48 protein-coding genes (1 of these 48 running past the window's edge) are annotated in these 57,671 nt (G+C 35.1%); 8 read left to right on the forward strand and 40 right to left on the reverse strand.

The features are described from left to right. Positions 1-557 precede the first annotated feature (557 nt). From ABS911_RS01320 to ABS911_RS01370, 11 genes are all read right to left on the reverse strand, one after another. Positions 558-2,198, reverse strand: a complete 1,641-nt coding sequence (locus ABS911_RS01320) for a glycoside hydrolase family 13 protein (protein ID WP_350465925.1) — start codon at positions 2,196-2,198, stop codon at positions 558-560. Between the two features lie 13 nt (positions 2,199-2,211). After that, a complete protein-coding gene (gene pgmB / locus ABS911_RS01325; protein WP_350465926.1) occupies positions 2,212-2,871 on the reverse strand; it encodes a beta-phosphoglucomutase in 660 nt (219 codons plus the stop codon). A 96-nt stretch (positions 2,872-2,967) separates the two neighbouring features. After that, positions 2,968-5,259, reverse strand: a complete 2,292-nt coding sequence (gene mdxK, locus ABS911_RS01330; RefSeq protein ID WP_350465927.1) for a maltose phosphorylase MdxK — start codon at positions 5,257-5,259, stop codon at positions 2,968-2,970. Next, the gene (locus ABS911_RS01335) at positions 5,252-6,112 is read right to left on the reverse strand and encodes a DUF1189 family protein (protein ID WP_350465928.1); all 861 of its coding nucleotides are present in this window, start codon (positions 6,110-6,112) and stop codon (positions 5,252-5,254) included. The genes mdxK and ABS911_RS01335 overlap by 8 nt, the downstream gene beginning before the upstream one ends. Before the next feature lie 42 nt (positions 6,113-6,154). Further along, positions 6,155-7,006, reverse strand: coding sequence for a sugar ABC transporter permease (locus ABS911_RS01340; protein ID WP_350465929.1), 852 nt, complete (start codon positions 7,004-7,006; stop codon positions 6,155-6,157). A 1-nt stretch (position 7,007) separates the two neighbouring features. Then, positions 7,008-8,318: a sugar ABC transporter permease gene (locus ABS911_RS01345; RefSeq protein WP_350465930.1), complete on the reverse strand. Its 1,311-nt coding sequence runs from the start codon at positions 8,316-8,318 to the stop codon at positions 7,008-7,010. 85 nt (positions 8,319-8,403) lie between these two features. Then, positions 8,404-9,687, reverse strand: a complete 1,284-nt coding sequence (locus tag ABS911_RS01350; protein ID WP_350465931.1) for an extracellular solute-binding protein — start codon at positions 9,685-9,687, stop codon at positions 8,404-8,406. A 190-nt stretch (positions 9,688-9,877) separates the two neighbouring features. Continuing rightward, positions 9,878-11,155 carry an extracellular solute-binding protein gene (locus ABS911_RS01355; protein WP_350465932.1) on the reverse strand — a complete coding sequence of 426 codons (1,278 nt, stop codon included), beginning with the start codon at positions 11,153-11,155 and terminating at the stop codon, positions 9,878-9,880. A gap of 116 nt (positions 11,156-11,271) precedes the next feature. Further along, entirely contained in the window at positions 11,272-13,053 is a 1,782-nt protein-coding gene (locus ABS911_RS01360) for a glycoside hydrolase family 13 protein (RefSeq protein WP_350465933.1), read from the reverse strand. A 49-nt stretch (positions 13,054-13,102) separates the two neighbouring features. Beyond that, a complete protein-coding gene (locus tag ABS911_RS01365) occupies positions 13,103-14,788 on the reverse strand; it encodes an alpha-glucosidase (protein ID WP_350465934.1) in 1,686 nt (561 codons plus the stop codon). 133 nt (positions 14,789-14,921) lie between these two features. After that, positions 14,922-16,625 carry an alpha-glucosidase gene (locus tag ABS911_RS01370; protein WP_350465935.1) on the reverse strand — a complete coding sequence of 568 codons (1,704 nt, stop codon included), beginning with the start codon at positions 16,623-16,625 and terminating at the stop codon, positions 14,922-14,924. Between the two features lie 257 nt (positions 16,626-16,882). Between ABS911_RS01370 and dsdA the strand changes: the two genes are divergently transcribed. After that, positions 16,883-18,262, forward strand: a complete 1,380-nt coding sequence (gene dsdA / locus ABS911_RS01375) for a D-serine ammonia-lyase (RefSeq protein WP_350465936.1) — start codon at positions 16,883-16,885, stop codon at positions 18,260-18,262. A gap of 255 nt (positions 18,263-18,517) precedes the next feature. On the opposite strand, the gene ABS911_RS01380 is transcribed toward dsdA, so the two are convergent. The 3 genes from ABS911_RS01380 to ABS911_RS01390 all read right to left on the reverse strand — a co-directional run bounded on the left by ABS911_RS01380 (position 18,518) and on the right by ABS911_RS01390 (position 21,014). Further along, positions 18,518-19,402, reverse strand: coding sequence for a diacylglycerol/lipid kinase family protein (locus ABS911_RS01380; protein ID WP_350465937.1), 885 nt, complete (start codon positions 19,400-19,402; stop codon positions 18,518-18,520). Further along, complete coding sequence (locus ABS911_RS01385) at positions 19,395-20,378, reverse strand: LacI family DNA-binding transcriptional regulator (protein ID WP_350465938.1); 984 nt, start codon at positions 20,376-20,378, stop codon at positions 19,395-19,397. The genes ABS911_RS01380 and ABS911_RS01385 overlap by 8 nt, the downstream gene beginning before the upstream one ends. A gap of 171 nt (positions 20,379-20,549) precedes the next feature. Beyond that, positions 20,550-21,014, reverse strand: a complete 465-nt coding sequence (locus tag ABS911_RS01390; RefSeq protein WP_350465939.1) for a Fur family transcriptional regulator — start codon at positions 21,012-21,014, stop codon at positions 20,550-20,552. Positions 21,015-21,245: 231 nt separating this feature from the next. Here ABS911_RS01390 and ABS911_RS01395 point away from each other — a divergent pair, with 231 nt between their 5' ends. After that, entirely contained in the window at positions 21,246-22,538 is a 1,293-nt protein-coding gene (locus tag ABS911_RS01395) for a glutamate-1-semialdehyde 2,1-aminomutase (protein ID WP_350465940.1), read from the forward strand. Between the two features lie 126 nt (positions 22,539-22,664). Continuing rightward, entirely contained in the window at positions 22,665-23,762 is a 1,098-nt protein-coding gene (locus ABS911_RS01400; RefSeq protein WP_350465941.1) for an FUSC family protein, read from the forward strand. A 57-nt stretch (positions 23,763-23,819) separates the two neighbouring features. Here the strand turns inward: ABS911_RS01400 and ABS911_RS01405 are convergent, their stop codons facing one another. The 10 genes from ABS911_RS01405 to ABS911_RS01450 all read right to left on the reverse strand — a co-directional run bounded on the left by ABS911_RS01405 (position 23,820) and on the right by ABS911_RS01450 (position 33,582). Continuing rightward, on the reverse strand, positions 23,820-24,659 hold the full coding sequence (locus ABS911_RS01405; protein WP_350465942.1) for a hypothetical protein: 840 nt from the start codon (positions 24,657-24,659) through the stop codon (positions 23,820-23,822). 201 nt (positions 24,660-24,860) lie between these two features. After that, positions 24,861-25,397, reverse strand: a complete 537-nt coding sequence (gene ntdP, locus ABS911_RS01410; protein WP_350465943.1) for a nucleoside tri-diphosphate phosphatase — start codon at positions 25,395-25,397, stop codon at positions 24,861-24,863. A 216-nt stretch (positions 25,398-25,613) separates the two neighbouring features. Beyond that, complete coding sequence (gene mutY, locus ABS911_RS01415; protein ID WP_350465944.1) at positions 25,614-26,822, reverse strand: A/G-specific adenine glycosylase; 1,209 nt, start codon at positions 26,820-26,822, stop codon at positions 25,614-25,616. Next, positions 26,819-27,673 (reverse strand): recombination regulator RecX, encoded by an 855-nt coding sequence (recX, locus tag ABS911_RS01420; RefSeq protein WP_350465945.1) that lies wholly within the window; start codon positions 27,671-27,673, stop codon positions 26,819-26,821. The genes mutY and recX overlap by 4 nt, the downstream gene beginning before the upstream one ends. A gap of 136 nt (positions 27,674-27,809) precedes the next feature. Continuing rightward, positions 27,810-28,727 (reverse strand): general stress protein, encoded by a 918-nt coding sequence (locus ABS911_RS01425; protein ID WP_350465946.1) that lies wholly within the window; start codon positions 28,725-28,727, stop codon positions 27,810-27,812. Positions 28,728-28,924: 197 nt separating this feature from the next. Then, positions 28,925-29,794, reverse strand: a complete 870-nt coding sequence (locus tag ABS911_RS01430; RefSeq protein ID WP_350465947.1) for an SDR family oxidoreductase — start codon at positions 29,792-29,794, stop codon at positions 28,925-28,927. 227 nt (positions 29,795-30,021) lie between these two features. Next, the gene (locus ABS911_RS01435; RefSeq protein WP_350465948.1) at positions 30,022-30,921 is read right to left on the reverse strand and encodes a general stress protein; all 900 of its coding nucleotides are present in this window, start codon (positions 30,919-30,921) and stop codon (positions 30,022-30,024) included. Between the two features lie 172 nt (positions 30,922-31,093). Beyond that, positions 31,094-32,215: a cation diffusion facilitator family transporter gene (locus tag ABS911_RS01440; RefSeq protein ID WP_350465949.1), complete on the reverse strand. Its 1,122-nt coding sequence runs from the start codon at positions 32,213-32,215 to the stop codon at positions 31,094-31,096. A gap of 29 nt (positions 32,216-32,244) precedes the next feature. Next, positions 32,245-32,559: an ArsR/SmtB family transcription factor gene (locus ABS911_RS01445; RefSeq protein WP_350465950.1), complete on the reverse strand. Its 315-nt coding sequence runs from the start codon at positions 32,557-32,559 to the stop codon at positions 32,245-32,247. A gap of 291 nt (positions 32,560-32,850) precedes the next feature. After that, positions 32,851-33,582 carry a hypothetical protein gene (locus tag ABS911_RS01450; RefSeq protein WP_350465951.1) on the reverse strand — a complete coding sequence of 244 codons (732 nt, stop codon included), beginning with the start codon at positions 33,580-33,582 and terminating at the stop codon, positions 32,851-32,853. 494 nt (positions 33,583-34,076) lie between these two features. Between ABS911_RS01450 and ABS911_RS01455 the strand changes: the two genes are divergently transcribed. The 4 genes from ABS911_RS01455 (at position 34,077) to ABS911_RS01470 (ending at position 36,572) form a co-directional block, all read left to right on the forward strand. Beyond that, positions 34,077-34,280, forward strand: a complete 204-nt coding sequence (locus ABS911_RS01455; RefSeq protein WP_350465952.1) for a DUF1659 domain-containing protein — start codon at positions 34,077-34,079, stop codon at positions 34,278-34,280. A 54-nt stretch (positions 34,281-34,334) separates the two neighbouring features. After that, positions 34,335-34,559, forward strand: coding sequence for a DUF2922 domain-containing protein (locus tag ABS911_RS01460; protein ID WP_350465953.1), 225 nt, complete (start codon positions 34,335-34,337; stop codon positions 34,557-34,559). A 123-nt stretch (positions 34,560-34,682) separates the two neighbouring features. Further along, positions 34,683-35,786 carry a peptidoglycan-binding protein gene (locus ABS911_RS01465; RefSeq protein ID WP_350465954.1) on the forward strand — a complete coding sequence of 368 codons (1,104 nt, stop codon included), beginning with the start codon at positions 34,683-34,685 and terminating at the stop codon, positions 35,784-35,786. Positions 35,787-35,903: 117 nt separating this feature from the next. Then, positions 35,904-36,572 carry a deoxynucleoside kinase gene (locus tag ABS911_RS01470; RefSeq protein ID WP_350465955.1) on the forward strand — a complete coding sequence of 223 codons (669 nt, stop codon included), beginning with the start codon at positions 35,904-35,906 and terminating at the stop codon, positions 36,570-36,572. A gap of 290 nt (positions 36,573-36,862) precedes the next feature. Here ABS911_RS01470 and ABS911_RS01475 read toward each other — a convergent pair whose 3' ends face one another. From ABS911_RS01475 to ABS911_RS01490, 4 genes are all read right to left on the reverse strand, one after another. Then, a complete protein-coding gene (locus ABS911_RS01475; RefSeq protein WP_350465956.1) occupies positions 36,863-38,011 on the reverse strand; it encodes a mannitol-1-phosphate 5-dehydrogenase in 1,149 nt (382 codons plus the stop codon). A 1-nt stretch (position 38,012) separates the two neighbouring features. Beyond that, positions 38,013-38,453, reverse strand: coding sequence for a PTS mannitol transporter subunit IIA (locus ABS911_RS01480; protein WP_350465957.1), 441 nt, complete (start codon positions 38,451-38,453; stop codon positions 38,013-38,015). A gap of 15 nt (positions 38,454-38,468) precedes the next feature. Beyond that, the gene (locus ABS911_RS01485) at positions 38,469-40,562 is read right to left on the reverse strand and encodes a BglG family transcription antiterminator (protein ID WP_350465958.1); all 2,094 of its coding nucleotides are present in this window, start codon (positions 40,560-40,562) and stop codon (positions 38,469-38,471) included. Positions 40,563-40,659: 97 nt separating this feature from the next. Then, on the reverse strand, positions 40,660-42,111 hold the full coding sequence (locus tag ABS911_RS01490; protein ID WP_350465959.1) for a PTS mannitol transporter subunit IIBC: 1,452 nt from the start codon (positions 42,109-42,111) through the stop codon (positions 40,660-40,662). Positions 42,112-42,508: 397 nt separating this feature from the next. Here ABS911_RS01490 and glmS point away from each other — a divergent pair, with 397 nt between their 5' ends. Next, positions 42,509-44,317, forward strand: coding sequence for a glutamine--fructose-6-phosphate transaminase (isomerizing) (gene glmS, locus ABS911_RS01495; RefSeq protein WP_350465960.1), 1,809 nt, complete (start codon positions 42,509-42,511; stop codon positions 44,315-44,317). 84 nt (positions 44,318-44,401) lie between these two features. On the opposite strand, the gene ABS911_RS01500 is transcribed toward glmS, so the two are convergent. From ABS911_RS01500 to ABS911_RS01555, 12 genes are all read right to left on the reverse strand, one after another. Beyond that, positions 44,402-44,947 carry a dihydrolipoamide dehydrogenase gene (locus tag ABS911_RS01500; protein ID WP_350465961.1) on the reverse strand — a complete coding sequence of 182 codons (546 nt, stop codon included), beginning with the start codon at positions 44,945-44,947 and terminating at the stop codon, positions 44,402-44,404. Between the two features lie 383 nt (positions 44,948-45,330). Beyond that, a complete protein-coding gene (lpdA, locus tag ABS911_RS01505; RefSeq protein ID WP_350465962.1) occupies positions 45,331-46,722 on the reverse strand; it encodes a dihydrolipoyl dehydrogenase in 1,392 nt (463 codons plus the stop codon). 193 nt (positions 46,723-46,915) lie between these two features. Then, positions 46,916-47,875: a glycosyltransferase family 2 protein gene (locus tag ABS911_RS01510; protein ID WP_350465963.1), complete on the reverse strand. Its 960-nt coding sequence runs from the start codon at positions 47,873-47,875 to the stop codon at positions 46,916-46,918. An 85-nt stretch (positions 47,876-47,960) separates the two neighbouring features. After that, positions 47,961-49,781 carry a polysaccharide biosynthesis protein gene (locus ABS911_RS01515; protein ID WP_350465964.1) on the reverse strand — a complete coding sequence of 607 codons (1,821 nt, stop codon included), beginning with the start codon at positions 49,779-49,781 and terminating at the stop codon, positions 47,961-47,963. 62 nt (positions 49,782-49,843) lie between these two features. After that, positions 49,844-50,566, reverse strand: a complete 723-nt coding sequence (locus ABS911_RS01520) for a CpsD/CapB family tyrosine-protein kinase (RefSeq protein ID WP_350465965.1) — start codon at positions 50,564-50,566, stop codon at positions 49,844-49,846. Between the two features lie 2 nt (positions 50,567-50,568). Continuing rightward, a complete protein-coding gene (locus tag ABS911_RS01525) occupies positions 50,569-51,318 on the reverse strand; it encodes a YveK family protein (RefSeq protein ID WP_350465966.1) in 750 nt (249 codons plus the stop codon). Positions 51,319-51,396: 78 nt separating this feature from the next. Then, on the reverse strand, positions 51,397-52,857 hold the full coding sequence (locus ABS911_RS01530; protein ID WP_350465967.1) for an oligosaccharide flippase family protein: 1,461 nt from the start codon (positions 52,855-52,857) through the stop codon (positions 51,397-51,399). A gap of 85 nt (positions 52,858-52,942) precedes the next feature. Then, positions 52,943-54,004, reverse strand: a complete 1,062-nt coding sequence (locus ABS911_RS01535) for a glycosyltransferase family 2 protein (protein WP_350465968.1) — start codon at positions 54,002-54,004, stop codon at positions 52,943-52,945. Between the two features lie 28 nt (positions 54,005-54,032). After that, positions 54,033-54,863: a glycosyltransferase family 2 protein gene (locus ABS911_RS01540; RefSeq protein WP_350465969.1), complete on the reverse strand. Its 831-nt coding sequence runs from the start codon at positions 54,861-54,863 to the stop codon at positions 54,033-54,035. A 16-nt stretch (positions 54,864-54,879) separates the two neighbouring features. Further along, the gene (locus tag ABS911_RS01545) at positions 54,880-56,154 is read right to left on the reverse strand and encodes an O-antigen ligase family protein (RefSeq protein ID WP_350465970.1); all 1,275 of its coding nucleotides are present in this window, start codon (positions 56,152-56,154) and stop codon (positions 54,880-54,882) included. Between the two features lie 38 nt (positions 56,155-56,192). Continuing rightward, positions 56,193-57,410, reverse strand: a complete 1,218-nt coding sequence (locus tag ABS911_RS01550) for a glycosyltransferase family 4 protein (protein WP_350465971.1) — start codon at positions 57,408-57,410, stop codon at positions 56,193-56,195. Positions 57,411-57,454: 44 nt separating this feature from the next. Beyond that, positions 57,455-57,671, reverse strand: partial view of a DegT/DnrJ/EryC1/StrS family aminotransferase gene (locus ABS911_RS01555; RefSeq protein ID WP_350465972.1) — the final stretch only. The gene runs 992 nt beyond the window's last position; 217 of the gene's 1,209 nt are visible here — the last part of the coding sequence; the start codon falls outside the window, past its right edge — the gene reads right to left on this strand; its stop codon occupies positions 57,455-57,457.

A 57,671-nucleotide genomic window follows, 5' to 3' on the forward strand; every position in this document is an offset into this window, starting at 1 on the left:
GATCAAACTCTCATATAAAATGATGCTTGAAGCTCATATTGATTGCTAGCGAATAATTATTCACTAATTTTGTTACTGTTGACTCAGCACTGCTGAGTCACCCTCACATTTGGTTCGTCTTACTTTGTTTAGTTTTCAAAGGTCTAAAGTGTGTTGTCTCGTTTCTGACAACTTCTAAATAATACAATAGTTTTTTTGATACGTCAAGCTTTTTTATTTTATTTTTGAATAATTATCCAAAAACGTTTTTCCTATTTAGCTTAGCGACATTTAATAGATTACCACAGTCTGCAGCTAACTGTCAAATGAAATATTGATTTATTTAAGAATGTTTTTATCGTTATTGCTAGTCTTAAACTACTTGCAACATCAATTACTATAACAAGTCTATCCCAGATGGTCAACCATAAAGTTTACATTTTTTACAAAAAAAACATAAAAGCGAACATTTCTTTATTTACAATTCATAAAAAGACGTATATATATTCAAAACTCTTTTCACATCGGAACTATTGTAAATAAAAAAAGATTTTTGTTCGCTTTTTATTTTAGTTGTGTTAGAGACTTTTTTTCAACTTATAAACAATCGATTCAAATGGTCGTAATTCTAACTTATCTATCTTTTTACTACTATCTATATAATTACTAATTACGATGGTCTCAACTTTTCGATCATCATCTTTATACATAGTCGATTTTTCATAAAAATTAATAATCATTAGCCATGTTTCACCTTGGTAACTTCTTTCATAAACAAAAAGTTGGGGATCATTTGGCAATAATTCTTTATAATCGCCCCATACAATTAGTTCGTGTTCTTTTCTTAAACGAATTAACTTTTTATAATAGCTAAAAATGGATTCTTCGTCTTGTTGATCTTTTTTGACATTCAAGTCTTGATAGTTAGGATTGAGTGCCAACCAGGGAGTCTCAGTGCTAAATCCTCCATTTAAAGACTCATCCCACGGAATCGGACGCCTAGCATTATCTCGCCCTTTTTTATTAATAGCGCGAATGATCTCTTCCTTATCGTAACCTTGCTGCAGTCTTTCATTATACATATTAATACTTTCTATATCGTTAACTTCTTCTATAGAAGAGATTGGCGTATTCGTTAAACCTATTTCTTCACCTTGGTAGATGTATGGCGTTCCTTTTAGAAAATGTAAGAACGTCGCAAACATCTTGGCGGAAACGACACGATATTGCGGAGAATCATTGCCCCAACTAGATACGATGCGTGGAATATCATGATTGTTCCAAAACAAACTGTTCCAACCATCTCCATCCAAAGCTAGTTGCCACTTTGTAAAAACTTGTTTTAATTTAATAAAGTCCAAAGGTCTAGTATCCCATTTGGGTTTACCAGGTTGTTCATCTAAGCCAATATGTTCAAATTGGAAGACCATTGATAATTCATTTCGATCAGGTGCAGAATATAATTTTGCATCTTCCGTCGTTACTCCCCAAGTCTCCCCTACTGTTAAAACATCTAGCTTGCCAAATGTTTTTTGATGCATTTCTTGAAGATACGTATGCAACATCGGACCATTACCAGTAATGAGCTCATCTGGGATTTTTCCAATTAGATCGATGACATCCATTCGAAATCCACCGATTCCCTTATCCAGCCAAAAGTTCATCATTTGCCAAATTTCATTGCGAACTTTTGGATTTTCCCAATTTAAATCTGGTTGTTTCTTACTATATAGATGCAAATAATATTGATTGGTTTGTTTATCCAACTCCCATGCAGATCCACTGAAGATGGACGTTAACTCATTAGGAAGCATATCATTGGGTTGTCCATCCCGCCAAATGTAATAGTCTCGATAATCATTGTCTTTATTTTTTCGTGATTCTATAAACCAAGAATGCTCATCAGAGGTATGATTGACAACTAGATCCATAACAATCCGAATTCCGAATTCATTGGCCTTTTGAATGAGCTCATCCATGTCATCCATTGTTCCAAATTCTGGAGAAATTGCTTGATAATCGCTAATGTCGTATCCGTTATCGTCATTAGGGGATTGATAGACTGGACTTAACCAGATTGCATCAATACCTAAATCAGCTAAATAATTTAATCGGCGAATGATACCTTGAATATCACCTATACCGTCTCCATTGCTATCTTGAAAACTTCTGGGATATATTTGATAAACAACAGAACTATGCCACCATTTTTTTTCCACTATTGATCACTCCTTAATTGGTTGCTCTATTTAAAATGTCGCTTAATTTTAACTCACTTGTATCTGACACAGCATAATCAGCGTTTACCATCATATCCTTTGTGCCTACACCTACAGAAAAAATCCCGGCTGCATTGATCGCTTCAATACCAGCTTGAGCGTCTTCCACACCTATACATTCTTCTGGTTTTAACCTTAATTGTTCTGCACCTTTAATAAAAATTTCTGGATCCGGTTTTCCGTTAGCTAAGGATGCAGGATCAACTACTATATCAAAAAAATCTGCAATACCAAGCTTCTCCATTATGATTGGTCCATTTTTACTGGCAGATGCCAAAGCTAATTGAATGCCTTCTTCTTTCAGATCTGCTAATAAATCAGCTATTCCTGGCAATAAATCATTAGGTGTGACACTTAATATCAGCTTTTTGTAATCTTCGTTTTTTTCATCTGCTAAACGTTCTTTTTCTTCAACAGAATACTTTTCGGTTTGATTGCCTAACGCTAAGATACGCTCAAGAGAATCCATTCGACTGATCCCTTTTAATTGCTCATTCATTTCACGATCAAGCGGAATCCCTAATTTATTTGCCATTCTTTTCCAAGATTGGTAATGGTACTCAGCTGTATCTGTCAAAACACCGTCTAAATCAAAAATAAATCCTTTAATCATTTGCTAACTGCTCCTTTTTACCAATAGTAAAAGCTATCAAATGAATGTATCGATTTGATAGCTTTCTACTGATCGCTTTTGAAATTCAACATTTTATCATTTAATTGTCTGTAAAAACTGAATCGGACTCTCTACTACATCTGACAACACCATTTCTTGATCATATAAAGTAAGGTCAAGCGGTTCGCCTTCTTCTAAACGCACACTCACGGTTTCTTGTGTCACCGAGATATGAAGTAAACGTCCGCGGTACTTGATCTTGAAGTTATATTCTGTCCAGTTTTCAGGACAAAAAGGTTTAAAAATCAATTTATCATTGAATGTACGCATACCGGCAAATCCTTGAACAATAGCCAACCATCCGCCACTCATAGAAGTAATGTGCAAACCATCTTCAGTATCATTGTTGTAGTTGTCTAAATCTAAACGAGCCGTACGTGCATACAATTCAACTGCTTTTTCATTTTTGCCCAGTTCTGCTGCTAAAATAGCATGGACGGATGCAGAAAGTGAAGACTCATGAACCGTCATTGGCTCATAGAAATTAAAGTTGGCTTCTTTTTCTTCTAACGTAAATTCATCGTTCAAATAATAAATACCTTGCAAGACATCCGCTTGTTTGATAAAACAAGAACGTAAAATTTTGTCCCAAGACCAATGTTGATTGATCGGTCTTTCAGTTGGGTTCAAATCATTGGTTGTAAGCAAATCTTTGTCTAAAAATGTATCATGTTGCACGAAAACATTTAATTCATCATCATGAGGGTAATACATTTTTTGGACGATGTCCTCCCATTTAGACGTTTCTTCATCCTTTAGATGCAATTCATTTGCTACAATTGGAGAAACCTTTTTTAGACTTTCTAATGTATAGCGTAACGTCCAAGCAGTCATCGTATTTGTGTACCAATTATTATTAATATTGTTTTCATATTCGTTTGGACCTGTAACGCCATGAATCATGTAGTGGTTATTCCGTTTAGAGTAATGCACACGGTCAGCCCAGAAACGTGAGATAGCAACCAACATCTCAATCCCTTTGGTTGTTAAGAAAGTTTCATCACCAGTATAATTCGTGTAATTATAGATAGCATACGCAATCGTGCTGTTTCGATGGATTTCTTCAAAGGTAATTTCCCATTCATTATGACTTTCGATGCCATTAAATGTCACCATTGGATACAAAGCTCCTTGCAAGCCTTGTTGTTTAGCATTATGGAATGCACCTGGAAGTTGATTGTGTCGATAAGTGAGCAATTGTTCTGAGACCGTTTCATCAGCTACGGATAGATACATAGGCAAAATAAAGGCTTCCGTATCCCAATAAGTAGCTCCGCCATATTTTTCGCCCGTGAATCCTTTTGGCCCAATATTCAAACGGTTATCTTCACCATAATAAGTAGAAAACAATTGGAATATACTAAATCGAATGCCTTGCTGACTTTCAGCATCTCCTTCAATCACAACATCGGCTTTATGCCAACGTTCTTCCCAGATTGCTATATGTTGCGCTTCTACTGCATCTGCACCTAATGCGATGGCTTGATCCAATATTTCTGCAGCTAGATCCTCTTGGTTTTCAGGTTTTACATCACGACTTGTCAGCACACTGACAAATTTAGTCACCTTAGCTTTTTCACCAGCAGTTAGTTTATAAGTAATTTTTTCTTCCACTTGCATAAATCCTTCAGAAAATTCTCTTTTTTCATAATTTTCTGCTTTACTTTCCATCATGGTGGTTACAGTGAATTGTTCTATCCCAAAAGGATTTTCAATCGTTTTAGTGGTTAGACTGCTCTTTTCACCTGAAACGCGTTTCAGTTCCAACCAGAAATTTTCTTCATAGTTGCTGTCTTCATTTGTAACATTGCCGTCCATTTTCGGTATAAAAGTGATTGATGCATCGCTTTTTAAAACTTCAGCTGTAACTTCAACAACTGCTAATTCTTTAGTCGCAGCACTCACAAATCGTTTAAAGGTGAAACGGATTTCTTTTTCTCCTTGAACCCATGTATATGAACGATACAAAATACCTTTTTTCATGTCTAAATCGATTTCATAGTCTTTTACTTCATCGATTGCCAAATCAACTTTGCGGTCGTTTACCATTAACTCAACAGGAATGAAATTTGTGGCATTGATCACTTTTCCAAAATACTCTGGGTAGCCGTTTTTCCACCAGCCGACTCTTGTTTTATCCGGAAACCAGACACCTGCAAGATACGTTCCTAAATGAGAATCACCTGAATATCCTTCTTCAAAGTTTCCACGCATCCCCATGTACCCATTTCCGATGGATGTTAAACTTTCTTGTAGTCTTTTATCTGTTCTATCCAATTTTGTTGACTTTACTCTCCATGGGTCAATATCAAATAAACGCTTAATCATGTACTTTTACCCCCAAATGCTTTTTTAGGTTTTTCTCATTCGTTGCATCATTAAATTTTGTTTGGTAAAAAACAAACAGAAGCATGATCACTAATCCTACCGATTGAATCATTAGCAGAATAATAATGTCAAATTGAATCAACCCGATCAACAACCCTATGAATGACGGCAAGCCTATACAATTAATTAAAAGATTGACCGATTCTTTATAGGTTTTGATAGAAGAAAATTGACTTTTTCTTGTCAAATACAAAAAGATAGCTGAACCAAACGTTAGAAAAAATGTGCTGATCAATGTAATGGTGAATACTAAAAACATTAACGTTGCTACAGTATATCCTTTGTTTTTAATAAACCATTGTCGCGAAAGAGCATCTTTTAATTCATCACCATTCGTAACTTTTGATAAATCAAAATCTTTTGTATAAGGAATAGTCGAGACATCCTGACTGCCTTCTTTAATCAGGAACTCATTTTCTTGAAAAATCAGTGCATTTTCAGACATTAGTACTTCTGTCATCGCATTTTCTGTCAACAAGCCACTAACCGTGCCATTTTCAGATGAAAACATAAATGATTCTGGTAAGGTTAACGTTCCATTCTTATATTGGCCTTCTTGTAGTTTTAAAACGACTGCTTCATCTATTAAACCAAACGAACCAGGTAACGTTCCTTCAACTGGAAAAGTATCCATTTTCATATAATTTAACGATACTGGGATCATCAATAAACTATTAACAAAAAGCAACACAATAAAAATTTGAAACCAGTTTAGTTGATGACGGTTTTTAAATACTTTTTTAGGGGACCATATACTTTTAAAATAATTTAACGGGAATGCATCAGTTTTCATTGCTTCACTTCTTTTCTTTTTAAAGTTTATATGTTGAAATGATTATCCTTTTGTTCCTCCGGTAGTCAGACCAGAAACAAAATTCTTTTGCAGTAAGAAGAACAATACAGATATTGGAACGGCAATCAAAATCGCACCAGCTGCGAATAAAGCCACTTTTTGATCTTGTGGATTGCTAATAAACGTTTGCAATCCTACTGCGACTGTAATTTTTTCTGGACTTCTTAGTAAAAATCTAGCAAGCATGTAATCCCCAAATGGCGTCATAAATGCCCAAAGTGCTTGCACAGCAATCATGGGCCGTACAAGTGGAAGTACGATTTGCCAAAAAATTCTAAAGTGTCCTGCTCCGTCTAGTTTAGCTGACTCGTCCAAATCTTTTGGAACTGTATCAAAATATCCTTTCATTAACCATGTATTCATCGGGATTCCTCCACCAATGTATAACATGGTCAAGAACCAAAATTGATCCAATGCTCCTAACAGTAATGCCATAACATAAAAGGCAGTCAAAGCAGCCATTGTTGGAACCATCTGAATAACAAGGAAAAACATCAAACTTTTTTTTCGTCCCAAAAAGTTGTAACGGCTATAGGCATATCCAGCAATCGTAACCAATGCTACTTGAATGACCATAGTGGACACGGCTACCATCAAAGTATTTTTATACCATGTACCGTACAGCGTATCTTGGAATAAGCGCGTGAAGTTAGATAAAGTCCATTCTGAATTTAAATCTAACGAGAACGCCGTTATATTACCAGATTTAAATGCTGAACTAGCTGTAATCAGTAATGGATAGATGATAATGATCGCCAAAGCAATCATATAGACATAAGTGAAAAACTGACTAAGGAAACGAGAAGTCTTTTGAGATTTAAATAATTTTTCCATATTATGCATCCTCCATATTAAATGCATTTGTTTTCTTGAAGACTAACAAGGAAACAGTGATAACCAAAGCTGAGATGATCAAGGTGATTGCAGCAGCCATTGAATATTGCGGTGAAGTTCCGGTCGTTAATTTATAAATCCACGATATCAAAATATCCGTAGCACCTGCACCACCACCAACACTTCCTGGTCCACCATTATTAAAGAGATAGATCATTGAAAAGTTATTGAAGTTTCCTGTATATTGTGTAATAAAAGTTGGAGCAGCTACCATGAAGACCATTGGCATTGTAATTTCTCTAAAACGCTGAAAAGCGCTAGCTCCATCAATTTTTGCAGCTTCATATAAGTCTTCTGGGATAGATTGTAATATACTCGTTGTCATAACGTAAATATACGGGAATCCTAACCAACCTTGAATCATGATAATAGCCGTCTTAGACCAAAATGCATTGGTTTTCCAAGCGATTCTCCCTATTTCTACGAAGGGTAAATTGTTTATTAATGGAATAACTTGAGTATTGATTGCTCCGATACTATCGTTAAAAATGTTTGAAAAAGATAAAATCGTGATAAAAGCAGGTACTGCCCAAGGGAGTAAGAAGATAACACCAAAGAATCGTTTCCCTTTAATAAAGGATTGATTGGCTATAACTGCTGTGAAAATTCCGACAACAATTTGTAAGGTTGTCGCACTGAATGTCCAAATGATCGTCCAACTGAAAACAGACGTAAAAGCATCCCTATAGGTACTTAAGAAGAAAATATTTACGAAGTTTTTTAAACCGATCCAGTCAATCAAAGATGCTGGTGGAATATGATAAAAATCGTAGTTTGTAAATGCCATAAATAATGTAACCAATACGGGGAAGATAATGGTAAAGGCCATCATTAAGTAAGCAGGTACGATCAATAAGTAAGGGAAACCTGCATTATAGACATTCCACATGACTTCTTTAGCTGTCATATTAACTTTTTGTCCTTTATTCCAAATGTTAGCTACTCGTTTAGCATCATAGATATTTAATGCGTAGAAGGCTAAGAAGATAATGGTTATGATGAGTTGAAGTGTTCCTTCTATCATAATAAATAATGAATGATCTTCCATTGGAGTGCTTCCTAAAGTAATAAGTCCGTTAAATGCATCAATACCAAAAACGATCATCTCGACAATAAATGCGACAAAAATAGCTAAAAATACAATTCCTTTAAATCGTTGCCCGTTATAAAGCTGTCCTAAACCTGGTATTATTGAGTACAACATTGCTTTTTTTTCGTTTTTTCCATTTTGAGGTTTTGTCTGAGAAGACATTTTAAACTCCTCCTTTTTCTTTTAACATTTTTCGGCAGAGAACAATTGCATCCTCTGCCGAAACCTGTTCAATTTTAGTTATAATTTAATTTGTGTATTTTTGTTCGATCGATTCTTTGATTAATTTAGCAGAATCATCAGCTGACTCTTGAGGTGTTTTGTTTCCTGAAGCTGCATCAAACAACATGTTTTCAGCACCTGTCCAAACTTCAGCCATTTCAGGAATGTTTGGCATTGGTTGTGCATCTTTGTATTGGTTGATTACGGCTGTTGTTAATTCATCATTTTTCCCTGTAGCGTAAACACGTGATTCTTGATTTGCAGGTACTTCATTTGTTGCATCATAGAATTTGTTTTGGTTTTCAGTATTTGTCACATAGTCTAACCATTCTTGAGCAACATCTTTGTTTTCAGAATAGTTGCTGACAACCCAACCTTTTCCGCCTCCAAATGCTTCATAAGCTTCATCATTGTTTAATGCTGGGATAGTAGAAACACCATAGTTAACACCAGCATCTTTTAAGCTAGCTGCTTGCCAAGGTCCACCAATAAATGCGCCAACTTTACCGCTTAAGTATTGATCTGTAATAAAAGCATCAGAACTTGTTACATCTTGCATACCTTGTGGCCATGTATTTTGGAACCAGTCAGTAGCATATTCGATAGCTTCAACAGCACCTTCATTGTTTAGTCCGATGTCTGTTGGATCTGTTCCATCTTCACCAAAAACATATCCGCCATAACCAGCAACTAAACCATAGGTAAAGTAAAAGTCTGTCCATTTAGCTAAAAATCCTGTATTTTTTCCTTCTTCTCCATCAAAAGCAAATTGATCGTCTTCTGATAACGCTTCTAGATCTGCAAAAGTTTGAGGTGCTTCATCCAATAGATCTGTATTGTAATATAATACCAATGTTTCAATTACAGAAGGTGCACCATAAATTTTTCCGTCTAATGTAACTTGAGCTCTATCTGTATCATCGTATTGATCGTCATTTTCTAAAGTTACTTCTGCGATATGTCCTTGTTGTCCTAACGATCCCATACGATCATAAGCAGACATCATAATATCTGGTGCATTTCCAGATGGACCATCAAGAGGTAACGCTTCCAATTGTTCAAACATATCGCGTTCCGTTACTTCAATGGTAACTCCATGTTCTTCTTCAAAAGCACCTTTAATATCTTCAACATAATCTACATACCCTTGGTCGACCGAAATTTGTAGCGTTGAATCTCCTCCTGCAGCTTCTCCTCCGGTTGACGAACTTGTTTCTGTTGCTTCTTCCCCACTCCCACATGCTGCAAGCACTAATGCACTAGCAGATACTAAACCTAAAACATATTTTTTCCAACCTGTCTTTTTCATCTTTGTATATCCCCCTCAAATATGAGTTATTTTTGATTACATTCTTATTATCAGTTATCAGAACGCTTTCTGCAAACGTTTTCTCTATGTTACCGGTAACAGGAATTCAATTGTGTGTTCTTATCATCAAAAAATAAGACAATACTGTCCAAAGAGCGGTTGCTCTAAAAACAGTATTGTCTTTTATCATTTAGTCTTGGTATTTCTGTGCAATATTCTCTTCGATTAATTGAACCGCATCATCTGCAGCTTGTTGTGGAGATTTATTTCCAGAAGCAGCATCAAAGATCATTGTTTCAGCACCGGTCCATACTTCGCTCATTTCAGGGATATTTGGCATTGGTACGGCCGTATTAAATTGTTCAATGACCGCTTTTGTTAACTCATTGCCTGATTCACTGACAACGGTTCTAGCTTCTTGATTAGCTGGAATTTCTGAAGTCAGCTCATACAACGTTTCACTATTTTCTGCATTCGTGACATAGTCCAACCACTCTTGGGCTAATTCAGGATTTTTCGAATATTTGCTAGCTACCCAAGCTACACCCCCTGCGAAAGGTTCATACTCTTCTCCATTTGGTAATGTCGGGATGGTTGAAACACCATAATTCACACCTGCATCATCATAGCCGCTTGCTCCCCATGGCCCATTGATTACAGCGGCCGTTTTACCACTAGTAAATAATTCATTCATAAAGTTTTCTGAACTAGTTGCATCCAGCATTCCTTGAGGCCATACATTTTGGTACCAATCTGTTATATACGTAATTCCTTCAACGGATTCAGGTGAATTCAATCCAATATCTGTTGAATCCGTTCCCTCTTCCCCAAAGACATAACCCCCATATCCAGAAAGTAAACCAATGTATTGATATGGAGTTGTCCAGTTAGCTAAGAAGGCAGTATTTGTGCCTTCTTCATTTTCAAAAGCATACTGATTATCTTCTGATAATGCTTCTAAATCCTCAAACGTTTCAGGTGCTTGGTCAATTAAATCTTTATTGTAATACATTACTAATGATTCAATAACAAAAGGTGCACCATAAATTTTTTCGTCAAGCGTGACTTGTCTCTGATCTAATTCATCATAACGTCCATCATCAGGTAAGGTAACTTCTGCTATATGACCTTGTTGACCTAATATGCCTACTCGATCATACGGAGCAATCAAAATATCAGATCCAATTTCAGCAGGTCCATCTAGCGGTAAAGCTTCAAGTCCATCGAACATGTCCCGTTCAGAAATTTCAATCGTTACATTATGTTCTTCTTCGAAAGCTGGAATAATTTCATTAACATAATCAATATATCGAGGATCTACATCTATTGTTAAAGTTGAAGCACCTCCGTTTCCACCCGTTGACGAATCTGTTCCAGTTGTCTCTTCCCCACTGCCGCATGCACCCAAAACTAATGCACTAACCGATACAAAACCTAACAGTACATTTTTCCAAACCCTTTTCTCCACTGTAATCTCCTCCTTCTCAGTTAACTTTATTATCTTACTTCCATCATTTTTTTGCAAACGTTACCATTTAAACGCAAAAAAACAGAACTAAGCTTCATGCCTAGTTCTATTTTCTTTTATGCTTTATAAATAACAAAGCCATTTTTTTTGACTGATAATAATTTATTGTCTACAAAAGCTAAGTTCCATAGTAAGGTTTCTGGTGCTCTTTCTAACGTAAGTTCTAAATCTTGCTCACCTTGATTAAAGTAGCAAATCAGTTCTTCATCACCATAGGTTCTTTTCATTCCAACAACTTTTTCATCATCACGAATGTCAAACCATTCTATTGCTCCATAACTTAACAATTCTTGGTTGTTTTTTCTAAATGCGATCATTTCTTTAGTGAAAGCAAGCATATCATTGTCTTGTTCTTCTTCGTCCCAAATCATACATTTACGACAATCAGGATCATTAAACCCGTCCATACCGATTTCAGTTCCATAATAAATACATGGCGATCCGTGTTGTGCAAACATAAAGGCTAATCCTGACTTAGCTAATTCTTGGTTATTTTTGCTGATAGTCAATAATCGAGCAGTATCATGAGAGTCAAGCATATTAAACATAACTTCATTCGTTTGATTGCGGTACAACATTAATTGTTCATTTAATCCGGCAACCATTTTACTCGCTGTAATGTCTTTTTTCATAAAGAAATTTTCAATAGTTTGTGTGTAAGCATAATTCATCACAGCATGAAATTCATCACCTTGAAGCCAGCTTTGCGAAGAATGCCAAATTTCCCCTAAGATATAAAAGTCTTCTTTTATATCTACCGAAGCTTGGTAAAATTTCTTCCAAAAATGGTGATCAACTTCATTTGCAACATCTAAACGCCAAGCATCAATATCGAATTCTTTGATCCAATACGTAGTCACATCTAATAAAAAATCTTGAACCTCTGGATTGCTTGTATTTAACTTGGGCATATGCCCTGTAAACGCAAAAGTATCATAACTTAATTCGCTAACATTTTCGAGTTCTTCAACCGATAAGTCAGCCAGTGATTCGACTGGAAATTGATTGATATGGAACCAATCTTTATAGCGAGACTGTTCTTGATGTTTAAGAACATCTTGCCATTGCATCGAATCCATTCCTAAATGGTTGAAAACAGCATCCAGCATGACTCGAATACCACGTTTGTGTGCTTCTTGAACGACCTTTTTAAACAGTTCTTTATCACCAAAATCAGGATCGATTTCATAATAATCAATTGTGTCGTATTTGTGATTCGATTTAGCTTTAAACAACGGGCAAAAGTAAATACCGTTAACCCCCAAATCAACCAGATAATCCAAATGGTCTATTACACCTTGCAAGTCTCCGCCATAGAAGTCATCTCGCCCAGGATTTTTTTTGCTGCCCCATGGCAAAGTTCCCTCAGGATCATTCGTGGTGTCCCCGTTAGCAAACCGTTCTGGAAAAATTTGATACCACACGGTTTCTTTTACCCATTCCGGTGTTTTTACTCTATCGACTTCGTGTAAATAAGGCAATCTAAAAAAGGTATTGGCGTCTTCTAAGTAGTGATCTGTAAACGGAAATACACCACGATCTCCGTAAAGGACTTCTATACCGTCAGTTCCTTCAACATGAAAACAATAAGCGATGCGTTTTGTTTTTACGTAGGTTTCAATCATCCAATAATCATGGACATCCGTACTTAAAATCAATTTCATTGGTTTATTTTCTTCATACCATTTTTCTGTTCCATGAGAGTAAGGATCTCCGCTAATCAAACCAACATTTTTCACATCCCCCTTTTTTGTTCTTAGACGGATATGAAACTGTTCGGGTTTATATAAATACGCGTATTCACTATCTGGTCTATGGTAAATTGCTGCTGTTTCCATCGTTATTTCCTCAATTCTTTTTTTTATTTAATGTTGAATAAATTACTTTTTATAGGTCCATTAAAATAACTACAGCGCCATATGGACTCAAATTTAACTGGCCTTCTTGCAGATTGTTGCCTTCGTTGGTCAACACAACTGTGTAGGGTTGTATTGTTAACTCGTCAATTGTAATCGTTTGTTTGTTCTCTGACATATTGCAACACACGATTGCTTTACTGGATTTCCAAATCCGCTCATAACAATAGGTTTCCAAATTGGTTTCCAACAAATTAAACTCACCTTCGATAAATACAGCCTTCTGCTTTAATTTCAATACTGCTCTGTAGTAATGCAATACGCTGTCCGGATCTGACTCTTGATCTATTACAGTATATTTTTCTTCAAGGTTCACTCCACTCCATGGCCGATGTGTTGAAAATCCAGCATAGTTCGAGCCGTCCCATTGCATTACTCCACGGCTGACATCTTTGCTTCGGGCATTTAACTGTTCTAAGGCAAATTCTTTCGGATACCCTAAATCAAGTGCTTTTTGATAAAAAAGATCCGCTCCAGGTAATGAAAACTGTTCGATGCTTTCAATCTCTAAATTTTTCATCCCAATTTCTTCGCCGTTCAATAAAAAAGGAATGCCTTTTTGCAAATACATTAAGGTGGCCAACATTTTACTACTCTTATCACGATACTGTTCAACCTCACCAAAACGTGATACTGCTCGTGCCATATCATGATTATTCCAATACAAAACTGGCCCGCCAATTGCAGCTAATCCCTTTTGCCATTCGGACATGGTTTGTTTGAATTTTTCGAGGTCCAATTTTCCATGTTGCAGACTTAATGGAAGTCGTTCATCTTTTGACTGTTCTATTTCTGGAAAGTATCGAAATGTTATGACGCTGTCGCACACTTCATTTGCTGGATCAGTGTATTTTTCTGCTAATTCAAGACTTGCGGATGCTGCTTCACCGACTAAGAAAACATCGGGATGATTTTTTCGAATGCGTTGACTAAACTCTTTCATATAATCAATTACTTTTGGTAAATTGGCATAATAATTTTCTGCCAATACTATTTTGTCTTTACTAGCTGTGTCAACATCTGGAAATCCATTTTCTTTGTCTACATGAATAAACGCGTCTAATCTTAAGGCGTCAATTCCCTTGTCTAACCAAAATTCAGCACAATCAGCCATTGCTAAGCGTACTTCAGGATTTTCCCAATTCAGGTCGGGCATCTCTTTTGCGAATAAATGAAAGTAAAAAGAGCTTCCTTTAGGTTCTTTTTCCCAAACAGAACCGCCAAAAAATGAACCCCAGTTATTTGGTACAGTTCGTTGTTCTATCGGTTTTTGCCAAATGTAATAATCTCGGTATATATTTTCTGGCCCTTTTATAGCTTCTTGAAACCAAGGATGTTGATCAGATGTATGATTTAACACAAAATCAAGCATAACCTTTATGCCGCGTTTATGTGCTTCATCAATCAAATTATCCATATCCGTCATGTTACCAAAGTGATCATCAATAGCATAATAATTTGCAACGTCATATCCATTGTCAACTTGTGGAGAAACAAAAATGGGATTCAACCAAATCATATTCACTCCTAACGACTGGATATAATTCAATCGTTGAATGATTCCTTTTAAATCTCCGATTCCATCACCATCTGTATCTTGAAAACTTTTAGGGTAAATTTGGTACACAATTGTATTTTCCCACCATTTGTTCTGCATGGAGCACATACCACCTTTGACTTCGCTAAATTCCTTTTTCAACTATTAGCTTACAGAATCTAGAAAGCACTTACAATAAGAATAGCATTGTTACCGGTAACAACTTTTCAACCCAAAGTTAATCTTTTTCTTCTCATTCATTAGTTGCTTGATCTTCATACATAAAAACAATAGTTCCATATGGAGCAAAAGTGACGGAATCTTTATCAATTGTATTGCCTTCATTTTGCAAGATGACTTTCCACCCAGATGCTGAGATTCCATCTTCTTGTATATGTTCTTCCGTATCAGATAGATTACAGCAAACAATTGCACGCTGACCTTCATAGTTTCTTTCATAAACATACAACGTATCTTTTGTGTCTTGCAATATAAAAGTACCTTTCGTAAAGACCGGTAATTTCTTTAAATGTAATACTTTTTTGTAATACGCCAAGATGCTGTTTGGGTCTTTTTCTTGATCCGCCACATTATAGTTTTTTTCAACGTTTACCCCGCTCCATGGGGCAACTTTTGAAAATCCGGCGAACTCTGAATTGTCCCATTGCATGGCACCTCGGCTCACATCTCGACCTGCGTGATTTAGCTCTTTTAAGATGTGTTCTTCAGAGTACCCTAATTGTTTGGCTTTTTCATAAAAAGGAACAGCTCCTGGTGTGTCAAAATGAGCACGATCACTGTAATGCAAATTGCGCATCCCGATCTCTTCTCCATTGAATATAAATGGTATTCCTTTTTGAAGGTACATTAAGGTTGCCAACGTTTTACTACTATTATCTCTATATTGTTCTACGTTGCCAAAGCGCGAAACCACTCTAGCCATATCATGATTATTCCAATACAAAACGGGTCCACCAAATGGGTCCATTTTATCTTGCCATTCTGTCATTACTTCTTTAAACGCTTTTTTATTTAAACGACTGGATTGCATATTAAACGGCAATCTTGGATCTTTCATTGATTCATCTTCTGGAAAAATCAGAAAAGAAATAATAGCATTGCACATCTCATTTTCGGGATGAGTGTACTTAAAAGCTAAATCAACATTTGCTGAAGCCGCTTCTCCTAAAATAAATACATCTTCTTTAACTTTACGTAGATCCATCGACAATTTTTGAACATAATTTTTGATATTCGGTAAAAAGGCATTGATTTTTTGAGCGGATACTAATTCTTGGCCATTTTCCATTTCTACTTGAAAAAAGTCATCTGCTTTATCCATATGAATAAACGCATCTAAACGGAACCCATCTACTCCGTGGTCCAGCCAAAATTTGCCTACATCTAAAATTGCTTTTTCGACCTCTGGATTATCCCAATTTAAATCAGGCATTTCTTTTTTAAATAAGTGAAAATAATACTGATCTCCAACGGGTTCCTTTTCCCAGACAGATCCGCCGAAAACAGAAACCCAGTTATTTGGAAGATGCCCCCCTTTTTTTGCATCTTCCCAAATATAGAAATTACGATAAGGATTTTCTGGTCCTTTTAAAGCTTCTTGAAACCAGACATGCTGATCAGAAGTATGATTCACAACCAAATCAAAAATGACTTTCAAATCACGCTTATGAGCTTCTTCGATTAATTCCACCGCATCATTAATTGTTCCAAATATTGGATCAATCGTATAATAATCAGATACATCATATCCATTGTCTACTTGTGGTGAAGTAAAAATTGGATTGAGCCAGATGGCAGTAACACCTAATTGTTGAATATAGTCTAAACGACTAATGATCCCTTTAAGATCTCCAATACCATCTTCATTTGTATCTTTGAAACTTCTTGGATAAACTTGATAGACGATAGCTTCTTTCCACCAATCTATTTCTTCCATAACTCTCACTCCCTTATAAATTTTTAAAAGTTATTTTGTAATTAGTGTATGTAAACTAGAAAAAGATTGCCACTCATGTGATTGTTATTTTATTGACAACTTAACTTTTCAACTAAAAATGATACGTTTAGTTTTATATACTACCTATTCTAATAAATACCTTAGAAATTGGAATCATTCTAGATTTTAACCGTTAAAAATGGTAATCTTTGTTTAATTACAGTAGGTTTAATTGCCTAGTAGAAAGAGGTTGGATAATGACAAGTATAAGTATTGCAGGTAAAACTGTGGATGCATGGGAAAAAGAAATTCCCCAATTAAAAGACATTCTTTCATTAAAAGAAATCTTTTGGATTAACTCAGCTAAATTACCTTTTAAAGAAGCTTCAACGTTAGTTTCCTATACAAAAGAGGATATCACTGATGCTGAAGAACGCTTAAATCGGTTTGCAGCTTATTTAAGAATTGATTTTCCAGAAACAGAAGTATCAAAAGGAATTATTGAATCCCCTATATCATCAATCCCTGCTATGAAAGATTACCTTGAAACAGTTTATCATTCTTCTATACCAGGTACTTTTTTATTAAAACGTGATGATACATTGCCAATTGCCGGAACAATAAAAGCAAGAGGAGCTATTTATGAAGTATTGAAGCATGCGGAAAATCTAGCGGTAGAACATGGTTTGCTTACCAGTTATGCCGATGACTATGCCGTATTTGCAAGTGAATCATTTAAAGAGTTTTTTTCAAATTATAAAATTGCAGTAGGTACTACTGGAAATCTGGGTATCAGCGTAGGAACTGTCGGTGCTAAGTTAGGCTTTGATGTCACGGTCCATATGTCCGTGGAAGCAAAACAATGGAAAAAAGATTTATTGCGTTTTCGTGGTGTTACGGTTATTGAACATGAGTCTGATTTTACAAACGCTGTAAAAAAAGGACGTGAACAATCCGACTTAGATCCAATGAGTTACTATGTTGATGATGAACATTCAATTGAACTATTTTTGGGCTATACAGTTGCTGCCAATCGTTTGCAAAAACAATTAGAACAAGAAAATATACTTGTAGACGAAAATCATCCTTTATTTGTTTATTTACCTTGTGGCATTGGTGGTTCACCAGGTGGTATCACTTTTGGGTTGAAACAAATTTATGGCGATAATGTTCATTGTTTCTTTGCTGAACCGACTCACGTTCCTTCAATGACCATGGGATTGATGACCGGGAAGTTCGATCAAGTATCTGTTAAAGATTTTGGCTTGGATGGTTTGACCGTGGCCGATGGACTAGCCGTACCTCGTACGTCAAAACTAGTTGCTAGCATCATGAAACACTTTTTTAGCGGTTCATATACTATTGATGACTTTGAGACAAACCGTTTGTTAAGTGCTCTTATTGATAAAGAAAAAATTTATCTAGAACCGGCTGCTTTAGCAGGTGTTCCAGGCGCTTTAAGATTATGCCAATCTGAAGAAGGAAAAATCTATTTAGAAAAAAATGGACTATCAGATAAAATGAATCAAGCTACACACATTGCTTGGGCGACTGGCGGTAGTATGGTCCCTAAAGAAGATATGGATCAATTTTATGAATCCGGTTTGCTGTCTCAAACGACTGAAAAAGTTATTTAAAAGGGATTTTTCTGATAATAATATGTAAAACGCCAGAAGTAAAAAACTTCTGGCGTTTTTTTTAGATCGTATATATTAGGTTAGGAAAAATGAGTAAGAATGTCGAGTAGAGACCTTCTAGTCTCTATTTCTTAAGCAGAACCGAATGACAATGTCGAGTAGAAGCTCTTACTAATTTTAACGCAAAGTAAATGGCCCTGTATTATTTGATGAGCAAATCTTTCACTCCAAATAGTATAGGACCGTTATTAATTATTACACAAAAACCATTAACGAATGTGGGACCGCTTCAAGTTCAAGTGGGAAAGTTATCCCCTTATCGCCATCAACAGTACATTTGATCTCTTTATCTTCTAATAAACGAATCGTTGCTTTTTTAAACGAACGGTGTTCCAATTGATCTTTTGTGTAATCTGAATCTTGAAATAATTCTGGCACTAAACTTAATTTTTCTTTCACTGTTGTCTCTTTCAAGGTTACTAAATGGAGAGCTCCATCATCAATCTCTGCTTCAGGAATAACAGTACCTACTCCTCCAACAAAATTGCTCATGGCAATCAAAAGCATACTGTAGTCAGCTGTCCATTTGTCTCCATCAATATCTAATTCGAAGGTATACGTTTCATCATTCCTCAATGCCTTTATTCCTTCAATTAAATAAGCAAAAACGCCGAATTTTGTTTTCATATCTACATCTACTTCTTGAATCGATTCAGGTATAGGGCCAACCGAAGTCGAACTGATAAAATAGCGGTTATTCACTTTCCCCACATCGATTTGCTTAACATTCAACTGTTTTAATGAGTCAATAGCTTTTTCCGGATCCATTGGTATACCTATAGCTCGAGCCACATTATTGACAGTCCCAGTCGGAATAATACCTAACACTGTTTCAGATTCATGGAGCATTAATCCGTTCACTGCTTCGCTGACTGTCCCATCTCCACCCATTGCAAAAACAACATCATATTTTCTTAAAGCTGCTTCTTCCGCAAACTCTTTGGCATCTCCTGATTTTTCAGTTTTTTTGATAACAAATTCAGAATAATTCTTTTCAAATTGTCTTTTCAATTTATCTGTATAATTTTCCGCCTTTTCTCCACCGGAAGAAGGATTTACAATAATCATAGCTTTAGTCATATTCAAACTTCTTTCTTAATGAATTTTTTTGCATAGTTGTTCCTCTAACAATCAATTCCGGAGTAAAAAAAAGTTCTCCTTGTGGGGCATTCTTTTGTTCAATTTTATTTAATACCATTTGAGCACAAGCTTCACCCATTTGAATAACAGGTTGTTTTACCGTAGTAAGTTGCGGAAAAGCAATCTGATCTAAAAAAACACCATCATGTCCAATAATGCCAAAATCAGCAGGTATACTCCCACCCATATTAATAATTCCTCTTTGAATCCCAATTGCTAAGCGATCTGAGCTGCAAATAAAGAGCGTATTGGGTTTGAATCCATTCCAGTTTTCTTTAATAAACTCTGCAGCATAACGCGAACGATTCTCAAAACGATGAATTTCTGGTACTCTTTTATTTTTTTGAAGAGTAACTATGTACCCGCTCTCGCGTGAATATTCAAAAGGCTCTTTTACATCGATTCCAATAAAAATAATATTCTCATACCCTAAATCAATGCCATATTGTGTTGCCTTCGCAATTCCTTCTTTATTGTCTGAATCAACAAAATCATAACCATGTCGATTTTCACCAAATAAAACGACAGGTTTCGTAGCACCACTTATCCAATTATAATCACTCTCACGCATCCCGCAAATAATGTATCCATCACATGCACCTATATCAAAATTGTTTTTAGTAACCAATTGTAAGGAGTAATGACGATTGTCTAATTCACGTGCAATACCGGTTAACAAATGCATATAATAAGGTTCAGTTGTATCCATTTCTTCAAGGATAAATAATTTAATGATTTGTGTACGATTATTGACCAAAGCTTTTGCTGCCACATTTGGACGATAGTTAAGTTCTTCCATTGCTTCAAAAACAAGCTCTTTTAGTTCGTCGGTCACCTGTTCGGGATGGTTGATCACTCTGGATACCGTCATTTTTGATACATTCGCTTTTTTTGCAACATCATTAAGTGTAGTCATGCCGTCTCCCTTCCCTTATCTAGTCTCAAACTTATTTATATACTCTATCTGTATCTTCTATTATAAAACTAATAGTATAGAGAAATTATTTTTGTGTCAATGTTCCCTTAATAACTTTTAATTTTGCGGAAAATAAAGAAGCACCTGTAAAAGGTACTTTTTTATCCAATTCTATGACTCTTTAGTACGTATTTCTTGCCCCTCTAATTTCAATTGACATTCGGGACAGATTCCGTATATTTCCAATCTATGTCGCTTAACTTTAAAGCCGGTCAAAGTAGTCGTTACTTCACCAATATCCTCTAATCCTGGATAATAGAGGTCTTCGATTCTTCCACACTCTTCACAAATGGCATGATAATGCTGCGCAGAGCTAAAATCAAATCGACTTGAAGCATCTCCGTAGTTCATCTCATCTACAAAACCTACTTTTGTAAACAGTCGTAAATTATTATAAACGGTTGCAACACTCATATTAGGAAATCTTGTTACCAAAGCTTGGTAAATTTCATCTGCTGTCGGATGATTATCATTCTCAATTAAATATTCTAAAATACCATAACGTTGCGGTGTAATACGTATATGCGCACGTTTTAATTTTTCAATCGAATGAGCCACTAAATGATTTGAAGTCATCTCTTTCCTCCTTTCAAATTCAATTAGTAAACACTTTTTCAATTTTATGATTTTTCCGCTATCAGTTAATAGTGATTATCATCTTGTAATAAGTGTTTTGTATTGTAATCATAACTTTTCTAGGTTAACTTTGCAAATAAATCCTTTATGCGCTACCAAAGGAAATATTGCACTTCTATGGTAGGAGCATTACAATAGAAATGATTTTACTTTTAAGGAGGCAATTATTTTATGTTAAATCATACTCAAAGCGATCGGTTAGCTCATGAAGCGAATCAAGTTATTGTTGGAGGAGTGAATAGTCCGAGCCGCTCATTTAAAGGCGTTGGCGGAGGCAATCCGGTTACCATGGCGCGTGGGGATGGAGCTTATTTATATGATGTTGATGGCAATCGCTATATTGACTATTTAGCAGCTTTTGGGCCCATTATAACTGGATTCAATCATCCGCATATTGCCAAAGCAATAAAAAGAGCTGCAGATACAGGTGTGTTATTTGGTACACCATCTGAACATGAAGTGACTTTTGCAAAGATGTTAACCACTGCTATTCCTTCAATGGATAAAGTACGTTTTACAAATTCTGGAACTGAAGCCGTGATGACAACCGTTCGTGTTGCTCGTGCTTACACAAACCGTGAATTGATTGTTAAATTTACTGGTCAATACCATGGTCATTTTGATCTCGTACTTGTTGAGGCAGGTAGCGGTCCTTCTACACTAGGTACCACAGATTCCGGTGGAGTAACAGTAGGTACATCAAAAGAAGTAATCACTGTACCTTACAATGATATTGAATCCTACAAAGCAGTTATGGGAAAATTAGGAGACAAAGTCGCAGCTGTTTTAGTGGAGCCCATTGTTGGTAATTTTGGTATGGTAGCTCCGAAGCCTGGATTTTTAGAGGCCGTCAATGAAATTACTCATGAACATGGAGCCTTAGTTATCTATGATGAGGTGATCACCAACTTCCGTTTCCATTACGGTGCTGCTCAAGATATGCTAGGTGTTATTCCTGATTTAACAGCATTTGGAAAATCCATTGGTGGAGGATTACCTATTGGCGCATATGGTGGCCCATCACGTATCATGGATACTGTAGCTCCTCTTGGACCTGCCTATCAAGCTGGTACTATGTCGGGAAACCCACTTTCTATGCAAGCTGGAATTGCTTGTTTAGAAGTTTTACAAGAACCAGGAATCTATGAGAGAATGGCTGACTTTGCTATTCAGTTAAAAGATGCTCTTCTTGCAGCTGGTAAAAAATATAACATCCCAACAGTTGTAAACCAAATTGGTGGATCACTTACTGTCTACTTCTCAGATCATTCAATTGAAGATTATGCAGATGCAAAAAATACAGACTCTGACCGATTTGGAAAGTTTTTCAAAAACATGTTGGATGAAGGAATCAATCTTGCTCCAAGTAAATATGAAGCTTGGTTTTTAACCATTATGCATACGCAAGAAGACATTGATGAAACTAAAAAAGCGATTGATACAGCTTTTTCCAAACTTTCTTAAAAGTATTGCTGTTCATTATGATATTATCTTAATTTTCAAACTATTTACTCTAAATTCTTTGCTTATTGACTCTAAGTAGCTTATCATACTAGTATAACTATCTATCAAATGGAGTGAATATAATTTATGAGAATCGGAGCAAGAACGCTTAAAACAGGAATAGCTGTTGCTCTTTCTTTAGCTATTCCTGCGCTATTAAACTTCCCATCAGGCAGTGTTTTAGCTGCTATATCAGCTATTTTCGCATTGCAGCCTTCAGTCAAACGATCCATCAACACCCTCAAAGATCGCATCATCGCCAACTTGATTGGCGCTCTAGTCGCTATTTGCATCACGTTAACTTTAGGGAATCACTTTATTGTGGTAGGGTTAGCTGCTTGTCTATTGATTGCTATTTTAAATCAACTGAACCTTAGTAGTGTGATTGGTTTAGCTACTGTAACTTTAATTGTTATTATGGAAACCACTGAAGATAATTTTATTCTTTATGCCACTATACGAGTCACAGCTACCATTATGGGAGTTTTTATTGCTTTCTTGGTGAATACTATTTTGTTCCCTCCAAAGTATGAAGAAAAATTGTATCATGTTACCGACTACTCAACGACTGAAATCATGAAGTTTTTACGTGCAAGTGTTCGGAAAAACAGCCAGTATCCTATTCTAAAAAAAGATTTAAAATGGATCAAATCAGAGCTTAATCGGATGGATGTCTATCTTTCATTATTCAAAGATGAAGGAATGACCACGAGAAAAAAAGACCGCATTCAAAAAATGCGGAAAGTCGTTGTTTATAGACAAATCATCGCGACAACGAGAGAAGCCTATAATTTATCTTACACATTTCATAAATATGAAAATTCATTTAACCATTTTCCAAAAGATTTGCGTATCTTGATACGAGAACGTCTGGAAACTTTACTCGCAGCACATGAACAAATTCTATTAAAATTTAACGGACGTGTTTCACCAGACAGTGTGAATTTTATTGCATATAAAGCCCCGCTCAGAAAAGAATTTATGCAGTCCTTCTTTGATGAAGCGAGTTTGGAAGAATACCTTCATGATGACTATGGACAAAGTAACGCGGTTATTCATATCATGTCCAGTATTTTAAAGTATGAGGAATATTTAGAGCATTTAAACATCCTGGTCAGTAGTTATAAAGGAAACGATTGGAATCCAGATACAGACATTTCTAACATCGAACACGTTGAACAATAAAAAATAGTAAAAAGGCAGTTGAGCATATTCGCTCAACTGCCTTTTTAAATACATCAATTAAATTCCGCTAGTAGTATCTCTTTTTTGGTTTAATGCTTCTTCGAATAAAGCACGGTATACAGTTGTTCCTTCACCATTCATTGATTTGCCATTCTCTGTTAAAGTGTTCTCCAACGAGATTCCGTCAGCCTCAAGTTTTTCAAGGTAGCTATCATGAAGATTAAATCCAATCCATTCATTAGATTCAACTGTTGACACCATCTCATTTACATAGGAAGTATAATCAAGTGTTCTTGAATTGTTGTTCCCTTTTTCACTGCTGCTTGGATTAGGGGAAACAAAGATAATCAACGCTTCAGGCAAGATATCTTTTATTGCAGCATAATTCATTTCTAAATAATCACTTGAATCAGCTAAAGCGATGTCTAGTTCTTGATCAGCATAAGGGGTCAATTGAAAAAATACAACATCTGGATTTGTTTGAGCAAGATCGGTTGCTTTATTTTCACTGATCAATTGATAAGAATTATAATCGGTATAAGGCAAACGATTGACTTTCATAGTGCTGCCAATCTGATCTTTTATGTATGCATCTATTTCTGAGACCCATTTCTCTTCTTGAGCTATGTCCCCATAAAAACTAATTGAAACCTCATCTTTTAATAAGCTGACATACTTCAAGTATTCTAGTACAGAAAGCTCTTCACGACTTGCTTCATATTCAGCAATCTGTGCAGATACGTCTCCTTCCGTTACTGCTTCTGCTTTTTGATCCGTTTGCTCAGCAACTGACATTAATTGTTCTTGCTGTTTTTTTGAATAGCTCATGCCCAAAAAAACAACTCCTCCAGCTAAAATTATTAATAAAAAAATGATAAATCCACTTTTTTTAGACACTTTTTTCACTCCTTATTTACACTTTGATTTTCTCTCGAATAATTTCATTTGTTATTGAACCCTTGATTATTTTACCATACATTCATTCAAAGCCACTATACTTTTTCATAAAAATAGTAAAGAGGCTCCAGCATTTTGGAACCTCTTTACTATTTTTATATCTATCTTAGAGAAATTACTATCATCTTATCCAGTAAAAGGTCATTGCTTATGTGATAACTGTTGATAGCGTTTATACCATATGTCAACATAATCTTGTGAAAAAGGACCTTTTTCTTCGTTGATCCAATCCACTAGAATTTTCACGTTCTCTTTTAAAATATGGTCAATATCATCAGGATAATTCCACTTTATGCTATGATCTTCATACTCATCTACATCCAATAAGCGTTTTTCGCCATCTGGAAAGACTTTGATATCTAAATCATAATCAATATACTTCAGACCTTCTTCATCTAACGAATAAGGCGAAGCGAGATTGCAATAGTAAGAAACGCCATTATCTCTTATCATTGCAATGATATTGAACCAATAATGCTTATGAAAATAAACAATCGCTGGTTCTCGCGTTAGCCATCTTCGGCCATCCGATTCCGTTACAAGAGTATGATCATTCACTCCTATTAACGATTGATCACTTGTCTTAAGTACCATGGTATCTCTCCAAGTGCGATGCAAACTGCCATCATGTTTATAGCTTTGGATTGTGATGTATTCTCCTTCTTTTGGAATATGCATCCCTAACCCAACTTTCTTTTTCTCGCATAAAATCGCAAGAAATTAGTAAATAATAAACCAGAGAATGCCTAAGCACTCGACTCGTACTTATTATATCACAACTCTTAATCTTTATAGTATAAAACCAAATAAATAATGAAAAAAAAATGAGAATCAACGCTTAAATGAAACTTTTAAAAACCTAAAAAAAAGGGTCTTTAATCTATTCTTGTCAGATTAATTCTTAAATTTTGTCAAATAACTCTGCCACATTTTAGTTTGAGGACCTGGAAATACATATTGATCAAAGTCAGAAGGCTTTACCCAATAACAGTTTTCAGGAATATCGATAGGTTCTTCTATTAGCAATTGTCCATAATAAACAGCGATAAACCATTTTAAATGGCTGAATATATGCTTAACTTCAATAAAAGGTGCTTCCATTAGTGTTGGCTTAATTTGATATCTATTCTCTAGTTCAGTCACAATCTTTTTCACCACTTGTTCTATTCGCTCTTCATCGTCTATTTGAATCAATGTTCCGTGTGCAATTCCTGTCTCTTGAATTACTGACTCTTCCTCAATCATAGGAAAGGTCCACATATTAGCCAGTAAGCCATTTTCAGGACGCTTTTCTAATAAAAACGCACCATTTGAATTTTTAATGATTGCCCCTATATAATAAACCGGCTTTGCTTTTTTCTTTTTACTTTTTACGGGGTATTTTTCCCACGTGCCGTTTTGATACGACTGATTAAATTTTTTGATGGGGCTTAATTCCGGATGGTAATTTTTAGGTGTACAGATACTTGAACCCAAATCCATAAATGCTTGATTAAAATCTCCAGGTTTATAGGGATCAATCAGTTCTCGCATAATAGCCTCAAAAATTTTACGATTACCAGGCTTAGCAATATCCGCATCAATTTCAAATAACCGACTCAACACGCGCATCACATTTCCATCTACAGCTGGTTCAGGGAGTCCAAAAGCCATACTCGAAATCGCGCCAGTTGTATAAGGTCCTATCCCTTTTAGTTTGCCTATTTCTTTAGGATCTGTTGGCATTTCTCCATTGTAATCATTCATGATTTGTTGAGCTGCAGTTTGCATATTTCGAACTCGTGAATAGTATCCCAATCCTTCCCAAGCTTTTAACAATATATCTTCATGTGCTAATGCTAATGCTTCTATCGTTGGGAAAGTGTGCATAAAATTTAAATAATACGGAATAACAGTATCTACTCTTGTTTGTTGCAACATGATTTCAGATACCCAAATACGATAGGGATCATTGTTTTTTCGCCATGGGAGATCTCGTTTTTCTAAATCATACCAACTTAGGAGCGTTTCTCTAAACCGATTAATTTTTTCTTGAGACCACATAGGAATACCATAAATTTCATTTTTGTTTGTTGCATCTAAATTTGATTCACTTACTGTCATTCTTCCTCTTCTTCCATTTCTTTTTCATTGATGTATTGCGTAATTAAGTCGCCAGCAAATCCTTTTTGAAATAATCCGCTTTTAACTTTTTGAATTTTTTTAGCTCCGGTTAACTTCGTTTGCTTGCGCCAAATTTTATCACCTTGTGTTTTTAATGCCTCGTACTCATCGTCTACTTCTTTTTCCGTATTGATTTCTTCCAATACTTGAGTGATAACATCAGATTGAAATCCCTTTTGCATTAAATTTTGACGGATTTTATTATTCGTTTCTCTTGATGAATGTTGCGAAGAACGTCGCATAACTTTTTCTGCTAAGGCAACACCATTTTCTACCATCTGATCAAACGGATATTGCTCCATTGCTTCTTCAATCGTTTCATCTTTAACTCCACGTTTTTTCAACTCTCTTTTTATCACGTAAGGCCCCTTTCCGCTAACATTTGCAGCGGTTCTTGTATAACTTTCAGCATACATTAAATCGTTTAAGTAACCTTGTTCTTTTAATTGTTCGATAACCTGATCAGCAGTTTCACTAGTAAATTCATGGGCGACCAAGTCGTCTTTTATTTCTTTTATTGAACGCAAAGAATAGTTCAAATAAACGAGTGCTCTCGTATAAGCTTTGCGGTAACCATCTTCTATCTCTAATTCTTGACGGAATGTTTTTGAGATTTCCATTCCTTTATGCAAGATGTGTTTAATTAAAATAGCTTCATCAACAGGAAAAGCATATTCTCCATCTAAATAAATATTGTAGCGTCCTTTTCTTTTTTGCGCTTCAATCTTTGTAATTTTGGGTAATGCAGATGTTGAAGAGCCCTCATTTCCACTATTGGGTTTATATATCATGGCTTCACCCCCTACTTCAGTTCCATTATTATAACATAAAATAGTCACAAACACATGTTCGAAAATTGTCATTCGACGATGATAATTAAAAAAAGTGATTCAGACCTAAGCCTGAATCACTTTCACATCTCGTTCCTTATTTTCTAAATTCGTCTCTTGGATCGCTAATTGGTTGGTTTGATAAAGTACTGTTATCAAAAATAGGCAAATCTACCGATTCTTCGTTAGATGAACCGGACTCAAATTGGTCTTCATGTTTTAATGCATCCTCTGTTGGTTCTCCTTGTAATGGATTGTCATTAGGATCAAATTCTCTGCGGGATAAAGGTTCTTCTTTTGGAGACACAACATCCCTTGTATCATCTCTTCGATCTTGGTCTTTACTAAATGCACCATTCGTTGATTCGTTATCTTGATTATCCTGTAATCTAGGTTTGTTCTCTTGTCTAATCGAATCTGCCATAATTTCATCCTCCTCGATCGTTTCAGGAACTGTGGTATCAGTTAAATCAGATTTCACTATGATGCTTTCATCAAGTTCATCTTGATCTGTAAACTGACTATTAAATGGAACTTCTGCGTTGTTTAAAAGGTCATTCCCATCATTTGCATAATTCACTTCATCCGTTGGTTGTGAAGCATTTCTGACTTCTCGCACACCTTGTCCAGCTTGACCAACAGTTCCAGTAGTTTCTTTAGTTAAATTGGTTTTTGAATTTGCTTCTTTATCTTTATCAGCAAGTACAATGTATTCGCCTTTTTTTAAAGACTCATTGTATTGCTCTGCACTAGCTTCATCTACACCAAAATTTTCTAACACTAAATCTTCGTCTGTATCAGCAAATAAATGTTTAAATTTATCCAAGAAAGATTCTTTTTCTTCTGCTGAAACTTTATCAATTTCCACACTTGTTTGACTTTGAATCGCTGCAGGATCTTGATTAGTCGTCACAATTTTTATACTGTCTGTTGAATGGCCTTCTGCGATCAATTGTTCCACACAAGCCGTTGTTTCTTGTACATTAGAAAATGAACCGATAACTACTTTATTCATCCTTTACACGCTCCTTTTTTTGTATCCTCTTTAGTCGTTTAGCCAATTAGGCTGCTAAATAATTAAGAGGGATAACATCAAACACTCTTATTTCTATAATTAACTGTACCAAATGAAAAACAAGTTTTCAAAATAGACGCCTTATAATCAGACTCAAAGTGCATTTAGTTGCAATTTTAAAAAATCAAGAATCCAGTTTATCCATTTATGACCACTCCGCCATTAACATGCAACACTTGACCAGAAACGTAACTAGAGTCAGTACTTGCTAAATAAACATACGTCGGTGCTAATTCAAAAGCTTGACCAGCTCGTTCAATTGCTCCGCCCTTACCCCAGTCTTCTAATTGTTCTTCTGTAAAAGTAGCTGGTATAAGTGGAGTCCATATTGGACCAGGAGCCACACCATTTACGCGAATTTTTTTATCGATCACTTCACTATTTTGAGAAAGAGATCTTGTGAAAGCTGTAATGGCACCTTTAGTAGCTGAGTAATCTAACAAGTGTTCACTTCCACGATAAGCTGTAATCGATGTTGTATTGATGATTGATGCACCTTCTGACAAATGAGGCATCGCAGCTTTCACAAAGTAGAATTGACTAAAGATGTTGGTTCTAAATGTTCGATCCAATTGTTCTGCGGTTATATCCCCAATTTTCTCTTGAACATGTTGCTCGCCGGCATTATTGACCAAGATATCTAGATGGCCCCATTCTTCGATTACTTTTGACACTACTTCTTTAGCATAAGACTCTTGTCCTACATCACCTTTAAATACTAAGGCCTTTTGACCAATTTTTTCAATCCGATTTTTTGTATAGTTCGCATCATCTTCTGATTCTAGGTAACCAATAGCAACATCTGCACCTTCTTTTGCAAAAGCAATCGCTACAGCTTGTCCGATGCCACTATCTCCACCAGTAATGATGGCTGTCTTGCCTTCTAGTTTCCCTGCTGCTTTGTAATTTGGATCTTCTGTTTGTGGTTCAGGGTTAAGATTTTTACTGTCATCATTAATCAAGTAATTTTCCTTTGGTTTTTGAGTTTCTTTATCAGAATTTGTCATTTCTCATTCCTCCTAAATTTCCTCTACAAATTAAGCATAGCAACTTAGGAAAACGAATACAAATAAGAAGACTTCTCTGCATAAGATTTCTTCTGGAATGGCCAAGATTGTTTGTAGAAGTCTATAAAATCGTTAGAAGCCTGTAGTCTTCCGGGAATATTATTTAAAGTACCTATACTAATTGTCCATCATAATAAAAAAGATTGAGACCTAGGTCTCAATCTTTTTTATTTATCTTCGTCATCTTTTTGAATTGTTTTTCCGCCAGCTTCTTCGTAATCATCACTATAATATGCATCGCTTTCGGGTTGTTTTGTATTCATTTCAGGTTTTGATTCTTCTGTTTTTTCAATTCCTTTGCTATGAGAAGAATCTCCTCCATCCACAACTCCTTTGCTGATATTGTCAGGATATGCATGACCTTCATTTTCAGCCACTACCGTAGATTCATCGCCAGTTAATTCAGGACCTTTTTCAAGCGAAGAACCTTTAACCTCTTCATTTACTGTTGACACTGTATTGCCATCCTGTTTTTGATTTGACGTAATCGGACTAATAGACTCCTCTGAATTTGAACTTTGCTTATCTGGAGCTGTTACAGGTTTTCCTTCGATATCTTCTCTAGACGATTGGGCTTTAGTAGGATCGAATTGTTCTCCTTCTCCAGGTACAGCGTCCGTTTTTTCTTTTGTAGGAGATTTAACCGGATCTTTCGCTGCACTTTCAGTATCTCCATTTAGTACTTCTTCATTTACTTGAGATAACTGTTGTGTTTTTGATGGACCTGCACTATTGACCAGAATAACAATCTCTCCACTTTCTAAAGCTTCTGTATAATGTTCACCAATGTCTTCCTCTACACCATATTCTTCTAGAGGATTGGAAATTTCATCCGAATTGTATCGTCCAAAACTGAAAGATTCCTTTAATTTTTCCCAAATAGACAATCCTTCGGTAGGACTTACAGCATCAACCTCTACAAGGGTTAAATCTTCTAATTCTTTTTCATGTTTTTCATTGGTCACAATAATAATTTCATCTGTTGCATATCCTTCATTGATGAGTCTTTCTACTGCACTTACCGTTTCTTCTTTTGACGTATATGTTCCTTCAACTCTTCTATCCATTTGAACTCACACTCCATTTCATATAGTAACGTTGAACAGTTTAACTTTTTGCTACGTGATGACTATTTCAGTGTTTTTTAGTCATCCTTAATTTATATTCATGATAGCAAAAATTCATACCACTAGCAAAGAAGAAGCCTTTGTAAGTGGTATGAATTAAATTCAACCTGCTTTATTTAATTAAATATTCTTCATCAACAACGATCTCAATGGTCGAATGAGTAACATTGGCGTCTTTAGTTAAATAACGAATTTCTTCTTTGATTTGTTCTTGTTTCCCAGTATCTTTGGTATTGACATAGACCGTTATTGCTAAGGCATTCTCTTCACCATCAATTGACCACATATGAAAATGCGAAACAGCGTGGACATGCTCAATACGTTTGATATTCTTTTCTAAAGCTCTAATATCTATCCCTTTTGGTACAGCTTCAAGAAAAATGGATGTGTTTTCTAAAAAAGTTGGAAGAGCTTTTGACAAAATATAACCCGATATTAGTAAAGATAAGATTGGATCTAAAATGAACCAATTTGTAAAATCCAGTACTATACTAACAGTTAAAACACCTACCCAACCTAGAACATCTTCTAGCATGTGCAAGTTAAGAACCTTCTCATTTTTTGATGTGCCTTTGCTGATTAACCAAGCTGCATACCCGTTTATTCCAATCGCTACAATGGAAAGCCAGAACATACCTCGTGAATTTACAGGTTGAGGATCAAATAGTAAAGGTACACTATTTAAAATGATTAATATAGATCCTCCTATTAAAATAACTGAAGTAATCATCGCACCTAAAAGTGAAAATCGCCTATGACCAAAACTATACTGTTCATTCGCTTCTTTCGTCGAAATTTTTTGGAAAACCAAAGCTAATCCCACAGATAGTGAATCGCCCAAATCATGAACAGCATCTGACAATATAGCTGCGCTATTAAATAGTATTCCAAAAATAAATTCAGCTAGTGAAAAAACAAGGTTTAGAATAAAGACAATTTTTATATTGTGTACAGAGTTTTTGCTTCCTGTGTAGTCTGGAACATGATTGTGAGAATGAGCTGCGCTCTTTATTGTATCTTGTTCATCAACGATTAAATTATCTTCCAAAACTTGCACATTATCGGACATCAAAATTTTTTTAACAGCTTTCATATCTACTTCATCAGAAAGATAAATTCTACTAGTAGAATAATTCAATCGAATGGTTTTGCCCTTTTGTAGTTGATGCAATTGAGCCTCCATTTTTTTAGCGCAATTGGCACAATGCAAACCCTGAACAGCATAGTCTTTCATTTTCATTCCTCCTTTTATAAAAAAACGTATCAATTTTCTTCTTGTGCATGTAAAATTACTTGTTTTAATATGCTATAAACATGGTCATCTGTTTGACTATAGACCATCATTTTTCCTACTCTTCTTGATTTTACTAAACGAGCAGATCGCAAAATCTTTAATTGATGAGAAACTGCAGATTGTTCAAGAGATAAAGTAGATGCTAATGTACCTACATTTATTTCTTTATTTTCTAAAACATTCAGTAGTGAGATTCGGGTAGGATCACTTAATACCTTGAAGACACTGCTAACGGTTGAAAGTATCTCTTCATCTAACATAGTAGGTGTTTCTTCGTTTAACATAGACCATGTCCTCCTTTTCATATGTACATCTATTCATATGTATATATTATCATATGTTTGACGAAAAAAAAAGCCTGGAGCACGCTCTGGGCTTTTTACGTATTCTTATTTAACTGGGCCTATAATTTTTAGTGTGGATAGATTAGTGCATTCCCTTATTTGAATTTTTTTAGAGGAATAGGTGTGCTTATAGGCGTGTAAAGAATTTAAACAATACCATGGCTCTCTTGAGAGCCAAACCGTTCTTATCAGATTTTTTTGAACCAGAAATACTAGTTATTAAACAAACCTTTAATCATTCTCATACAATTCCTTTTGCTTTGTAGTATCTAACGTAATAATGATTTCATCTTTTTGTTCTTCCAAGTATACTTTATTGCTAATAAATTCGGCAACTTTAAGAACGACTTTCTGACTATAAAAGTCCACAGCCAACGCTACTAGTTTTGCTTCCTTTAGCTGGTACTTATTCATAAAATGTGTCAATGCAAAGCTATATTGAAGATTATTCCCATTTATTAAATCATTTTTTATTAAATCCAACATTTGTAAATACCGATAATTTTCACGGGTCACAGTTGTTGGAGGGTTAACCAATTTAAACACTATGTCCGTTGTTTCGATATTGCCATTTCTTTTTGCATTTGTTGCAATAATCATTTCGCTCGGTGGATTTTCGATAAGCTCTAATTTGTGCAAAAAAGCTGCTCCAGTAAGGTATCCAAATACGTTACCTCTTTTATCTTCTATATAAGTTCTGTTGATTAGTTCAATACTATCAATTCCTGTTTCTTCTGAGTGATCAGTATCATCCCGATAATAGACTCCCGTTCCAAAACGTTTTAAATTGTTCCCATCTTTTACCATTCTCATTAGAATAACATTCACATTTTTTCTTACTTGTTGACCCATTTTTTGGTCATCAGCAAATTGTTCTATGTAATGCATGATGTCTGAAATAAAAATTGGACTACCAACATTCTGATTCAAGACATATGTTTGGACAAGTTTCGTTAAATTCATATTGACCTCCTTATTTGCTTGGCTTAGAAGTGTTTCAGTAACTTAACACAATTAAAAAACACTATTTATTTTTAAGTTTGCAAAATTAAGAACTATTTCGCAAGTAAAAGCATAATCTTTTGATAGTTCACTTATTATCTACTAAATCAAAAGATTTGTAAACGTTTAAAATGCTTCTTTTAAGTTAGAAATATGATTGTTTAAAAGCATTTCCCTATTCATTTTTCTATCTAACTTTAGTCCATTGTACTGCTCTCAAAGGAGGAATCTCTCACTTTTTAAAGATGATTGGTATATCTATATAAGAACTACATTAACCTTTAAAACGACTGATACGAAGCAAAGATAGATTTTTTTTACTGTGCCTTTCTAAAGCAGAGTGTCTAGCTTTCCTCTTACTATGTAACACTCTATTCCTTCTAAACGTTATTACAGGTGTAAGATGTCATGACAAAAACTTACACCATAACTTATTTTATAAGGAGGAATATATTATGCAAAAAGAATGGACAAATGGGGCAATTGAAGTGCATTTTGAAGATGCTGCAATTGAAAAAACGGTAAAACGCAGCTATTCTAACACAATCAACTCTGTTACAGACGAACAAGTAGAAGGATTTTCTGCTGCTTTAGAATCTTTAACAAGTTTACCTTATGTACAATCAGTCATGGTTGAAGAATATACCTATACACGCTAAGCAATAAAAAGAACATTCAATTAAATCAGTTTATCCACTAAGGAGGAAATTAATATGGCAAAATCATTGGAATTAAGATTCGTTACCAGTTTAGGAAAGACAAAAACAATGAGTGTAAAAGATCCAATTCTTAATTTAACTACAGAAAAAGCTCAGCAAGCAATGAATTCAATCATCTCGTTAAATATGTTTCAAATTGACGGCTCAAATCCCTACGCTACTGTAGCAGGAGCTCGCTATGTCGAGCGCGTAGTAAATGATATTTTTGAAGTAGAATAATAGCCAATAAGCGCTATGGTGAAGCATTATTGAGTCTGTCATAGAACATGATTAAACTATTCATTAAATAATAGGGTAAGACAACAGTCTTGCCCTATTTTGATTATTACAGGAGGGATATAAATGACTTATATCATTGAACAACAACTTTTGACAATCACTCAGAATAACTTGATCAGTAAAAGTCTAGTTATTGCCCACGAATCTGGGAACTTAAACAATACAGGATCACTTTCTCTGGAAAATGAAATTGCTTATATGAAACGGATGGCTCAAAAAAACGGTTCCTTCACAAGTCATTGGGTTGGTGGAGGTGGAAGAATCGTCCAGATCGCTCAAACAGGAAAAATACAGTATGGTGCTGGGAAATACGCCAACCCTCATGTGTATGCTCAAGTAGAATTAGCACGTACATCTAATCCAGACTGGTTTAAAAAAGATTATGTAGCCTATGTATGGCTATTAAAAAAACTTGCTGCAGAAGCCGGAATCCCTAATACATTAAATACAGGTACTTCTCTTGCATCCAAAGGCATTAAAACACATCATTGGATCTCTAGCAATTTAGGAGGCACCACTCATACCGATCCCGATGCTTATTTAATGCAACACAGTATTTCTCTTAATCAATTTGCGCGTGATTTATCCTCAACTACTCAAAAGGAGGTTTTATCGCCCTCTTCTCCTACAAAATCAAATCACTTGCACCATATTGTAGTGAAAGGCGATTCATTATGGAGTATTGCTAAAAAATACCATACTACCCTTACATGGTTGAAAACGATCAATCAACTATCTTCTGAAACCATTCTGATTGGTCAAAGGCTAATCATTTCAACAAATTCTTCAAACGCAACTCCACTTTCTCAATTTGCGATCATAAAAACCATTCAAAAAACTCTTGGTATCAAACAAGACGGTCTATTTGGCCCGGTAACAAAACAAAGCTTAATCAGTTTGCTCCAAAAAAAAATTGGTTCCAAATCCGATGGCTATTGGGGGCCAGAATCTGCTTCAAAAATGAGAATTCTAAAAAACGGATTTTCTGGATGGGACGTGTACGTAGTCCAAGCATTTTTAACAGGCAACTATCATTTAAACTTAGATACGCCAGATAAACATTATGGTCCAAAAACAACAGAGGCAGTCAAACAATTTCAACTTAGTTTTAAGCTTTTAGCTGATGGCATCACTGGCCCAAAAACATATCAAAAATTATTTGGTTGATCCATCTCCTTCCTCCAACTTTCCAAAATTACCGAACAGTCTCTTTAATATATGGTATACTAAAATACGCAAAAGAAAGAAGAAGACATCGGTCTTTGATAGGAGTGTGGCCGTTATATGAAGGGAGAAAACAAAGCTGTGATTGTTTTAGCTGGTATGATTGGTGCTGGTAAAAGCACCTACACAAAATTCATTTCAGAAGCATTAGGAAGCGAGGCTTTCTATGAGAGTGTGGATGATAATCGAATTTTGGAAAAGTTCTATGAAAATCCTGAAAGATGGGCTTTCTCACTACAAATTTATTTTTTAAATACTCGTTTTAGAAGTATTAAAGCTGCCTTTAAACACGAAAATAATGTATTAGATCGTTCGATTTACGAAGATGCCTTGTTTACTCGAATCAACTATGAAGAAGGAAATATGAGCGATGCAGAGATGGACACTTATTTAGATTTATTAGATAACATGATGGAAGAATTAGACAATATGCCTAAAAAATCTCCCGATCTACTCATTTATTTACGTGGCTCTTTAGATACTGTATTGAACAGAATCGAAAAACGTGGTCGTACATTTGAGCAAATCGAAGAAAATAGTGGATTGCTAGACTATTACACTCATCTTCATAGCCAATATGATAGTTGGTTTAACGCTTACGATAAAAGTGCTACTCTGGTGATTGATATTAATCAATACGACTTAGAAAAGTTAGAAGATGCTGAAAAAGTTCTCAACATGGTCACAGAAAAATTAGAAGCTGTTAGAAATGAACATTCTATTGGATAAAAAAACAGTTGAGCAAAATATGCTCAACTGTTTTTTTCTAATTTTAGTATTATTTGATTAATTCCATCACTTACTTGAAATTTCTGGAGGAATAGGAGTTGCTTGTAGCCATGTAAAGGATTCAATGCGAATTATAGAGCGTTAGCGCTTCAGCGATTACACTCTGTTTAAGGCTTGAAAGCCGGAAGATTTCGGCTTCCGGTGGTACCATGGCTTTATACAAGCAAACCCGTTTATTCCAGAAGTAATTTCTTTTACAACTCTAACATCATTTGTTAATTAACTAATTTTTACCTTGTTAAAAGTTCATACTCATTAGCTATTTTTTCAATAATTGTTTCATCTTTTAATTGCGTAACTTCACGAATAACCGTTTCAACAGACTTATCTTCCAACATTTTTTCTAATTGTTGGCTTTCCTCATCATTGCTGTCACGATAGACTAAAGCTTTTGCAACAGTTTTAATCAAGTAGTCTGTTTCAAGCCCTCTTTCACTTGCTTCGCGAACGGGACGAATAAATCGTTCGTCATAACCCAACTTACGCATCGGCGTTCTAGCTACACGAGTGATATCGTCTGAGATATAAGGATTCATAAAACGAGAAAGAATTTTAGCAATGTACGCTTTGTGTTCTTCAGCATTAAACTGCCATTTTCCAACCATCAAAGCTCCTGTTTCAGCTAAAACATTTTCAACTTGTTCTTTTACTTTATCATCTTTTAAAGCTTCATCGATCGTTTTGTATCCTTCAAATTTCCCTACATAGGCTGTAGTGGCGTGCCCAGTGTTTACGGTAAATAACTTTCTTTCAATAAAGGGTTCTAGTTCAGGTGCATAATGAACTCCATCTAAGCGCAGGTCCGTATTTTTAAGTTTAGATTCATCAACGACCCATTCCTTGTATCCTTCAACGGATACGAACAATTTATCTTCATGAGATTGTAGAGGCACAATACGATCCACTGCAGCATCAGGAAATCCAATGTAGTGTTCCAAATAATCCATATCTTCTTTAGCTAAATGTTTTGAAACTTCTTCTTTAAGGAATGTACTTCCGCCAATCATATTTTCGCATGCTATCACGTCAATGGGTTGAGTTGATTGTCCAGCTCGTCTTTTTTGAATCCCTTTAGCAATTAAAGGTGCGATATACGGTAAAATTTTTGGACCAATAGCAGTCGTTACAATATCAGCTTGTTCAAATGCTGCAATGACTTCTTCTGGATGAGTCCCATTATTGATACCATAAACATTGTTTACCTTGATTTGAGGGGTGCCTTCTTGAGCCAATTCAATTGTGTATTCATGTTTGTCATTTAAGGCATCAATAATTTCTTTATTTACATCCACAAAAGCAATCTTAAATCCGTTCTTATTTAAAACTTCTCCTATAAATCCTCGACCAATATTTCCTCCACCAAAATGAATGGCTAACATATTATTCAATCCCTTCTAGTAATTCTCTAACTTCTCGTTCAGAAGATGCATCTGCTAACTTAACAACATTTTCTACTTCTGAACAGTAAACCGCGATTTTTGAAAGGATGTCCAAATGTTCATTCCCTACTCCAGCGATCCCAAAAACAACAGTTACTAATTTTTCTTCCTCAGGAGTACCAAAATCTACGCCGCCAGGAATTTGAACAACAGAAATACCCGATTGATTGATTAAGTCTTTTGAATTTTCTGTACCATGAGGAATAGCAATGAAGTTCCCCATATAAGTTGTAACATTTTCTTCACGCTTCAGCATTTCATCAATGTAGCCTTCTTTTACGTATTGACCTTCTACTAGGATTTTACCCGCAGCACGAATAGCCTCTTCTTTCGTGTTAAATGATTGATTTAATTGAATACTGCTTTCTTCTAAAATAGCCATAATTTATTCTCTCCCTTATTTCTTTAATTTTTCTAAAAATAAACTGCTTAAGTAATTATTTAATAATGGTTCAGATCCTGAATTAAAGATTTCCATAGTCAAATCACTTTCAACAATCGCCGAGCTGATAAAACCCAATATTTCCTGCGCATTTTCGCTTAATGGGTCTGGGCCCAACATCATTAAAATCCTCTTCATGTGTACTGGATTCCGATCGATTCCAAGTACATCCATAGCATTTGGCAATTCATATATGGAAAAAAATGGTTGTTTGATCGTTGCATCAATACAATGAAATAATGCCATATTTGTATTAGGAAGTCCAATAGGAGCTAGTTCCATACGCTCCATTAATTTAGTAGCGACGTGCTTACCGTCTGTTAAAAATTCGCCTTCTAAACTTTCACAAATGGCCGAAAGAATAGACGTTAATTCCATCATTCCAATAGTTTGATGCAAATCAAAATTTTCTAACACACCATTCGCAAGCTTTAATTTCTGATAGAATTCTTTAAATTCAGATTTATCTGTTTGAGGGGTAAGGACTAAAGTTTCTTTTCTAACTTTTCCTTTTATCTTTTCAGCGATAATCTGCCGAACATACAATTGAATACTTTTGATTTCATTATCCATCAATAGCGGTGTAACTACTTTGTATTCTGTTTCAAAACCTTGTAAAAAAATTGTTGATAAAATTAAATCGTATTCATTGAAATCGATTCGATGAAGTTTTGAGATCCTTGAAATTTCAATAACCGTTATTTCAGGAATGTGTTTTCGTATGCGACTTTCTAATATTTTTGCTGTACCAACTCCGCTTGAACAAATGACCAGTGCTTTCAATTCTTGCATTTTAGGTTGCCGCTCATAAGCTGAAGCAAAATGAATCACAATATACACAATTTCATTCGGCAAAAAATGGATCAATGGAAATATATGCGTCAAATTTTCTTTGACCGTAAAACTCAATTGACTATACTGGGTACTAATTTTATCCAACAAAGGATTATTGCTTTCAGGCATAGGTGCAATAGCTCGCTTGAGCGCTGCTGTAATATGAGCCAATAAATCATGAAAAAGAGTCTCATCTTGGTTAAAATTCCAGTCCATTTCATTGGAAACGAGGCGAATCAATTCTCTTACCTTATAGCCTAAATCAGCATCATACTCCTGTGAGAAAAACTCATTGCGCAACGGAACATTCAACCCTTGGATTTGGAGTCCTAAAAATTGAATTTCTTCTTTAGGGATAGTTATTCCATAGAGTTTCTGCATAAATTCATACATTGCTGTGGCTGTTTCCATACTTTTTGTTTGATCGCTATCTGTTAGGAAAGTGGTCGTTTTAAATGATGTGATTTGATACCCTTCTCGCAATCTCATAATGGAGACACATAGCAAAATAACTAATCGCTGCAGTTGACTATCCGTGACTTCATCAAAATAATGTTGACCAAATTGTTTAACCACAGCATACACGTGATACAAATCTTCTTTAGTTAACTGCTTTAAAAATGGGTTTTGGCTAACACCCCATTCTTTAGCTTGTGCTTTAGTTTCATTTTCCAATAATTGAAAAAAATCATACTCATTGATTTCACTATGGATCAGCCCACTAATGATCAAACGTCGATTGCTTTCAGAAGCCATTGCTTGAATGCCCTTTGCTTTTTTACGTTCAATATCAATTTGGTACGCTTGAAAAACTTCTTCTATTGAAACTAGATCAGCTTGAATCGTACTGATACTTACTTGAAGATCTATGGCAAGCGACTCCATTTTCACTTCATTTTCTTGCATCAAAAGCTTGATCACTAAAGCACTTTGTCGTTGTTGAGCAGTAAACTCTTCTGGTGAAGCGTATAATTGCTGCTGCAACTCTCTAAATAAAGCCGGCTTACCAACTAGTCGATAACCTATATCCAATTCACGTATCAATTTGATTTGATATTGAGCTAATGTACTCTCAAGACTTGACAGTTCTCTGTAGATCGTGCGATTACTGACCTGTAATTCATCACTTAAATAATCTAAGGCAACACCGTTTTTTTGTTCGAGCAAGATTTCTATAATCTTTTTTTCCCTATTGGAAATATACAATTCTTTCATCTCGTTTCTGGACAAAATTTAAACAGATAAAAGCAGTGAATCCGCACTCACCGCTTTTATCCCTTTTTATGTGCATCTTATTGTCTCGATAACATGCTTATGATTGATTTTTTAAATTTTCGACAATTTCTTCATATTTAGGACTATTCAAGAAATTATCAACAGAAACTTGTGTAGCACCTGGTGTTTTTTGTTTCGCGCGCGTTGTCAGTTCTTTTTGCGTAATAACCAATAGGCCATCTTCATCTGTTAAATTATTGATAGATGAATTGGTTACTGAAATATCCAACCCAGCGTCTTTTACTTTCTTACGCATAATGGAAGCTCCCATTGCACTAGATCCCATGCCGGCATCACATGCAAAGATAATTCTTTTAACTTCTTTTTGCCCAACAGTTGCCGTATCATCAGTTACAGCTGTTTGAGCAGTAGTTCCTTTGTTTGTTCCTTTTGACTCAGCTTTAAGAGATCTTGATTCTTGAACTTTTGCTGAAAAGTTATCTTCTTCAATAGCTTCTGTTGATTTGTCAGACTTAAGAATCACCATTGCAACTAAGAACGACACAGCTGCAGCAACTACTACTCCTAAGATAACACCAATGTAGCTTCCTCGTGGAGTCAATGCCAAGATAGCAATAATTGAACCAGGAGAAGCTGCGGCAACTAAACCTGAATTGAAAATTGTGTTTGTAAATGTACCGGCAACACCACCAGCAATTACAGATAAGAATAAAGCGGGTTTCATCAATACATATGGGAAGTAAATTTCATGAATCCCACCAATGAACTGAATTAAAATAGCACCCGGAGCAGATGATTTAGCAGCTCCTTTTCCAAAGAATGAATAAGCTAATAGTAAACCTAAACCAGGACCAGGATTCGCTTCTAGTAAGAACAGAATAGATTTCCCTGTCTCTGCAGCTTGTTCAATTCCTAATGGTGTCAATATACCATGATTGATAGCGTTATTCAAAAATAGTATTTTTGCAGGTTCAATAAAAATGTTTGCTAATGGCAATAGACCAGCGTTAACGATCCAGTCAACACCACTTGCAAGAAGATTTGTTAATCCGGTTACAAAGGGTCCTACAGCATAAAAAGCAATAATAGCTAAACCAAATCCGATAATTCCACTTGAAAAGTTGTTAACTAGCATTTCAAAACCAGCTCTAATTTTATTTCCAAAAAAATCATCAAATTTCTTGATAAGATATCCACCTAAAGGTCCTAAAGCCATAGCTCCAATAAACATTGGAACATCGGACCCTACGATAACCCCGATTGTTGCGATTGATCCAACAACTGCTCCGCGTTGTCCATATACCATACTACCACCTGTGTATCCAATTAAGATTGGCAACAGGTATTTCAACATTGGGTCAACCATTGTTGCTAACTGTGCATTTGGCAACCAACCTGCTTCAATGAACAATGCAGTGATAATCCCCCAAGCAATAAAAGCACCGATATTCGGCATAACCATGCCGCTTAGATAACTACCTATGCGTTGAACGGTAGCTTTTGCTCCCTTTTTTTCTGTTTGTTCCACGATAACTCCTCCTCTAACTTTTTTTGTTAAGTTAATCTTAACGCGATTTGTATCCGATTACAACAGAGTGAAGTGCTGACTTTGTCATCACATGCTTTGTCAAAAGTACCGATAACATTTACCTGTCACTTCACTATCTTTAGCTCTCTACTAAGTGTGACAATCATTAAACTGATATAGACCAATATACCACTTTTAAAAAAAGTGTTGACTTTGTTTTTTTATTCCTTTACTATTAACCTGCTTGACAGATTAATAACTGTTTTTAATGTATATACCAATTTAGTGTTATGCATTCAAAAATTACAATTACACGTACTTTTATCACCAAAAAAAACAAAAGAAGTTGACTTCAGTATGAGACTCTCTATTAAAGAAAAGAAAGTAGGAATTTAGCATGTGTGGAATCGTAGGATATATTGGAAGACAAGATGCAAAAGATATTTTATTACAAGGACTTGAAATGTTAGAATACCGCGGCTACGACTCAGCTGGTATTTATGTAATGGACGACCAGGATGAAGGACATTTATTTAAAGAAAAAGGACGCATTGCTGCTTTAAGAGAAAAAGTAGACCATAACGTTCCTGCAAAAACAGGTATCGGACATACTCGTTGGGCAACTCATGGTGTACCAAGTGTTGAAAATGCTCACCCTCACCAATCAAATAGTGGCCGTTTTAACCTTGTTCATAATGGAGTAATCGAAAATTACAAGGCAGTAAGAGATGCTTTCCTTACAGACACAACGTTGCATAGCGATACAGATACTGAAATTATCGTTCAATTGATTGCATGGTACGTTGAAGAAGAAGGATTAGAAACAATTGATGCTTTCAAAAAAGCAATCGTAGCGTTAAAAGGATCATATGCTCTAGCTTTGATCGATAACGAAAACCCAGATGTTGTTTATGCAGCAAAAAATAAGAGTCCTCTTCTATTAGGTAGAGGTGATGGTTTCAATGTTATTTGTAGTGATGCCATGGCAATGATTCAAGAAACGAATCAATTTGTCGAACTGATGGATGGTGAAATTGCTACTCTAACGGTAGATGACATTAAAATTGAAACTTTAGCTGGTGATGTGATCACTCGTGCTTCATATACCGCATTATTAGACGCAAATGATTTAAGTAAAGGTACTTACCCTCACTACATGGCAAAAGAAATTGATGAACAGCCTGCTGTTATGCGTAAAATTGTTCAAAATTATCAAAATGACAATGGCGAATTAGAAATTGATTCAGCTATTCTTGAAGAAATGACAACAAGTGACCGCATCTACATCATTGCTTGTGGCACAAGTTACAATGCTGGATGGGTTGGCAAACAAATTATTGAAAACTTGACCAATATTCCTACAGAAGTTCATTTATCTAGTGAATTTGGTTACAATACGCCTTTATTGACTGAAAAACCATTCTTCATTTTCTTATCTCAAAGTGGCGAAACAGCTGATAGTCGTCAAGTATTGGTGAAAATCAATGATTTGAACTTCCCTTCTCTAACATTGACAAACGTACCAGGATCTACACTTTCTAGAGAAGCAAAATATACTTTATTATTGCATGCTGGCCCAGAAATCGCTGTCGCTTCAACAAAAGCTTACACAGCTCAAATCGCTGTTCTTGCAATTCTTGGAGAACTTGCTGGTCGCCAAAAAGGATTAGAACTAGATGTAGATATGGCACATGAACTAGGTATCGCCGCTACAGCAATCGAATCAATCATTGATGAAAAAGAGATATTCGAACAATTGTCTGTTACACATTTAAGCATTAGTCGTAACGCATTTTATATTGGACGCAGTATTGATTACTACGTTGTTATGGAAGCTGCACTTAAATTAAAAGAAGTTTCTTATGTTCAAACAGAAGGCTTCGCAGCTGGTGAGTTGAAACATGGAACGATTGCATTGATTGAAGAAGGTACTCCTGTTATTTCAATTATTACGGATGAAGCAACTGCTGGACACACACGTGGAAATGCACAAGAAGTTATTTCTCGTGGAGCTCATAGTATGATTATTGCTATGGACGGTCTAGATCAATCAGGCGACGCATACGTATTGCCAAAAGTGCACAACTTATTAACTCCATTAGTCAGTGTTATCCCAACTCAACTCATTGCTTACTACACAAGCTTACACCGTGGTAACGACGTTGATAAACCAAGAAACTTAGCTAAAAGTGTAACTGTTGAGTAAAATTTATTCTTAATTAGTCAAGAATCCCAGTATATTATGAAGAAAATACTTCATAATATACTGGGATTTTTATAGTTGTTTTGTCTAATTGGGTTCTATCCATACACAGCCAATCGTTTGTGAAGCTGGTAAAACCGCCGTATATCTCCCATGATTATCATATGCTTTAAAAAATAATTTCCCCTCTTGATCGTAACCATAAGCATAAACAACTACCCAATGATTTTTATAGGGACTTCCAAATAAAGTTGCTGTGCCCACTGCTACTGGAACAGGGTTCTTCCTATTTAATAGTGAAACTATTTTACGCTCAGGAACAAAATGCATTTTAACAGAAAAATCAGAGTTATCTTTTAATACCCAATCCAAGCCATGCCAAACATCCCAAGGGAAGGTTCCTTTATATGGAAAGGTATCGTCAATAACCGTTTTTAAACCAGAAATCAATTTCTGTTTTTCTAACTCTATTCCGTATTTCTGGTTAAAAGCGTCATGCAAGATCACTGCTCCAACATAAGTCCCACAAATACCCGGTCGAACATTATTAATCCAAGTTCTATATTTTCGAAAACGTTCTGGTTTCAATCCGATCCATTTTATAGGATAAGTATTTTTTATTTTCCCAGCCATATTTTCCTCCTTTAAGCGTCTACCATTTTTGATTCTATAATTTTAAGTATTGATAACTTAGTTAAATGTTAAATGAATGACACTGAATTTCTGGAGAAATTAGGTTTGCTTGTAGCCGTGTTAAGGATTCAATGCGAATTATAAAGCGTTAGCGCTTCAGCGATTAGGCTTTATTTGAAGCTTGAAAGTCTTAAAACTGTGGTCTTCAGGCTTTAGGCGTTCCCATGGCTTCACAAGAGAATCCGTTCATTCCGGAAGAAATTTTAATTTATTCTATCAACACCATTTGACGAAGAGCCGCATTTTCTCTTTAATGTTATTTAAATACAAAAAAGCTTGAAAGTAAAGGAAATCCTTTACTTTCAAGCTTTTAGTCTATCTGTTTACATGTGTATTGGTAACCCTAAAGCTAATTCAGCAGTATCCATTACTGATTCTGCAAGTGATGGATGAGCATGGATGGTTAACGAAATATCTTCAGCGACCATACCTAGTTCAATAGCTAAAGCTAATTCAGCAATAACATCTCCTGCGCTTACTCCAATAACTTGAGCTCCCACAATTTTGTTCGTTTTTTCTTCAGTGATCATACGGACAAAACCTTCAGTTGCATCTAATGATAATGCACGTCCATTACCTGCTAATGAGAATTTACTTACTTTGTATTCTTTATTGCCTTTTACTTCATCAGCAGCTAAACCTACTGTTGCAATTTCTGGCTCTGTATAAGCAGCAACTGGCATCGTTTTATAATTTACAACGGCATCTTTACCAGAAATAACTTCTGCAACAATTTTAGCATCATGACTAGCTTTATGTGCAAATGCTGGTCCTGGAGTAATATCTCCAATTGCATAAATACCTTCAACACCTGTTCTCAATGATTCGTCTACATCGATTCTACCATTTTCTAATAATTTAACGCCAACAGCTTCTAAATTCAATTTAGATGTATTAGGTACTCGACCTGCAGAAACCAATACATAATCTGATTCAATCGTTTCTTTTTTGCCATTTTTTTCGTAAGTGACTGTTACAACATCATCTGTTTGTGAAGATTTAGTAATGTTAACACCTTCAATAACATCTACGCCTTTATCTGCATAACTTTTCTTAACCAATTTCACCATATCTTTATCGAAGAAGTTGATGATGCTGTCTTCTTTTTCAAGAATGGTCACTTTAGAGCCGAAGTTATTAAATGCAAAAGCTAATTGAGTGGCAACATAACCGCCACCTACGATTACTAAACGTTTTGGAAGTTCTTTAATATTTAAACCGCCAGTTGTATCTACAACACGTCCGCCAAATGGAACTTCTGGAACTGCTAATGGTGAACTACCTGTAGCAATAACAACATTTTTAAATTCAAGATCTTGAGATCCATCTTTAGTTTCAACAGTTAAATGTTTTTTGTCAGTAAAGACAGCTGTTCCACGAATGATTTCTACTTTATTTTTTTTCAATAAACCTTCAACACCACGTGTTAACATGCTTACTACTTTCGTATCTTTCCAATTTTGCATTTTTGTAATATCTAACGTTACATTAGAAGTTGTGATTCCAAAAACTTCAGAGTGTTGCGTATTGTGAAAATGATGTCCAGCAGTAATTAATGCTTTAGAAGGAATACAGCCGACATTTAAACAAACTCCACCGATGTATTCTTTTTCGATAATTGTAACTTTTTGTCCTAGTTGTGCTGCTCGAATTGCTGCAACATAGCCTCCTGGACCAGCTCCAATAATAACCGTTTCTTTTTGATTAGTTGCCATGATAGGTCAACTCCTTCTCATTTTTTACCTATCAACTTTAAAAAAAGATAATAGATAGATTCACATCTCTATTTTACTGGAAACTCCAAAATATTCAAGTAAAACAAACGAAGTATGTGAAAAAAATTCAAAGAAAATACATTAATGCTTCGAATTATTTAAAAGAAATGTGAAATAACACAACATTTTCAAACTAATCGAATGATTTGTTTCTCATTTTCCAAAAATTATAATAGACCATCGTCATTCTCCTAGCCATTATACAAGACATTTTAACATCTTGGCTGTTAAGCTCATTTATGGAAAACCGATATAAATTCCGCCTCACTTCTTCGATTTGATGGTAAGCTTGATTCTCTTCATTTAGAAGTTGCATCAACAATTGAATCGAATAATTAACATAAATATCTTTTACTGTTGAAACATCAAAGTTGTCTAACTTCTTTGTTAAATCAATGACTTCCATTAATGCTTTAGGACCAGAAAGTCTTTCTTTAGTAAGACCATTAAAGAAAGAGGTATGCTTATAGGCTATATAATGGTAATGCAAGTTTGGGTCATAGATAATCTTATTGCTTTTTAAGATACATTGTACACACATCAACAAATCCCCAAAAATGTCGAATGTCGAATTAAACTCTAGAACTGGATCAACTCTGAATAAATCAATGGAAAAAAGTTTGTTACATAAAAAACTTTTTAATCGAAAATGATCAACGATAGTATTCAAAGCGGTCTCTTTAGTCCAATTAATGTTACTTGAGGGTTCCATCAATTCTTTGTCATCCTGATCTAACTCTTCTCCATAGTTAGCTATGACTATGTCTGCTTTATTTTTAATGATCGTTAATAGTAACTTTTCGAACATCAAACCGTCTATTCGGTCGATTGGATCAACAAAACTGATGTATTCGCCTTTAGCTGAAAGTAATCCAATATTCAACGCTTCAGAATGCCCTTTTACGTTTTTATTGAGCACCTTAAACCGAGAATCTACTCGTGCAAATCGATCACATATAGCGCCACTCATATCGGTAGACCCTTCATTGATTAAAATAATTTCAATGTTTCGGTAAGATTGAAATCTTAAGCTATTTAAACAATGTTTTAAAACATCTTCTACATTATATACAGGAACAATGATAGACAACATAACTGCTCCTCCTTTCCGCACAATCATGGACAGCAACCTAGTCAGTCCACGTTCCCTTCTTTAACGTTTCTTATCCGAAAAATTGTTATGCTGCTGCTTGATGTGTTTTAGCAAAGTAAATTAATCGTTCTTTTAAAGAAGCTTCACTACATCCATCTAATGTTTTCAAAAAGGACATCACTTCTTCTAGTGAGCGTCTTACAGCTTTTCCAACAAATATTTTATCGTATACTTTCTCACCAGTATTTTCACTAGCGATCAATAATTCTTCATAAAGCTTCTCTCCTGGTCGAATTCCAGTTTCAACTACTGGGATTTCATCATCGCTAAATCCACTTAATTTGATTACTTTCTTAGCTAAATCTACAATTTTAACTGGTTGTCCCATATCTAAGACAAAAATTTCTCCACCTTTTGCTAAAGTTCCTGCTTGGATCACTAGACGACTGGCTTCTGGAATAGTCATAAAATAACGTGTCATCCTAAAATCTGTTACCGTCACAGGGCCACCTGCTTTTATTTGTTCTTTGAATAACGGAACTACACTGCCACGACTGCCCAATACATTTCCAAAGCGGACAGCCGCAAAATTTGTTTTCCCCTCTTCATTTAAACTCGTCACAATCATCTCAGCAATACGCTTTGTTGCTCCCATAACATTCGGCGGGTTCACTGCTTTGTCAGTTGAGATCATGATAAAGGTTCCTACATTAGCTGCTTTGGCTGCCTCAGCTATGTTTTTTGTTCCATAGACATTGTTTCTTAACGCTTCAAATGTATTTGATTCCATCATAGGAACATGTTTATGAGCAGCTGCATGATAAACAATATCAGGTTTATACATTTCCATGATATCAAACATTCTTTGTCGGTTTTGAACATCTGCTATAACCGGTGTAATATCAATTTTACCAACAAATTTTTTATTCAATTCACGATGGATTTGATAAATCGAATTTTCACCATGACCTAATAAAATAATTTTTTTAGGAGAAAAGGTAGATATGATCCGACAAATCTCTGAACCAATAGAGCCGCCAGCACCACTAACTAAAATTGTTTTGCCAAATAAATCTTCTGAGATTTGTTTTGTATCTAACGTTACTTCGTCCCTTCCTAATAAATCGACTACATCGATTTCTCTGAAGCGGCTCACCATTAGTTTCCCGTTCATGACATCTTCAATCGACGGCATTAAGTTGACTGGCAAATTGATTTCATTACAAATTTCTAAAATCTTTTCAAGTTGTTTCGGTTTCAATGAAGGAATGGCAATCGTAATTTGTTCAACACCTAATTTTTTTGTAACTATTGGGATATCAGAAATATTCCCTAAAATAGGAATACTGTATAATCGCATACCCTGTTTACCATCATCATCATCAACAATACCGACTACTTTTATATCTGTTGAATTCTTTTGAATGTTCTTGATAAACAGGTTTCCACCATCACCTGCACCAACTACTAACGTGCGGATTTTTTTAGCTGTTTGTTTCTCAGGAGAAATGCTTGTTTTGTAATCATGGAAGATTCTAAAAACGATGTGTCCCCCACTAACCAGTAATAAAGAAACGAGATAGATCAATAAAATATACCGAAAACTCATTTCTTCCAACAGCAAAATGGCAAGCGTTGTTGTCAGTCCAAAGGAAAGCGTAATCGAAATGAAGATGATCAGCATATCTTTGATGCTTGTGTAGCGATATAGAGTAGCGCATATTCCTGAGTACCCAGCTAAAATACTATACCCTCCTATTCCTAACGTAACCATAAATAAATACGACGACAAAGGGAGTGCTACATAAGGATTTAAAAAGAAATACGCTATCACACCAGCTAATAGGATTACAGAACTATCCAACAGTAAATAAAGCTTTTTCTTATTTAGAATTGTTCGAATCATTTTAATCACTCCTATTGTTTTTCAACTTCATTAATAGTTGATTTTATTTTCTCAAGCAACTCTTATCCAACGTTATCTAGTTCTTTTTCTTTAGCATAATAACCAGCATTTAAATCTTTTATTCGTTCTTTACTATTAAATACAGCACCTAAAACATTCGCTTGTACTAAGTTCAATAATTCTTTAGCTTTTAAGATATCGCTCAAATCTGCTACTTCTTTTCGAATCACAAAAACTGTCCCGTCTGCTTTATTTCCCATCACTTGTGCATCCGTAACAACATTGACTGGTGGCATATCAAAAACGATCAGATCATACTCTTGTTTTACTGTTTCAATAAATTGAGACATTCTTTGAGAAGCCAGTAATTCTGATGGATTCGGTGGTAAAATCCCACTTGTCAATAATTCTAAATTTTCTTGACTCGTTTTGTGTAAAAGGTTAATTATTTGTCTATTTTTAGTTGTTAGAATACTTGTCAAACCTTGTTGATTTCGCACTTTAAATAGTTTATGAAGTGATGGGTTGCGCATATCTGCATCTACAAGTAATACCTTTTTCCCTTGGGAAGCAAAGACAACTGCTAGATTAGCAGCAATTGTAGATTTCCCCTCCCCTTGTTTTGAAGAAGTTACCATTAATGTTTTCAATTCTTTATCTATCATAGAAAACTGAATATTAGTTCTAAGTGTCCGAAACTCTTCTGAAATAACAGAAGAGGGATCGATTAGTGTGATAAGATTTTTTTCTTCGTATTTTTGCTCATTTATTCTTTTTTTAAACATCGTTAATCTCCTCCTAAAACTTTTTTAGTGTGATTCGCTGATACAGTAAAACCAGATTTACTTTCTTCAACGGCTGTTTCTGACTTGGACATTTCACTGATATTTCCTAAATGAATCCATCCTAATTTCTCAGTAATGACTTTTTCATCATGTACTTTCTTATCCATCGTTTCTAAAATAATGGATAAAATCATCCCTAACAGGAAGCCGACTAATAAGCCAACTACTTGATTTAATGGTAAATTAGGAGAAATTGGAACATCATTTACTTTAGCTTTTGAAAGAATGGCTACATTTTCAACATTGATAATGCCATCTATATTTTCTTGGAATGTAGCAGCCATAAGATTTGCAATCTCTGCTGCACGATTTGGATCAGTATCTGTCACTTTTATACCAAAAATTTGTGAATCGTCCTGAGTGATCACATCAACTTTTTGCTGTAACTCAACTTCAGACAATGTATTTCCTAATTCATTTATTACCTTGTCTATTACAACAGGATCTTCTATGATATCTCGGTAAGTATTGATCATTTGAATGTTGGTTTCAATTTCTCCTAATTCAATCGATTGTGTATTTATATCTTGTTTACTAACTAAAAGTTGCGTTGTAGAAGTGTATCTAGGGGTAAGCACATAATTTGTTATGGCAGTTGTAAGTGCGATTCCAATTAAACTTAACAATAAGATTACCCACCAACGTTTCTTCAACATTTTAAATAGGTCTACCATTCCAATTATATTCATCATCATATATTCCTCCTCATAAACCTTGTTTTTAAAAACATCTAGGTAGTTGATCTAGATTGACCCACCAAGTCATTTAGACTAATTTTTAATTTTATATCCTTTTGAATGATACAACTTTCCTTTTAACAATATGAATAGGTCTTTTAAAAAAGGGACCTTCAAAGCTATTGAGCACCCTGCATAAGTTACGACGCCAATAAAAATTTGAACCAAAGTTGTAACAAAATTTTCGTTCATGCCTTTCGTAGTCACTACGATCATTAGTGCCATCACTGCAGCTGAAGCAACTATTCTTAAAATTAGATTCATATCAAATTTAAACTGGGTCTGCTTGTTTAAATAGATTAAGCGAAACACCGTAACAAAAGTTTCTACTATTAAACTGGTTAATACAGAACCTACAACTCCTAAAATTGGAATAAGAGTAAAATTAAGCAGTATACTGATCGCAGCTCCGCCAAATGTAGAAACGGCATAAATTTTTGTATTTCCTCTTGGCAGTAAGTATTGGTTACTGATTGCGATTCCAATCGGCATGATGATTATGACAGGTGCGATGATTGGTATAAAAATCTTTAGCACCTCAAAGTCACTGCCAAAAAACCATGGAACCAACGTTGCAGCTAATACGCTTACCCCAAATGCTGCCGGTATAGAAATAAACAATTGAGCATGTATCAAGCTGTGTAGCGTCTTATTTATTTCATCTATCTTATTTTTTGAAAATAAATTACTCATTTTGGGAAGCATTACTAAATTAATTGTCGAGATCATGGTAATGATGATGGTGCTTAGATTGAGTGTATTTGTATAGATCCCAACAGCTGTTTGGCTATCCAATACACCCAAAATAGTTTTACTTAATGTTGTATAAAAAATAACAGCGATTTGCGGGAAAAAATAGGCAATCATCGGGAACAAATGTCTCATCATTTTTTTTATAGGTACAAAGCGAAACGAAATTTTTTTATAAATAAACGTCCACATAACAACTTGAGAGAAAAGATTGCCTAGTGCTTGTAAGAGCAAATAGAGTGGTAAATCGTTGTAATCTTTAATAAAGAATACAATCCCAAAAAACACAGCTGTTTGAACAGCTAAATTGCTTAAACTAACTTTTTTAAAATCTTCTATTCCCATAAAAAACCACGAAATATCAAATAGTACCGCAATAATGTGCAGCGATTGAATAATGTAGTACAAGAAATCCCTGTGAAGAAAGACCAAAACTACAACTGAATAAAGAATAAATGAAACAGCTGTTGTTACTAATTTCAAGCTAACTAATTCAGAAAATGTTTGATCCAGTTTTTTCTTGTCTTCTCTCACCATTGCGATTTCACGATTTCCGTATAAAGTGATACCTAAACCGGATAGTAAAATAAAATACTCTGCTATTGAACTGGTAAACGAATAGATTCCAATACCATGCGCCCCTAATGCCTTTGAAATGATTGGAATTGTAACAATAGGCATTAAAATTCTGATCCCTTGAAACAATGATTGATAGAACAAATTTTTCCCAACACTTGATGTCATTTTTAAGCACCTCAATTTTATTGACTTAGCCCTATGGAATAAAGACCCCTTTCACTAACCAAAATGGTGACTAACTCAGGCTTGTTTAAGTTCCTGCTAATTTTTTTAACGTATTGAAAGCATAATGGTATTTTTTTCTAATTTGTATTCTGGCTCTCATAACTCTTAAAGCAAGTGAATATTTATTATTCTTTAATAAAAAAGTCAATAATTTAATGTGGTATTTTTTTTCTAAACTAGAATTTGAGGAAAATATTGTTTGTTGGATTTTTGGATGGTGTAAAACAGAGGATATTTGTTGTACTTTTTGATTTTCGTCAAGAGGACAATCTTCCAAAACTAAATTATTTAGTTCTACATAAAGTGTTCTCCAATAAGCTAGACTAATTAAGTCTTGGTAAATTTTTTCATAGTGCCATGTAATGATTAATTTTTCAAAATGTTCAGCAATGTTATACTCTAATAGAAAGCGATCTGGATGATAACGATTAACAGCTGATCCAACTCGAGAAACATAATGATAATAAGGTATCTGATTAAAATAGATAGCTTCTAGATTTCGATAGACTAAATGGTTGAATAACGCATCTTGTCCTACTCGTTGATCAGTAAAACGACAGTCGTTTTCAAGTAAATAAAGATGTTTGTAGAGTTTATTCCACAATATATTGGAATCTAAATCTTGAAATGCTCTGAAATTTTTCCTAAAATCCTCTTTCGTGTTTAAGACGGATAGATTTGGAAGTTGAGCCGTCATTATCCTTTTTCCTCTTGCGTTTAACTCTTCGACATAATACCCAAAAACAACAATATTCGCTTCATTTTCCCAAGCAATTTTTAAGTTGTCTTCAATCAGCTCTACCTCTACATAATCATCTGGGTCAGAGAAGTAAATGTACTCGCCTGTTGCTCGATCAAGACCTGCATTTCTAGCCCATCCAGAACCTGCATTCGCTTGATGGATAACCTGTATTCGACTATCTTTTTTTTGGAACTCATCGCAAATATGACCAGAACCATCTGTCGACCCATCATTGACTAATATTAATTCAAAATCCTTATACGTTTGATTCAACAAACATTGAATCGATTTTCTTAATCCATCTGCAACATTGTAAATTGGCATAATAACAGATACAGCAACCATAATAGCTCTCCTTTCAAGATAGCGTTTTCTAAACAGTAGGGTGAGTTGTTTCATCAAAAAGATTGCTATCAAGATCTTGATGTCGGAGATGTGTCAAAATTTTTTGAGGTATCAGCCCGACAATTAATGGTTTGAGTACATAAATCAGACCTAATGGCATAAGATTCATTATTTTGAAACCGTTATACCTCACCTTAGCTTCTCCAAATCTGTATTTATACGCTCTTTTTTTAAAGGCTTCGGAGTCTTCTCGATAGTTAAGCAAAATATCTTTCATATTGTATCCTTTAAACCCAGCAGCATATAATCGCATAAACAAATCATAATCTTCTGCCCTTAGAGTCGCTTTTGAAACCGTGTAGTTTCCGATTTGATTGAGAACCTCTTTTTTAATAATAATGGTAGGATGGATGAACTGTGAACCAAAGAGAAAGTCTTTTTTTAATGGAATATTTTTTGTTTTTCGTACTCCCCAAATACCATCATCATTAAAAAGGAAAACTTGACTTCCAACTAATGCAAATTCTGGATGAGATTCTAAGTAATGCATTTGTTTTTCTAGCCTATCTTTATAAGAAATATCATCCGCATCCATTCGTGCGATGTATTCGCCTTTCGAAATCTCAATACACCTGTTTAGCGAATAGGCTAGTCCCTTATTGGTTGTATTTTGAATTAAACGTACCTTTCGAGGATAGTTCTTCACATAATCTTTTGCTATCTTTAAGGTATTATCCTTCGAACCATCTTCACATAATATGATTTCAAAAGATTCATACGTTTGATTTAAAAGAGAATCTAGGCTTTCTTTTAACGTTTTTTCGCAGTTATAAATGCCCATTACAACGGATATTTTCATGCTAATCTTCTCCTTTTCATAACTCATTCAATGAGTGAGCGTATTTTGCTTGAAAAACACTCATTCCTAGGACTAACCAAAAAATACGGGCATTATTTAATGAAATAGATACAGAGGCAATTAAGAAGATAATTAAAATGTCTCGAATGATTTGCCTGTTTTGATTTTCCTGATTGTCTTTAAACAAACTTGGTTTAGCGTCCATTAGAGCGGAACCAACATATATAAAGAACAAAACGGTTAATACGATTCCCCATTCTGCTGAAAGCTGAAGATACGTATTATGAGCGACATTTGGGTTATAGACAAATTGTTCAGCAATTGGAATATAATTTCCTAGTCCAATTCCTAGAAATGGTGCTGAATTGATTATGTGCATTGCTGTTTCCCAGACCTGTGCTCTTCCTGATCCACCGTCAGAAACAGCTGAAGAAAAATCGGTAAACAATAACTCTACTCTAGAAAAAATAGGAAATCGATTTACGATTATTGCCATTAATTCATCCGTGTAAGTCAAAATATTTGGTATAATCACTAACAATCCTAATACTAGAATAAGGGAACCTGCAGCTCTCAAAGGCGTTGTACTTTTCATTTTTACGGCTTTCGTGACTAAAAAATATCCACTATATAGAAAAACCAATATAACGGCTGATTTTGAACCAGAACTAATAATTGACAGAAGAATAATCCCGATTGCTCCAAATCGAATGATTGAATTTAAAGGTTTCATCCTTAAAAGAATACTTAATGCACAACATTGGATGACTGCGAAAAAATTCGGATCATTCATAAATCCAATCAACCGACTTTCACCAAATAACATGATAGAAGATAAATAAGGGATTGGAACAAATGAAATCAGAATGCCAACAAAGCCTATTCCAACAGCTCCTATTACAAATCCTTTTAGAAAAGTAGTTGTTAATTTTAAGCGGGAAAGATTAAAACCTATGGTGTAATAGAGGAAAACAACTAGTAGTTTAGTGTAATCAATTAGAGTAGCTAATGGATTAGCTGCAATCATATATTGATTGGGGATGATGAACAGAGAATAAAATAAAATAACAATTGAAAACGTACTGAAAACCAGAATATGTGTAAGCGGCAACTCTAATTCCTGCTTCATAATCAAACTAACCAATACTCCTACAATTATAAAGTCTGATAAAGATAAGTTGATTCCAAATAACACATTGGATTGATTTAAAAAGAAAGACAGTACAAACACCATAATCATTAGGAATGTTGTATCTTGCTTTCTCTCTAACGGTAAAGAATTTGTGGCCACATTTTCCACCTCCAATGAGACCCATTTTTAAAGGAAACTCATTTTATAAAAGCCTTTGTTGCTTTTCTTTCACCGATAAGTGATGGATCTTGAGCATAATTTACAAAATGATAGATTTGCGTCATTTGACTCATTACGGCCTGAACCGAGTAGGTATCAAGGTATTCTAAACTTTTCAAACCAAAGTCCTCTCTCAGACTACTAGAGTGATAAAGTACGTCAACGTATCCAGCTAACCGTTTATCATCTTCTAAACTTACCAAGTAACCATTTTCACCATGATGAATCAAATCACGATTTCCTCTGCAGTCCGTAGCTATTATTGGAAGCCCAGTTCCCATTGCCTCTAATAGATTAACAGGCAAACCTTCTTGTGTTGAAGTAGAAATAACAATATCTGATATACTCATTAACTGATCAACATTTGTTCTATAACCTAGTAAAAACACATTATCTTCTAGATGCAGATCTCTAATTTGTTGAGCGTATTGTTCTCTTAATTCACCATCTCCAACCAACAACAACTTAGCCTGTGGTATTGTTTGAATGACGTTTTTCATCATAGAGATAGCCAGATTTTGATTTTTTCTTTTACTGAGTTCTCCAACGTAGATCAAGAGAAATTCATCTCTGTTATATCCTAATAAACTTCTTCTTAGATCTTTTAATTCTGAATCGATCGGCTTAAATTTATTTTTATTGATTCCTACTCCACTAATTTTTTCGATTCTCTTCGCCTTAAATTGTTTAGTAAGAGCTGTACGATAGTCTTCTTCATTAATGGTGATTAGACAATCCGTATATCTAGACAGCCATTTTTCTACTGTATAGTACATCAACCAATTTTTCTTTGGCGCACCTTTGAAAAAATGAAACCCATGTGCAGTATACACAACTTTAGTCTGACGTTTTCGAGCTTCTCTAGCTGCAAGTCTGGATAAAACGCCTCCGATTGGTGAATGACAATGAATAAACGCATAATCTTCACGGTCGATAATTTGCTTGATTTCCTTATATGCAGTGTAATTTATAGCTTTAAATGGATTTCGGTTAATGGCTACATCGAACACGGTTACTCTTTGTTGTTCTAGTTGCTTACTAAATCGATGATTTCGTTCATTCGCTGATATATCTTCATCTTTAAAATTTGCTAAAACATGGACTTCATACCCCTCATCCTGAAGCAAATTTATATTTGGCACATTAAAGCCTTCAATCATTGGAGCAATTGATGCTAAAATTAATACTTTATCCATAATCGTACCCTCCAAAGCTGTTATTTATACAACTCGATTAATGGTTAGTCAACCAATAGTGGATTCACTTGAACTTTTTTCCATAAAAGCTGAACTTGGGTTTCTGGAGCAAGAATTTTTTTCATTTCCTCGATAACCCTGACTTGCTCTTCTTCAGTCATATTTGAACCTGAGGGAATGCATATTCCCATCTTGAAGAGCAATTCTGACACAGCTGTTGTTCTTTCATTATGTTTATAAAATTTAGTGTATTTGAATAGT

It is taken from the genome of Carnobacterium sp. (assembly GCF_040274425.1).

Excerpts from the sequence above, each read along its gene's own strand:
- pgmB (WP_350465926.1), bottom strand. The coding sequence starts at position 2,871 with ATGATTAAAGGATTTATTTTTGATTTAGACGGTGTTTTGACAGATACA.
- ABS911_RS01400 (WP_350465941.1), top strand. The coding sequence starts at position 22,665 with ATGAGAATCGGAGCAAGAACGCTTAAAACAGGAATAGCTGTTGCTCTT.
- ABS911_RS01395 (WP_350465940.1), top strand. The coding sequence starts at position 21,246 with ATGTTAAATCATACTCAAAGCGATCGGTTAGCTCATGAAGCGAATCAA.
- ABS911_RS01485 (WP_350465958.1), bottom strand. The coding sequence starts at position 40,562 with ATGAAAGAATTGTATATTTCCAATAGGGAAAAAAAGATTATAGAAATC.
- ABS911_RS01475 (WP_350465956.1), bottom strand. The coding sequence starts at position 38,011 with ATGTTAGCCATTCATTTTGGTGGAGGAAATATTGGTCGAGGATTTATA.
- ABS911_RS01390 (WP_350465939.1), bottom strand. The coding sequence starts at position 21,014 with ATGACTTCAAATCATTTAGTGGCTCATTCGATTGAAAAATTAAAACGT.
- ABS911_RS01380 (WP_350465937.1), bottom strand. The coding sequence starts at position 19,402 with ATGACTAAAGCTATGATTATTGTAAATCCTTCTTCCGGTGGAGAAAAG.
- ABS911_RS01445 (WP_350465950.1), bottom strand. The coding sequence starts at position 32,559 with ATGTTAAACGAAGAAACACCTACTATGTTAGATGAAGAGATACTTTCA.
- ABS911_RS01470 (WP_350465955.1), top strand. The coding sequence starts at position 35,904 with ATGAAGGGAGAAAACAAAGCTGTGATTGTTTTAGCTGGTATGATTGGT.
- glmS (WP_350465960.1), top strand. The coding sequence starts at position 42,509 with ATGTGTGGAATCGTAGGATATATTGGAAGACAAGATGCAAAAGATATT.
- ABS911_RS01515 (WP_350465964.1), bottom strand. The coding sequence starts at position 49,781 with ATGATTCGAACAATTCTAAATAAGAAAAAGCTTTATTTACTGTTGGAT.
- ABS911_RS01440 (WP_350465949.1), bottom strand. The coding sequence starts at position 32,215 with ATGAAAGACTATGCTGTTCAGGGTTTGCATTGTGCCAATTGCGCTAAA.
- recX (WP_350465945.1), bottom strand. The coding sequence starts at position 27,673 with ATGATATATAAACCCAATAGTGGAAATGAGGGCTCTTCAACATCTGCA.
- ABS911_RS01450 (WP_350465951.1), bottom strand. The coding sequence starts at position 33,582 with ATGAATTTAACGAAACTTGTCCAAACATATGTCTTGAATCAGAATGTT.
- mutY (WP_350465944.1), bottom strand. The coding sequence starts at position 26,822 with ATGACAGTAAGTGAATCAAATTTAGATGCAACAAACAAAAATGAAATT.
- ABS911_RS01370 (WP_350465935.1), bottom strand. The coding sequence starts at position 16,625 with ATGGAAGAAATAGATTGGTGGAAAGAAGCTATCGTCTATCAAGTTTAT.
- ABS911_RS01335 (WP_350465928.1), bottom strand. The coding sequence starts at position 6,112 with ATGAAAACTGATGCATTCCCGTTAAATTATTTTAAAAGTATATGGTCC.
- ABS911_RS01455 (WP_350465952.1), top strand. The coding sequence starts at position 34,077 with ATGCAAAAAGAATGGACAAATGGGGCAATTGAAGTGCATTTTGAAGAT.
- ABS911_RS01350 (WP_350465931.1), bottom strand. The coding sequence starts at position 9,687 with ATGAAAAAGACAGGTTGGAAAAAATATGTTTTAGGTTTAGTATCTGCT.
- ABS911_RS01520 (WP_350465965.1), bottom strand. The coding sequence starts at position 50,566 with ATGTTTAAAAAAAGAATAAATGAGCAAAAATACGAAGAAAAAAATCTT.
- ABS911_RS01385 (WP_350465938.1), bottom strand. The coding sequence starts at position 20,378 with ATGACTACACTTAATGATGTTGCAAAAAAAGCGAATGTATCAAAAATG.
- ntdP (WP_350465943.1), bottom strand. The coding sequence starts at position 25,397 with ATGCATATTCCAAAAGAAGGAGAATACATCACAATCCAAAGCTATAAA.
- ABS911_RS01365 (WP_350465934.1), bottom strand. The coding sequence starts at position 14,788 with ATGCAGAACAAATGGTGGGAAAATACAATTGTGTACCAAATTTACCCT.
- ABS911_RS01340 (WP_350465929.1), bottom strand. The coding sequence starts at position 7,006 with ATGGAAAAATTATTTAAATCTCAAAAGACTTCTCGTTTCCTTAGTCAG.
- ABS911_RS01435 (WP_350465948.1), bottom strand. The coding sequence starts at position 30,921 with ATGGATAGAAGAGTTGAAGGAACATATACGTCAAAAGAAGAAACGGTA.
- ABS911_RS01535 (WP_350465968.1), bottom strand. The coding sequence starts at position 54,004 with ATGGTTGCTGTATCTGTTATTATGCCAATTTACAATGTTGCAGATGGA.
- ABS911_RS01525 (WP_350465966.1), bottom strand. The coding sequence starts at position 51,318 with ATGATGAATATAATTGGAATGGTAGACCTATTTAAAATGTTGAAGAAA.
- ABS911_RS01360 (WP_350465933.1), bottom strand. The coding sequence starts at position 13,053 with ATGGAAACAGCAGCAATTTACCATAGACCAGATAGTGAATACGCGTAT.
- ABS911_RS01345 (WP_350465930.1), bottom strand. The coding sequence starts at position 8,318 with ATGTCTTCTCAGACAAAACCTCAAAATGGAAAAAACGAAAAAAAAGCA.
- mdxK (WP_350465927.1), bottom strand. The coding sequence starts at position 5,259 with ATGATTAAGCGTTTATTTGATATTGACCCATGGAGAGTAAAGTCAACA.
- ABS911_RS01425 (WP_350465946.1), bottom strand. The coding sequence starts at position 28,727 with ATGAATAAAGTAGTTATCGGTTCATTTTCTAATGTACAAGAAACAACG.
- lpdA (WP_350465962.1), bottom strand. The coding sequence starts at position 46,722 with ATGGCAACTAATCAAAAAGAAACGGTTATTATTGGAGCTGGTCCAGGA.
- ABS911_RS01460 (WP_350465953.1), top strand. The coding sequence starts at position 34,335 with ATGGCAAAATCATTGGAATTAAGATTCGTTACCAGTTTAGGAAAGACA.
- ABS911_RS01430 (WP_350465947.1), bottom strand. The coding sequence starts at position 29,794 with ATGACAAATTCTGATAAAGAAACTCAAAAACCAAAGGAAAATTACTTG.
- ABS911_RS01510 (WP_350465963.1), bottom strand. The coding sequence starts at position 47,875 with ATGTTGTCTATCATTGTTCCTGTATATAATGTAGAAGATGTTTTAAAA.
- dsdA (WP_350465936.1), top strand. The coding sequence starts at position 16,883 with ATGACAAGTATAAGTATTGCAGGTAAAACTGTGGATGCATGGGAAAAA.
- ABS911_RS01500 (WP_350465961.1), bottom strand. The coding sequence starts at position 44,947 with ATGGCTGGGAAAATAAAAAATACTTATCCTATAAAATGGATCGGATTG.
- ABS911_RS01540 (WP_350465969.1), bottom strand. The coding sequence starts at position 54,863 with ATGAAAATATCCGTTGTAATGGGCATTTATAACTGCGAAAAAACGTTA.
- ABS911_RS01550 (WP_350465971.1), bottom strand. The coding sequence starts at position 57,410 with ATGGATAAAGTATTAATTTTAGCATCAATTGCTCCAATGATTGAAGGC.
- ABS911_RS01465 (WP_350465954.1), top strand. The coding sequence starts at position 34,683 with ATGACTTATATCATTGAACAACAACTTTTGACAATCACTCAGAATAAC.
- ABS911_RS01480 (WP_350465957.1), bottom strand. The coding sequence starts at position 38,453 with ATGGCTATTTTAGAAGAAAGCAGTATTCAATTAAATCAATCATTTAAC.
- ABS911_RS01530 (WP_350465967.1), bottom strand. The coding sequence starts at position 52,857 with ATGACATCAAGTGTTGGGAAAAATTTGTTCTATCAATCATTGTTTCAA.